We start from the raw sequence: 55348 nt of genomic DNA, 5'->3' as shown, positions 1-55348 counted from the left end.
CGACCTCGCCATCGCGTCGGTCAACACGCACCGCAACTTCTTCGGCGAGCGCTGCCGGATCACCCTGCCCGGGGGCGAGGACGCCGCCTTCACCAGTTGCGCGGCCTTCGGCCTCGAACGCTGGATCGCGGTGCTCGAGGAGCACCACGGCGGCGATCTGGGCAAGGCTCTCGACGCCGTACGCGACGCGGCACGGCAGATTGACTGACGGCGGCCCTGGCGGTTTCCCGCCCGTGCGCATCGGCGTCGACCTCGTGCCGCTCGGCCGGGTCGCCGCGATGTCGACGAACGCGGATCACTCGCCGATCACCCGCATCCTGACTCCGCGCGAATACGCCGAGTGCCGCCGGGGAAACGCCGTGGATGTGCCTGGGGCCGCCGGGAGGCTGGCCGCCAAAGAAGCCGTGTTCAAACTCTTCCAAGCTGCCGGAGAAGTCCTTCCGTGGCAGGGGATCGAAATCCGCCACGGCGTCGGCGGCTGGCCGACCGTCGAGCTGACGGGGCGTGCTGCCGAACTGGCGGCAAAGGCGCATCTCGGTCCCATAGAAATCAGCATCACGCACGACGAACCGTTCGCCATTGCGGTCGCGTGTGCCGTTAATTCGTCGCCCTTCAAGGCCGACAGGACGAAGGAATAGGGAGAAAACTCATGGCATCGCGGGGCATCGAGGAGATACGCGACTGGGTTCTGGCGCGCAACAAGCACCGGGATTCGCTGGGGCCGGACGAGGATCTGATCGGTAGCCGGCTCGTGGACTCAATATCGTTCGTGGAACTGGTCTACGCCATCGAAGCGGCCGCCGACGTCGAGATCGATTTCGACACCATCGACATCCGGGACTTCCAGACCATCTCGGCGATGGAGAAGGCCTTCTTCGCGTAGACGTTTGTCCGGTTTTCGGGACCACCCCCGCCAGGCCCGCGTCCCGGCGCACCCCAGGACCGCATACCCAGCAAGGAGTTGACGAGTGGAAGCTGTGTCGTACACGGCGCAATGGACCGCAGCGGCGCGAGCGGTCGAGTCCGAGCAGAGGGAGGGAGCACTGTTCACGGACGACCTCGCCCGCGCGCTCGCCGCGCCGCGCGGCTTCGAACTGCTGGACAAGTACGGCGGCGGCGGCCTGCTGCAGTACATCGCCATCCGGACCAAGTACCTCGACGACAGCATCGAAACCCTCCTCACCGAGGGCGGCATCAGCCAGGTCGTGTTCGTCGCGGCCGGCATGGACACCCGTGCCCACCGGCTGACCTGGCCCGAGGGCACGATCGTCTACGAGGTGGACCACGCCGGGCTGATCGAGGAGAAGGCCGAGCGCCTGCGCACGCTGGGTGCGCGGCCGCGCGTGGAGCGCAGGCCTGTCTCCGCCGACCTCGCCGGTGACTGGCTGCCCGCGCTGGAAGGGGCGGGGCACGACCGCGAGGCGCCCACCCTGTGGGTCGTGGAGGGACTGTTCTTCTTCCTCACCGAGGAGCAGGCGAAGCACGTCCTGCACACCCTGGGACAGGTCTCCGCGCCCGGCAGCTGGCTGGCCACCGACATGGTGAACATGCAGATGCTGCGCAGCCCGTTCAACCAGACCTTCCTCACGGCCCTGCGCGAGGACGGCACCCCGTGGGTGTTCGGCACCGACGAACCCGAGGAGTTCCTTGCCGCGTGCGGCTGGAAGGCGCTGGAGGTCAAGGAGCCCGGCGAGCCGGGTGCCGGTGAGAACCGCTGGCCGTACGCGGTCCAGCCCAGGGACCGGCGCGGAGTCCCCCGCAGCTGGCTCATCCGGGCCGAGCATGTCACCGGCTGACCTCCTGGAGCCGGATCAGCTCAGGGGTGGGCCCACGCACCGGCCCACGCGTCGTCCCTACGAGGGGAGTGAAGTGCGGTGAACGCGACGACGACGGACACGGCGACGACATTGGAGCGGATCGAGGCATTCCACCCCGAGCGGACGGTCAAGGTGGGCGACCTCGCTGAGCATCTCGGGCTGGGCAGAGCCGAAGTGGGTGCCTTCCGCAAGCTCTACGGTCTGGAGGAGATGCGCTACGACCCGGAGCTGACCCTGTTCGACCTAGCGCTGCCTCCCGCCCGGCGGGCCCTGGAGGCGCTGCCCGTCGGCAAGCGGGTGGACTACGTGGTCTACGCCCACACGATTCCCACCCTCACTCCGCCGGACATGGAGCCCGCCCAGATCATCCGGGACGAGCTCGGACTCACCGGGGCCGAGGCGTTCGCCGTCAGTCAGCAGGCGTGCGTGAGTAACCTGGGCGCCATCGACATGGTCGCGCAGCTCCTGCGCGCCGAGTCCGACGCCGATGGTTACGCCTTGGTGGTGACGGGCGAGCGGGCGTTCTCGCCCGCCGTGCAGCTGATGCGCAACAGCGCCGTCATGGCCGACGCGGGAGCCGCGTGCCTGGTGACGCTCGGCGGTGAGGGCGACGTGGTGCGCTCATACGTCTCGCGCACGCTCGGGGAGTTCTCGCCCGGGCTGTTGATGAGCGACGAGGAGAACCGCGACTTCGGGCTGGTGGCCACCGACACCCGCATCGAGATCATGCGCGCGGCGGTGGCGGAGGCGGGTCTCGCGTTCGACGACATCGAGCTGGTCCTGCCGCACAACGTCAACGCCCTGTCCTGGAAGCGCGTGATCGACGAGATGGGGATCGCCGCGGACAAGATCTTCCTGGAGAACGTGCCGCGGTACAGCCACTGCTACACGTCCGATGTGTTCGTCAACTACGCGACCGTGCGGGACAGCGGGCGACTCATCGACGGCAAGCACTACCTGTTCGTCTCCGTCGGCATCGGCGCCACCTTCGGCGCCATGGTGGTCACCCATCGACGGGCCAAGTGAAGGAAGAGGTATCCGCTCATGCCCATTCTCACAGCGGCGGCCTCCGTCGTATCGCCTTCCCGCAAGCCCTACACCTCTGACCCCGAGCGTCTCGCCTTCTACCGCGACCTGGTCGAGCCGTTCGGCGAGCCCGTGGACGAGGAGGTGCTCCGGGCCGGTCCGCAGATCAGCCACCACGACCTGCTCGACCGGCTCGTGGCGAACGCCGGGCCGTCGGAGCGGCTCAGGCCGGACCTGATCGTGCTGGCCCACTCGCTCCCCGACCTGCACCCCTTCTCGGTGCCGGGCCCCCGGCTCAACCATCTCCTCGGCGGCGGGGCCACGAGCGTGGGGATCTCCCAGCAGGGCCTCGCGGCGCCCTTCACGGCTGTGCGTGTCGTCGCCGGTTATCAGAAGGCCGGACGGTGCGGCGACGCCGTGGTGGGCGTTCTGGAGCAGACCACCCTGCCGACGCGTTTCGCGCTCGCCCACGAGACGCCGCTGGTCGACTCGGGTGTTCTGCTCGTCCTCGGCCGCGACCCGGAACCGGGCCACGTATCAAAGGCGGGAGCGGACGCGGCGGCAGGCCCCCGGATCGGAGAGGTCGAGGCGCTGGGCACCCACGTCTCTCCCGCGGTGCGGCTGACCGAACTGGCGGAGGCGGACGTCGAGGGGACCCTGATCGTGCTCGGGCCCTGGTTCAAGGACGACGCCCTGCCCGACAAGCTGCGCACGTACCGGGCGAACCGGGGCACCTACTGCACCAGCGTCTGGCTGACTCTGGCCCGCCACTGGCAGACATGGCGGCAGAAGTACAAGACGGTCGTCCTGTGCGACACCGAGCCCCGCACTGGCGTGAGCCACCTGGCCGTACTGCGCTGAGCACCCCGCGACCGGCCGCGCCCGCCCCTGCACGGCAACGTCACGCGTCGGCGGGCGCGGCCTCCAGAACCGCCTTGAGCAGGCCCGGGAAGCGCCGTTCCAGGTCGTCGCGGCGCAGTCGGCTGTAGCGGGCGTTTCCGTCCACCCGCGTTTCGACGACTCCGCTCTCCCTCAGGATCCGCAGGTGGTGGGAGACGGTGGAGCGCTTGACCGGCAGGTCGAGCGTGGTGCACGAACCCTCGCCGCCGACATCCAGCAGACGGACGATCTGCAGCCGGACCGGGTCGGCCAATGCCTGCAGCACCACACCGATCTCGACCCCGGCGAGGTCCGGCTTCGGCATCCAGGTGAATTCTTCGTCGGTCACGGCACCTCCGATGGTGATCGAACGTGAGCATACCCGTCACACCTCCCTTCAGCTCCGATAGTCATCGACTCTTCCGACGAACATCGTATCTCTGCTACGGTCGCCGGAGTCGACGATCCCGAAACGGAGAACGGACACCCCCATGTCTGCACCGACAACCCCGTCCCCCACACCCCAGGGCCGCTGGCGCTCCCACGCGGTGACCCTGGCCTTCGGCACGTTCGTGGTGGGGACCGACGCCTATGTCATCGCCGGCGTCCTGCCCGACATCGCCGACGCGCTGAACGTCAGCGTCGCCGCGGCCGGCCAGTTGGTCACCGTCTTCGCCATCGCCTACGCGGTTCTCGCCCCGGTCCTGGCGGGGCTGACCTCTCACTGGCCCCGGCGCGGGTTGCTCGTCACCGCGCTCGTCACGTTCGCCGTGGGCAACGCCGTGACCGCCCTGGCGCCCGGTTACGCCTCCGCCATGTGCGGGCGCGTCGTCGCTGCGGCGGGCGCCGCGATGTTCACCCCGAACGCCGGGGCGACCGCGGCCCACCTGTCCGGCCCGGAACGCCGCGGCCAGGCCTTCTCCATCGTGACCATGGGCCTGTCCTCCTCCCTGGTCCTGGGCGCGCCCCTGGGCACGCTGCTCGGGCAAGCGCTGGGCTGGCAGGCGACCATGTGGTTCGTCGCGGCCCTCGGTATCGCGGTCGTCCCGCTGTTGGCGCTGCGACTGCCGGAGATCCGGCTGGCGTCCGGGTCCGGCTTCGGTCAGCGCATGTCCCCGCTCACCGACCGCAAGGTGCTGGGCGTCCTGCTGGTGACGGTGGTGGCCTTCATCGGGATCTTCATCCCGTACACCTACATCAGCGAGGTGTACGCGCCGGTGACCGCGGGCCACGACAATCTGCTGACCATCCTGCTGCTGGTGTTCGGCGTCGCGGGAACCGCGGGCAACCTGGTGGCCGGTTCCCTCGCCGACCGGCAGGGCCCCCGCAGGGTCGTCTCCCTCGTGACGCTCGCCTTGGCGGCCGTCTTCGTCGTGACCGTGGCGGCGCGCAACGAACTGATCACCGCACTGCCGGTGATCGTGGTTTCCGGCTGGCTGTCGTGGTCGGTACTGGCACCGCAGCAGCGGCGCATCGTCGACCTCGCCCCGCGCGAGCCGGCGCTCAGCGTCGCGCTGAACGCCTCCGGCGCGTACGTCGGGATCTCCCTTTCCGCGGTGGTCGGCGCGATCGGGCTGGACGCGTTCGGCGCCGCCCGGCTCCCGCTCCTCGCCGCCGGCGTGCTCGTCCTGGCGAGCGCGCTGACCTGGGTGACCGGTGGACGCACGCGACAGGTGGCGGCCGAGGACGAGGCGGCGGGCTCCGGGGCGACCCGCGGCACGGCGGCCGAGAGCAAGGCCGCACGCTGACGTCCCCTCGGGCGGCGTGCCGGGCGCCTCACGCCGACGCGTGGGACAAGGGATCCAACAGCCACGAGGCCCGCACTAGGCCGACGTGGGCGGCGGAGACACCCGCCTGGAAGCGGCTCTGCACGCCGAGCCGGTCCATGATCGCCGCGATGTGCCTGCGGAACGTCCGCTCGGACATACCGAGGCGGCGGGCAATAACCTCGTCCTTCAGGCCCGTGGCCAGAAGTCCGAGGATGGCGTTCTGCACGGCTCCGAACGCCTCGCCGTACCCTGCGGAGCTGCTGTCGAAGTCAATGCCGGAGTCCCAGGCGTGAGCGTGCAGTCGGCTCAGGATCTCCACGGCCGCGGCGTCGTAGACGACGGTGACGTCCGGGGCCGAGGGGGGCTCCGCGGCCTCGGGAGCCTGCGGTGCCTTCGGGTCTTCAGGCGCGAAGGCGAACGCCGTGCTCCCGTCGAAGATGAGCAGGTTCTCCGGCGGTTCGTCGGACGTGCGGACGCGGGCCCCGGCTGCCGCGATGCCACTGAGCAGCGTGCGCACCTGCGTATGGGCGCGCGCGGTGTGCGGCGCAATGAGGCGTACGTCGATCCCGCGTCGGAGCAGGGAGACGAGGAAAGGCTCGGCCACGCGGAGCGGGTACGCGTCACCGATGTCGCCCGACTGCATGAGGAAGACCTTGGAGGAGCAGTGGGCAGCGGCGTCGGCCAGCCGCCACTGGATCTGCTCACGGTCCCGGGTGGTGATGGACGTCTCGCTGTGTAATCCGGACCGCTGCACCGCGTCGTACACGTCACCGAAACGCTGCAGCCTGCTGTGGATTTCAGACAGGGTGAGACGTTTGTCGGATATCTCCTGTTCTATAGGGGCGACCAGCTCCACATGCGCCTTGCTCGGACTGATGCCGATCAACCTGGTCCGGTCGTCCGCCAGGAAGGTGATGAGCTTCAGGTCGGCCAGATGCCGCAGGGAGTTTTCGACGTAGTCGGGGGGGACGTTGAAAGTTTCCTGGATTTCACCTGCGGAGGCCGAGGACTGCCGCAAGACCCAGGCGTAGACATCGGCGGAGAACTCCTCATCAGGGATCATGAAGTAACACTCGCTTCGGGTGCACTGGATGACGGTCTCAGGTGTGGGCCGACGACCGGCGACCGTGCGGGTGGTCGGCTGGGGGTGTCAAGCGATTGCGGCGGGCGCGAGAAGCACCGGGCTCAGGCCGCCCATGCTTCAGGACGGCCTCCGGACCGGAAGTGGGGGTGAGATCGAGCCGAACACGGACAGGCCTCTCCGAGGGCCCAGTTGCAGAGGTATTTCAAGCCGCGGTGTTCCACCGGAAGCAAGTCCTTGAGAGGACGGCGGAAGACCGCACCGCGGCTCTCGCGTCGCGTCGGGGCCGGACAAGGGCATCCAGGCGTTGCCGCTCTGCCCCACGGCCCATCACAGCCGCAGCAATGGTCCTACTAGGGGTGGTCACGTACGCTCCGTTGCGGTGAGTTGGCGAGACCATGACATCTTGGCCGTGCGGGCTCCCTGCTGCACGTCGTGCGGGAAGCCTTGGAGCCGGCCGGGTTACGCCCCTCCCGGCTCGCGGGCAGCCGGGGCGGCGTGTTCGTCGGGCAGGCGACGTCGGAGCACGCGGAGACCGATCCTCGGGCCCACGAGCCCGATGTCCGCAGCATGGTGGGCAGCCGGCTGCGTGTCGTCACGGCCGGCCGCATCGCCTACGCCCCCGACCTGCGCGGGCCGAGCGTCGTGCTGGACACCGCGTGCTCCTCGTCGCTGGTCGCCGGTGCACGCCGCACGGCAGAGTCTGCTCACCGGCGAGAGTGACCTGTGCATCGCCGCGGGTGTCAACGTCATCATGTCCCCGCACGACTCCATCGCCTACTCCCAGGGAGACATTGATCGGTCAAGGCAGCGGTCACGCCGAGGCCGCAGCCGGCATCGCTGGGCTGATCAAGGCGGCGCTGATCCTCCGGCACGGTGTCATTCCCGCGTCGCTGCACCTCGAAGAGCCGCACACCCTGCTTGCGCAGGATGGCTTCCCGGTGCGTGTGGTGACCCGCAACCACTTTCCGGTCCGCGCACCAGCTTCGGAACAGCTGACTCCGGCCTGTCAAGTTGGCGGGGATCTGTTCCTGTGTGAAGCCTACGTCGGGCAGAAAATTGACCATACAATCCTGTGATTTCTTCGCGGATCCGAGTAGCTTGCGGAGCTCGTAGATATTGGTCTGCATGGCAGTTGAGACGGTGGCCGGCGGCTGATCCGGCCATAGTTCTTCGATGAACTTCCTCATGGAGACGGCCTGCCTTGCGAGATCAGCAGGAGAGCCAAGAGTGTGCGCAGTTTTGGAGCCAGCACCACGGCATCGCGACTGCCGGACAATACTTCGAGATTTCCCAGTAACCGGGAAACGCATTCCATTGCCTCAGCTTCCTTGGTTGAAAGTTGCAACCCCGACTTGCATGGCATAAATGAAGTCACAGAATTTCGCATCACTTCGGACGAATGGACGCACATCGGGAATTCATTTGCGCGGCAGCGACCCGGTCCGGGAGCCCTCCACCAGCCGGTGGTTCAGCTGAAGTTCGCCATACACCGCTCTGCGGCGGGCGCTTGACTGGCAACTGGAGTCCATGTGAGATCTTGGTACACAATTCCCCCACTCGGTTTCGGCATCAGTGTCTCGTGATGCATATGGGTCAGGTGCAGGTGCCAATCGACTGGCGGCCGACATTCGGGAGCGTCCAGAACATCAGCCGGTCCCATCCAACGACTAATGGGACGGGGCTCAGTGTCGGGGCACTGTCGCATGGACTCCGGCGCTATCCAGCGAGCCACCAGCGACGCCGAGGCTATAGACGGTGCAGTCAGAACGTCAACTGATGTGAACGCGATCGAGCCAACTGTTCACAACAGCTGTCGAGAGCTGGCCGCGCGCGCGAACAGAGCTGAGTCTCGTAATCCGATTCCGCCGTGGGAAACCGCAGCCGAGGCTGACCCATGGCAGGTCAACTGCCAGGCCTGACCTCTCCGTTTCGCTTCGGATGGCTGAGCTGGCTGGCTGCGGTGGACTGGTGATTCGGTGGTTGGTCGCTGGGCGGGCATGGCTGGGGCCCGACGCTTGGGCCGGGTGCTCAAGGGTCCCTCGGGTCGTGGGTGGGCAGGGACAGTGCCGCAGGTCAGGTGGCCGGTCGCGACAGGGCCATGAGGCGGACGAACGCGCTGCCGAGTTCGTGCCTCCAGGGCCAGGTCGCGGCGATCCGCAGACGGAGGCGGCGGCCGGCCGCGAGCGATGCCGGCGGCGTGCAGTAGCCGGTAGCGGAGCTTTTCGGTTCCACGGTGGCCAACTCGCCTTTCAGCAGCAGGGTCTGAGTCGTATCGGCGATCAGGTCGGCGGCGCTCAGCGCGAGTTCGAGCCATGCTTGGTTGAGGGCGAAGTGACGGGAGGGTAAGCGGCCCAAGCCGGTGGTCTTGCCGCAGCGGATGCGGTCCCGACGCGGGCGTGGGCGCGATGGCGGACCTCCAGGTGCTGCAGGAAGCCTTCGCCGTACGGGTGTCGGTCAGGAGGACCTAGTGGCGGATGTCCTCGTCGAAGTCGACGCGCGGCAGCACAGGCCGTGCGCAGTGCTGCCAGCGCCGTGTGGTCGATGCCGTTCAGCAGGCGCCAGGCGGTCGGGGTGGAGGTCACCGGGCCGAAGACCCCGGCCTGGTCGCGCAGCAGGGCCAAGTCGGTGATGGCTTCGCCGCCGTCGGCGAGCATCACGCGATCCTGCCGGGGTTGTGTGCGGTGCCGCGCGGCTGCAGCCGCCTGAGCGCGTCGGTGAACGCGCCGGTCAGGCCGGTGCCTTCGGCGATATCTGCCAGCAGGCGGGATCCGGCATGGTTGATGACGGCCCTGTGACCGTCAGCCGAGGCGACGAGTTTGGGACGCGCCCCCGGGGGCCCTGCTGCGTCTGTGGCCGCTCCAACCAGCGGTAAGGCTGATCACCTACTTCAAGATCGTCGCCCGCACCAAGAGATGACGATCTAGCGCTCCGGTTGCCACCAGAGGGGTCTAACGTGCCCTGAAGCAAGGTGATCTGAGGCGATTGTTGTTTCAGGCCGCATGCTGACCTCCAGTGCCTGTTCGGCTGGAAACGCTCGGCGCCAACTGCAATAAATAGTAAAGGGGCGCCGAGGCGGTTCCCGTCTACCACCGTTTCGGGCAAGCTACAGAGTGTCACGCTAGTGGCATCACCAGGTACACCTGTTGGTGCCCTACCGAGGGGTGCATAGCTGATGGACGCCAGCAAAGACCAGCCGGGCGACAGCCGGCTGACGATGGCGGCGAGGCTCGATCATCTGCTCAAGTGGCGCACTGGGCTGAGTGAGGGTGGCACACCGTCGTACAAGACACTGGCGGCGCAGATCGCGGCGCAGTCCGGGGAGACGTTCTCCGGCGCATACCTGTGGCAACTGCACCGCGGGGAGCGCGCCAACCCGACTCTGCGGCATCTTTGTGCCTTGGCTAAGTACTTCGACGTGCCGGTGTCGTACTTCACGGACGACGATGTGGCTCAGAGGATGATCGACGATGAGCTCCTCGCCACTCGAGAATTGAATCAGTCCATGGCCGAGGCCGGAGTAAGTGCCGTATACCTCCGGGGCGACCTCGCGGCTCTCTCCCCAGAGGGAAAGCGTATGGCTGCAGACATGATCCGGCAGATTCGCGAACTGGAACAGAACGCGAAAAGGCCCCCGTCACCTCCGCACTCATGAGCCGACCCAGTCACACGACGTGGCGCGGCTACCGAATCATGTGCCCTCCCGCTCCGACGAACCCTGGAGATTCGACAGAAATGCGCTGGAGACGCCTGCGCCGCCGGTGTCAGAAGGTGATCAGTGAGATCCTCTTACCTGAGCCTTTCTCCGCACAGGAGCTCTGTGACCAACTCGCGCGGGAGCGGGCCCGTCCGCTGCATCTGCTCCCGTTTCCGACGCCATCGGTTCCCAATACTCCATCAGGCATGTGGCTCGTCGCCGAGTACGGGGACTACATCTTCTACGACTCGCAAACCAGCCCCCTGCATCAGGAGCACATCATCGTGCACGAGATCGGGCACGTGGTGTGCAACCACCGGTCGGCTGGCGACGACCAGCGATTGTATCGGCACATCGATATCGCAGACCCGGAGTCCATCCGTCAGGCGCTGCCCCGAATCCGATACTCTGACCAGCAGGAACAGGAAGCGGAGATGATCGCTAGCCTCATCTTAGAGGCTGCTGGCCGTGTGCCCGCCGCGACACTGCTCTCCGGAATGCTTGGCGGGCTGGAGTCCGCCATGGGACTGCGGACGGCTCGCCACTCGGGAGCATCGTGCCCACGTACATAGAGAGCGTCGGCATCACCGCCCTGTGGGTGGTGGCGGCTGTGCGCGCTCGGCAGGGCATAGCCGATCGGGAGCAGCGGCCCTTGTGGTTCGCGATCGTCATGATCGCCCTTGCAATGTCGACACATCTCGAACCCGTCACGGCTGCTCTAGCGCATGTGGCCCCGAATGCGCACTCGATCGACATGGCGACGCACCTGTTCGGTGCCATTGACGCCGCCGCGGTGCTGTGGTTCATCTTCGGAGCTGCAGGACGGCAGCGGCATACCACTCTGGTATTCGGTGCCGCCGCCACTGTGATGATCACTCTGCTCCTCCTCGACGCCCATGCTCCTCCGCACGTCCGCAACGCAATCGCCCCCTCAACCGCAACGCCGAGCGTTCCGGATGCATACTGGTGGGTCTTTTTCTCCTTCCATCTGGCTGCGGACACGACCTGCGGGCTCGTGTGCTGGGGCTACGGCCGGCACGACACCCCGCGGCTATTACGCTATGGACTGCGTCTGTTTGGCACCGGCATGCTCCTGGCGGACTTGCTGTGGGTTCTCAAACTTGCCTACCTGCAGACCCGTTCGCCAGCTATCGGCTCGCTGTTCTCGCCAGTCACCGGCGTCGAAGCCTTGTTCATGGCCGTGGGGGTTGCGATACCTGTCCTGGCCCAGGTGCACGACCGCTGGCGGGATGGGAGGTCGTACCGGGCGCTCGCCCACTTGTGGCTGGACCTCATCACTGCCAGCCCGGATGTCATCCTCGGACCCGGTCATCGCTTTCGTGGCATGGCGGTCCCACTCCAGCTCCGCCTATACCGTCGAGTGATCGAGATCAGGGACACAATGATCGTGTTGCGGAACTATGTCACGCCGACCGCCCTCGATCTGGCACGGCAGCACGCCACCGACCAAGCGGTCCCTGAGCACTTGAGCGATGTTCACGTGACCGCCTGCTGGCTCACCGCCGCTCTGCAGGCCAAGCATGACGGCATGGCCCCCCAGCCCCAGATAGCCAACCTCGCTGGCGCCGGCGCGAGCGATCTCGCCGACGAGATCAGCTATCTGTTGCGGGTCGCAGAGGCTTATGCATCACCCGCCGTTCGTTCGTATAAGAAGTCGCTCGCCAGGGCGAGCTAACGAGAGGAAGAACACCGTGCTCGTCGCCTTCGCTTTGACCCCCATGGGCGTGGAAGCAACCGTCGCCGACTACATTGCTGACGCTGTGAAGATAGTCCGTGAATCCAGCCTCCCGAACCGGTCGGACTCCATGTACACAATGATCGAAGGTGAATGGGACGAGGTCATGGACGTGATCAAACGAGCTACCGAAGCTGTCGCCGCCAAAGCGCCTCGCGTCCAGCTCAGCGTCAAGGTAGACATCTGGCCCCACATGCCCCACCCCTTGGACGGAAAGATCGCGCTCCTCGAAAAGCGTGTCGCGGGCACCACCACACACTCGCCCGCAGCGACTCCGTAGTGTTGGGCAATCAACCGGCCCGGGTTCTGTGGAGAGACGGGCCTGCTCGTCCGTTAATTCCTGGAGGAGGCGGACGTGCGGGTTGAACACGGACCTGAACTTAGCCTGTCGTGACACGAAAATTCTTCAGTGGCACATATCGCAGTGGCTGGTCAGGCCGCTTCGACGGGCTGGAGGGCGACCAGGTAGCCGAGTTGGTTGAGCTGGCTGACCAGCCGTCGGGTGGCGCGGGTCTTGCCGGTGCGCTCGAGGAAGTAGCCGCCGCCGAAGTCGTCGTGCGGGACGACGGAGGTGAGCATGTGCCAGATCGCGAGCCTGATTGAGTGTTCCAGCGCGACCAGGGCCCGGCGTTTGCCGCTTGGCGGGCGACCAGGCGCCGGCAGCGGGCGGCGAGGTAGGTGTTCTTGGTGCGGGCGGCGGTGCAGGCGGCCTGCCCGAGCGCAACTTGAGCCACGGATCGCCGTGCCGGGTGCGGCTGGTGGGCTGCTTGCCGGCCGATTCGCGGTTGCCCGGGCACACCCGGCCCAGGAGGCCAGCGGGCAGGTCAGCGCACTGAGCAGCGCGCACACATCCGGCGGCGGCCGCCTCGCACTCCGATCGCGCCCCCCGAGCGTCCGAGCTGGGTGGGCAGCGTCCGCCGCGAGTGCACCGACCGGATGCTCATTATGGGGGAGCGGCATCTGCGTGCCGTCTTGGACACCTATACCAACCACCACATCGGGCATCGGCCGCACCAATTCCCTGCAGCAGCGGGCGCCTGGGGCCCTAGAGACCAGGAAGTCGGCCTCGGTGTTCCCGCTGGAGGGCCAGATTAGGCGTGTCCGGCTTCTCGGCGGTCTAATCAACGAGTACCACCGTGCCGCATGAGGTCACCTGCTGGCACCGGAGTTCTTGACCAACTGCCGAAACCGGATTTTCGAACAGGACACGCCCGCGCAACCGCGCGAATCCCGCCATGCCGCAGAATCCGGGCCTCCCCCAATCAGCAGCCGACGCTGTCGCTCGTCCAGATGAGTGAACACCCGGAATTTCACAGCGAGTTGACCACTGGGATCTCATCAGGAACGCGCACACACATCAACGAGCCCCAGCGCGGGAAGCAACACGTTGATTATCTGCGAGCCCTTAGTTCACGTTGACATCCGCCACACGCCAGGTCTCCCCGATGCGGTTGACACGCACCCACGTGTACCCGTCTGGGCAGTTGATATCGACACGCACAGAGTCGGGGGTGTCCTGTGGGTCGCTGCCAGTCTCATAATTGGCGAGGTCAACAACGCAGGCAGCCTGAGGGAAGACGTACCGATCATCGTGGGTGAGTTCGGCAAGGGCCTCACTGCACGGCGCACCAAACCTTCCCGCCCGCAGACGGGGGTCGGCCAATCCACAGGCGAGATCCGCGTTTCCGTCCGCCACAGCTTGGCTGAACTGTCGTGCGGCTTCGCGGGCGGTCTTCGCAGGTGACAACGACGAATTGCTGCTTTGGTCGGGGCCACTGCTCCGGGAGTACGACGCCCTCGGTGAGGATGACGCCTTGTCGGTAGCCGAATCCTCCGACGAGGAGCCGCCACACCCGGCCAAAGCAAAGGCAAGGGTTGCTCCGACTAAGGCACCGACTGCACGGGTTTCCCACATGCGATCAGCCTAAGGGTATCCCGTAACTGATCTTTGGCATGCGGGTAGTTGGGCAGGGCTGAATCCTGGGGCCACCGGTGGGCTCCGCCACCAGGGTCGCGTCGTCCTCGTGGGCTGTCCGGTTTGATCACTTGATGTCCAAGATGGCCCAGGGCCTGACGGGGTTGCGGGTGGACCCCCCTGGGGAAGTGAGCGGCAGGGTCCCAAGTCCCCTTGGTACGGTGCACCGATGTCAGCGATCAAGAAGTTCCAAGTCACCTTTGACTGCGCAGAACCTGAGCGTCTTGCTCGTTTCTGGTGCGAGGTGTTGGGGTACGTCGTACCGCCGCCACCAGAGGGGTTTGCCACTTGGGATGATTTCAAGCGTTCGCAGCCAACTGAGCAGCGGGATTCATGGTTCGCCTGCATAGATCCCTCAGGTGTGGGCCCGCGGCTGTACTTTCAGCGCGTCCCCGAAGGGAAGACCGTCAAGAACCGGGTGCATCTTGATGTGCGGGTCGGCACCGGACTCGTGGGTAAAGAACGCCTCGCCGTACTTGAGGCCGAATGCGCACGACTGGTCCCGCTCGGCGCAGTACACGTGCGAACGCTTTATGACGGCAATGATTCGTGCATCCCGATGCTGGACATCGAGGGCAACGAGTTCTGTATCGACTGAGCGCATGGAGCGGAAGTCATCCCGTGAGGGCGAGGTTGTGCAGCCGGGCGATGCCGAGCATGGCGGTGTGAACGCCGTCGCCTTTCAGGCGGCAGTGGCGAAGGATCTTCCAGGACTTCATGCGGGCGATGACGTGCTCGACGCGGGCCCGGACCTTGCGGTGGGAGTCTCAATGATGAAGTCAAGCCGCTTGAGTGACGGGAGGGGCGGAGGTGAAGGTCCGTCCGTCACGCAGCAGCGCCCACAGCACACTCGCTCGGCGGCGGGCCAGCGCGATGACGGCCTGGACATGCTTGCAGCCCTCGGCGCGCTTCTTGAGGTAGAAGTCCCGGTTCGGTCCCTCACGGATGATGCTGGTCGCGCGGACATGTAGAACACCCTGCGTAGGCGGCGGCTATAGCGTTTGGGCCGGTGAAGGTTGCCGGTCCGACGGCCGGAGTCGCGCGGAACTGGCACCAGCCCGGCCGCCGAGGCCAGATGGCCGGCGTCCGCGTATGAGGCCAGGTCGCCGGCGGCCACGACGAACTCCGCCCCGAGTATCGGCCCCATCCCGGGCAGGGACTCGATGATCTCCGCCTGCGGGTGGATGCGGAAGGTGTCGCGGATCTGCTTGTCGATGCGCTTGAGCCGGTCGTCCAGGGTCAGGATCTGCGCGGCCAGGTCGGCGACGATCCGCGCGGCGACGTCCTCGCCGTGCAGCGCGGTCTGCTGGGCCTGCGCGGCCTCCAGTGCGGTGGCCGCGACACCGTCGGCGCCTCGGACGCCGCGGTTGGCCAGCCATGCCGTGAGCCGGGTCCGGCCGCGGCGGCGGATGGCCGCGGGGGTCTGATACCCGGTCAGCAGGACCAGCGCGCCCTTGTGAGCCGAGTAGTCGAAGGCCCGCTCCAGGGCAGGGAAGACACCAGTGAGCACGTCGCGGAGCCGGTTGATCATCCGCACGCGATCGGCCACGAGGTCGGCGCGGTGGGCGGTCAGGAGCGCGAGGTCGGCGGCCAGCTGAGCGGCCACGTCGATGGCAGCGAAATCCTGGCGGTGGCGGGCGGTTTCGGCGATGACGTAGGCGTCGCGGGCGTCGGTCTTGGCCTCGCCCCGATAGGCGGCCGACATGCGGTTGACCGTGCGGCCGGGCACGTAGACGGCCCGCTGGCCGCGCGCCGCGAGCAGGGCCAACAGCAACGTGGACGAGGTTCCGGAGATGTCGACCGCCCAGTGGACCTCGTCCGCCAGATCCAGGATTTCGCCGAGCGCGGTCAGGATCGCCGACTCGTCGTTGTCGATCTTCTTCGACCACAGCGTCGCACCTGTCTCATCGACCACGGCCGCCCAGTGGTGGCCCTTCCCGGCGTCGATGCCGGCCCAGACCTGGGTCTTCGCTTGCTCACTCGCCCCTCCTCGTTCCGCACAGCAGCGCCGTCGGCCCGAGGAACACCCCGCTGTCATCTCCGTAATCAGCGACCGAAGCGCACATCTCAATCAGCAGCCAGGGCGCCCCGGAGAGCTGGGCGGCCACTCCCACCGAGCCACGTCCGACAAGGCGTTGTCAGCCACACCCGGCCCTCCCGGGCCGCCCAACAACTTACGGAGGTGTTGTGCTCCTCCTTCCAAGCTGGCAGTTTGGTCTGGCCGCGTTTACGGCGGTGCGGGATGAGCAGGCCGGTACCCCGGTAGCCGCCGTCCGCAATGACCGTGGTCCGACCGACGGCGGCCTTCGCACCGGAAAGTTCCCAAGCCTTGCAATCATTGCGGTTGCCTGTGACCGGCCGACCGACGGCGACGACGAGTCGGGTTTCGGCGTCGATGACGACCTGGTGGTTGGTCGAGTACCGGTAGTTCTTCGACTGCTCGGCAACCGTATGATCCCGCGTGGGGACCAAGGTGCCATCGACGATCAGCACAGCGTCCTTACGGAACCGCTGACGGGGGCTGAAGCGCGAGCGACGGTCCGAGGTGGCTGATGATGCGGTTAGCGGCCGACTTCGACACCCCGAACAGCGGGGCGAGCTGCCGCAGCGTCAAGTTCGTACGCCAGTAGGCCGCTACCAGCAGGATCCGGTCCTCCAAGGTCAGGCTCCACGGTCGGCCCTTGCGTACTGGGCTCGTACCTTCGCTCCGTATCGCAGTGACAAGCTTGCCGAACTGCCGCGGGCTCAGCCCGGTGAACGGGGTTATCCATGATGGCTGCGACGCCATGATCAGACCAGGCACGGCAAGATCATGCCACCAAGATCAGCCGTTACGGGACAACCCTTAAAGCGTGTTGCAGAAGGCCGTGATCAGGGCATTTCTCTTGTATGGGTGGGGTGTTGAGGGCCGAGCGGGTGTGGGTGGAGACGTTCACTGGGCTGCGGGTTGATCAGTTCGGGCGATTGCTGAAGGTGGTGCGGGAGCGGGGCGGTGAGGGCTGCGGCTGGGGACGCCCGTGGCGACTGCCGCTGGCCGAGCGGGTGCTGTTGGTGGCCGTCTACTACCGCACGAACCTCACCATGCGGCAGCTCGCGCCGCTGTTCGGCATCTCACCTGCCACCGTGTGCCGGGTGATCCAACGGCTCGGCCCGCTGCTTGCGCTCGAGCCAGTGCGGGTGCCGGCCGATTCGGTGGGACGGCTCTGGATCGTCGACGGCACGCTCGTCCCGGTTCGCGACCGCAGCGTCGGCGCCTCCTCGCGCAACTACCGGTTCTCGGCGAATGTGCAGGTCATCGTGGACGCGGACACCCGCCTGTGATCGGGAACTTCTACGGAGTCGATTACACGCCTGATGGCGACCAGGCCGACCCCTGGAAGATCGACTGGACGAAAGCCGACTGCGGTTACGGCATCACCCAGGTCACTGACGGCATGCGGCTGGACGAGCAGGGCCACAAGCTGACGAAGACGCAACAGGAGGCCATCGCCCTGGACTACACCGCGAACATCGCGGCCGGGGTGAACATCCTCATCGAGAAGTGGAACGAGACTCGGAAGGCCGGACTCAAGGTCAACGACGGGCACCCGAAGTTCATCGAGAACTGGTTCTTCGCCCTGTGGGCCTACAACTCCGGGTTCTACAAGCGGGGAGATGATCCCGACGGTGGCACCGACCACTGGGGCGTGGGGTTCACCAACAACCCGGCCAACCCGATCTGGAAGGCCAACCGCACGCCGTTCCTGGAGAACGCCGACGGCAAGGACGACTACAGTCATGCCTCGCACCCGCAGGACTGGCCGTATGAGGAGAAGGTGATCGGCTGGGCAGCCCGCCCGATCGCCGCGATGTTCAAGCCAGGCATCATTCAGCCCGGGTACCGGGCCGCGTGGTGGAACGACGAGGAGGACCGTACGGCGGCGAAGCCTCCGATTGACCTGTTCTGCGACGCCTCCAACTATTGTGACCCGGGCCGGATCGGTGAGAACGACTCGAACGACCCCGGGCAGGGCGCGTGCACCCTCGACGAGAGCGAGGTCGTTTCGCACTGGTTGCATTGCTGGTGGAACAAGCCAGTGCAGTGGAAGCTGTGCGTGGAATGGGCGCAGTGCGGTAACCCAGTCCACCGGTTCGATGACACCTACCCCGAACAGCCGGACGAGAACTCGTATCCGCCGCGCTGCGGCAAGACCGGCCTTCCCGACGGGGCCCTCATCATCGACAACCTGCCGGACGGCATCACCCCGGCCGGGAGCGCGGCTCGTTCCTGCGGGGTATCCAGATCGGATGGCGCCTTCAAGTTCCAGTTCACGAACTCGAACGGCACCTACCCCGGGAAGATGGACTTCCACCAGATTGGGGCCGGGCAGGGCAACCATTTCTGGTTCTCCCACACCCGGAACAAGAATGCGGGGCACCCGACAGACTCGACTGGGGCGCGACTGTTCACCACCGGTACCTGGACGCTGAACCAGTCCAATATCGGACGGGCCAGGGCCATGGTGCACATCCCCGACCACGGGGCCCACACCCGCCAGGCCACCTACAACATCGGCGGATCCGACTCCACCAGTGACGTGCGCGTGGTGCCTCAGCGAACACGCGCGAACCGGTGGGTCAGCCTCGGGGCATTCCGCTTCACCGGCACCCCGAGCGTGTCCCTGTCCACCCACACCACGGACGGCACCGGGGACGAGGACGTGGCCTGGGACGCGGTCGCCTTCCCAAAACTGCCCGGCAAGCCCAAGCACCAGATCGTCGCGATGGGTGACTCCTACTCCTCCGGCGAGGGCGTCTCCGAGGGCAATGACAACTACTACCCGGAGACCAACTACCGCGACGCGCAGAACGACTCCACGCGCAATGCCTGTCACCGCTCCACCAAGGCATGGTCGCGCCAGGCCACCCTGCCGGGCTACACCACGTCCATCGGCGAAATGGAAGACAGCCACAGCCCGAGCATGGACTACCACCTGATCGCCTGCTCCGGTGCCCGTACCTACAACATCCTGAAGTACCCGGAGAACGGCGAGCTTCCACAGATCCAGAAGGGCTACCTGGACCAGCACACCAGCCTGGTCACGCTCTCGATCGGCGGCAACGACTCACGCTTCTCCTACATCATCCAAAAGTGTCTGCTGGCGTTCACCCGAGCGAGCTGTCAGGGGGAAACGTTCGACGACCATGACCCCAAGATCGACAGAGACGTTGATGGGGACGGCCAGGTAGAGACGGGCCGGGACCAGAAGGGATTCGAGAACCTCACGCTGGACAAGGCGGCGCCAAAGCTGATCAGCGAGGTGGTGAAGCCGGACATCGTCAATGTTCTCAAGCAGGTCCACCGCAAGGCGCCGAACGCCAAGATCGTCCTCATGGGTTACCCGAAGCTGGTATCCGACAATGCATCATGTCTGAACCTGGGGCCGATCGGCCTGTCCGCCGACTCCAACGCATGGCTCGACAGCATCGCCGAGTATTTGGCAGCAGAGATGCAGGCAGCGGTGAACACCGCCAAGAGCAGCGGCATCGACGCCCGGTTCTCCAACCCGATCCAGAACTTCACAGGCAAAGGGATCTGCGGAGACCCGGAGACCGTCCATGGCCTCGTCAAGACGCTCGTGGACAGTGATCATCCGGCTTCTGACTGGCCCATGCTGCGGGAGTACGGACTGTCCGCCCAGTCCTTCCACCCGAAGATCGCCGGAGCCCGGCTCTATGCTGATGCGCTCGAAGGCACGATGAGCGGCTGGGTCCAGTAGGAAGCAACACCCGAACAAGAGGGGCCGGGCAGTCGAACTTCCTGCCCGGCTCCTCTTCTCATGGCCTACGTGCGCGGAATCTCGTGATAGCTGATGGTGTCTTGCCAAACGAACAGTGTGCCGTGCTGCTTTCTGAGCTCGGGCAGCGTGACGCCGTCCGGCTCCGCCTCGCATCGGTGATAGATATCTCCAGCCTTGCTGCATGGTTCCGGAAGCTGCAACTCTTCGTTGGGAACATCCCAACTCAGCGAACCATCATGTGCGCTCGAGAGGCTCGGGGGATACGCATGCGGCTTCGCGTAGCGCTTCTCCTCCTGGTACCTCAGCGCGGTCTCGACAGAGCCCTTGGTCCATTTCACTGGCGTGTCCGTGGACGCCAGCTTCCGAATCACCTCAGGTACCGGGCGGCCCGGCGCGAAGTAGAGGTGCACCCTCATCCTGCACGACATCGCCGACTGAACTGGGGCACCATTGTCAGGGATGATCTGGCTGTGGCCGCGACTGCACCGGTCCTCCACCGTGAGCCGGGCCGGTTTGATCCATGAGATGTCCCGCTGGAAGCGGGCTGCCTCCGCCCGCAACTCCCGCTCAGTCTCGGCTCGCTTCGCCTGAACCTCATCCGAAGCAGCGGCCTTCTCCAGCCTCGCGGTCTCCGCACCACCGGCGCACGCGCTGGCCCCGAGCAGGGCGAAAACGACCAGTAATCCCGCCGTTCCGCGCTGCATCAGTGGCCGCCGGTGGGCCGGTCGCAGCTTCCGCCCGGGCCGGGTTCCGCGTACCGGCCGTGGACCTCGGTCGTCACTTCCTTGGCATCGACGCTGCCGGATATGCAGGCGTCGCCGATGTACAGGCCGTAGGAGGTTCGGTCCCCATCGTCGCGGACGAAGAGACTGTGTTCTCGGGTGCAGCCCAGGAGGGCCAGTGCCGCGGTCACGCCGCGGACACTGTGATCCCCTGGATCCTGATCCTGTCCAGCGCTGCGTTGACCTGCGCTGCAGACGCCTCGCTTCTCGCTGTCTGTTCCGGGCCGAGCGGGGCTCGCATGCGGTACGCGTGGTTGTCCTCATAGTTGGGGTTCTCCGGCTCCGGGACGCCGTTGCTTTCCCGCGATCTGTCTGAGGACGAAGTAGATCCCAGCGATGAGGGGGTGTCAGGAAGCTGCGCGCAGCGCGGCGCTGGACTTTGCCGCGGCTGGCGGGTCGGGCTGGGTCGCCTATTTTCGCCGTCCGCCCTGGACTCTGTATGAGCGCTGCATGCGGTCGCTGTCAAGAGTATGAGGACGGCTGCCGTTGTCGCACGGCGCATGGTGGTCATAGGCATAGTGTCGGGATAATTGCTCACTGTGTCTTGAGTATGCATACTCAGGCCTGTGGCCCCCTGATGTATGGCGGTTTCCAGGGGCCGCAGGCACATTCGCCAGCCAATGCCGCCACCGGCGGTTCCCGGTGGGAAATCAGCTCTGTTTGGCCGGGGCGCTGGCTTGTCGGCGGCGGCTGACGTTTCTCGCCAGGAGCGAGTCAGACAACGAGGCGTCGGTCCCCGATCCGAATCCCCTGGGCATCATGGCGGCACCCGGGATTGCGATGAATACCTCCTTCACCAGGGCGCCGAGGGGCGCCGGCCCATCGGCCGCCACCCCGTCTCGGTCGTGCTCAGGGCGGCTTGGGCCAGAACTGCACCAGATACTCCTCAACTCCCCTGGCCGTACTGGACTGCTCGGACAACGCCTCGGCCTCACGGCGCCCGGCACAGCACACGCGCACCCGCCACGAGCCACCCGTGCCGGCCAGCGTGATCACCTCATCCTGGCGCCCCAGGCTCATCGACCACGGACCACTTGAGCGGCGACGAAGCGTACTCCTCGCGCCGCACCCGCCGTTACCTGCGCCGTCGGCCACCCCACCTGTGCAGCGGCACTTCCGCTTCTCCATGGAGCCGAAGATGGAATGGGCCTTCAAGCGGGACGCGGCCGAGCTGGCCCGTAACCGAGTGACGGCCGGACCACGTCGCCACGGCTGAGTGCGCTTGATTTCTACCGCCTCTGCCGCGCACAGCAGTGCCCTTGGATGGTGTGGGTCAAGGCAAGAGGCGCAGAGCCATCAGGCCCACGGTCGCCTGGGAGCCGTTGTGCGCGCCTCCCAGGGGAGGTGCAAGCGCCCGATACCGGCACGGGTAGAGGCATTGTCCAGTGATCGCAGCACGGTGACGGCCACCACGACCCCGGCGGCGAGCAGCCACGCCATGCCTTTCCCGCTCATGCGTTCCTTCCTCGTGCGACCGGCGTCTCGGCAAGGTTGCACAATTCCGCGTTCGGGCCTGCGGCACACCGGGCCGAGGTCGGTTCGGCGGCTCGCGCCGACTCGCCTGTCGATTTGAATGCCAGGCCAACATTGGGTGACTGTGTGCCCAATCATCGTCAGCAGCCCAATTGCGACGTCTTCGTAATCGAGACCTTTTCGGAGCTGTCGAGCTGTCAGCGCACCACCGGAACTGAGACAGTCAACCCAGCTTCGCTCAATCTGACACTTCGCCAGATACCTCATTACCATTGAACCTTCACTTAATTCCCATCTGTCCAATAAAGCACTGTCGTGCGTGCTCGCAATAGCCTTATCATCTCTATTCCGCGCCGTAATCACGAGGAGGCAGGATGCGCTTATCCACAACAATCGTCTCGTGCGCAACCCTGATCAGCTCCATGATGCTCTTCGCTCCATCCTCGTCCGCCGAGGAGCCGTGGCGTCCGCTACGTGGCGGCGGCGAAGGCATACGAGCATGTGTGGACCGCGCGCAGCAGATGAGACCGCAGGCGTGGACATGCACCGGTGGCACCCTGACCGTGACCGCCGATAAGAACGGCAAGGCGATCGACGAGACCTATGCCGTAGCCGACGACTACCGAACTACAGCCCCTGTGCCAGCGGGATCTGTGGGGCCGTTGGAGGACGACTACGACACCTGGTGCGAGAACGGCACCATCTGCGGCAGGATGGTCGACGAAGAGGGCTTCATCGCCGAGGCCAAGGGCAACGTCGCCTACGGTAACCAGGACGGCGTCATCGGGACCTTCGACCTCATCCTTCGCCAGGCATTCGATGGCCCGTGGCCCCGGTGGCGCACGGCGCTGGACTGGGACAGCGGTCCGCAAGTCCAACCCGGTGAGTGGACCATCGACTGCCGTATCAACATCAGCTGGGGCTCGGACGACTACTGCGGCAACAACCCTGCTTACTTCTCCTCCATCGACCTTGGCTATCAGCGCACTTGGTGGCCTTCGAGCAGGGGCTACGCCTACAACGAGGGCCCACTGCGCGACGGCCGTAGGTACCATGACGATGAGAAGGGCGAGTTCTACGCCTATGGGTGGGACGGAGTCTGGAGCATCGGGGTCCTGCACACCGGCCGGTGGCACGAGTGCGACCAACTGTGCCGGTACTACCAGGTGCCCTGGGAGGCATGAACTGGATCTTTAGCATGGAGGACCAGGTCCACTAACTAACCGGCCAGTCTGTGCAGTTCTTCGGCGACCAGAAGAACGAACTCGGCGCTGAGCCTCTCGACGCCCCGGGACTCAGTTATGCGGTCCAGGTGACGAACCATCTCTTCGACCGCGGCAAAGCCGGCGAAGGGCCGCAGGAACCAGATACGGCCGATCGGACGGGGAACGGGTACCCCGATATCCTCGAGCTCAGCGTTGGCTTCTTCCTCCCACGCCCCGAGCAGTGCCGGGGTCCACCTGATGCGCTGCCGGGGCAGGGGGGTCCCTTGCGGGTCGATGGAGTAATCGATGCATTTCTGCCAGGCGTAATGGGTTGAGCGGTTCGGCACCCAGGTGCGGTGCTGCGGGGGCCATATACACGGCAAAAATTGCCACCTGGGGCCCAGCCTGGAGTACCAGCCTTGCTCGTGCAGGGCTATGATTTCCGGGAGCTGGTTAACCTCAAGATCGGCATTGTCCGGATGGCCTTTGGCGAGCGGATGTGGTTCTTCGTTCCATCCCCAGTCCATGATGACATCGTGACAGAGTCGGCTGGTATGAGCCGTACGAACCGGCCATGGGTGGTATCGACGCGGGCCCGAGTATGCGCACCGCGGGGGTCGCGCCACAGGGACCAAGGCCTCGTTTCCGCCCTTGGACTGCTGCGCCGTTCCCTGCAGCCCCTCACCTGCCTCTCACAGATCTCTCACGGACTGGGTGCCACAAGGCGGCAGACGGTGTCATGCTGGTGGTAGTGAAACAGGACCTGACCTGCACCACCTGGACGCAGCAGGAGTGGCGATAACAGGGCGTCAGGCCGTGTCGACCGCTGGGGGTCAAGGGGTCGCAGGTTCAAATCCTGTCGTCCCGACTTGCGAATCCGCAGGTCAGAGGCCGTTTTCCGATCATTCGGGAGCGGCCCTTGTCGTACGTGCGTTTGCTCCCACGTGGGAGCCCTCTGGGAGCGCTCGTGCTCCCACGCTCCCAAGGTGTCAATCACGCCCGATTCGTCCGTCGCCCGATCCGGTCGATGTGTCCGGCCCGTCGCGGCGGTAGTGCGCGGTCGTCAACCCTGGGGCGCCGTTGGTCGCCCGTTCGCGGTCCGTGGACGTGTGTGCGGCATGGTGGGCGCGAGCCAAAGAACCCTTGTCGCTGGGTCGGACCCCTTGGCCGCTTCCAAGAGGGGCGTTGCTGCCATGCGACGCCCTTGTCTGCAAGTCCGGGGGCGAGAAGGCACGGTGTTGGCTTTGTAATCGAGCAGCTCACGGCATGTGGAGGGCGTCGATGTCGGCCGTCGTCGTGGTTCAAGAAGAGGTAATGCCCCTTGCCGACGGCCTTCATATGTTGACTCCCCAAGGCGCGAGCGCCGTAGACGGCTGTGACGGGCCGTTGGCCGCCGCTACTCACCTCATGCGACGAGGGAAACGACAACCCAGTGCGGGTCTTTCCCAGCGTCAGATTGGGGCGTGGTGAAGGACAACGACGGTCTTCTTCGCTGTTGGTGCTGCAGCGCAGTTTCCGCTGTGCCGCCGGCCGCCGCTTGAGCTGGATGCCAGGGGAAGGCGCCGGACGGGGTGGTCGGTGTCCCGATACGCCTTGTTGGCCAAGCACTTGAGGCTGGACTCGGCGATCGCGTCGATGATGCCGTGCTCCCGCCTTGAGGGCAGGTCGTGGGTCGAGCTGGGCAGTGCGGGCAGGCCTGCAGCAGCCGTCCGAAGGGATCGGCCACCACTTGGACGTTCACGCCGTGGCGTTCGTCTCGGAGTAGTAGGGGGTGCCGGCGGCGATCGGTTAATCGACAGTAGTGTCCCGTCCAGGGTCGCGAAGGTTCGATGGCCGACGTCCCGGACGGCTTCAGCGGGGGTCAGGGCGAGCGCGGCCAGGTTTTCAACGGCTTCGCGTACGTGGAGGTAGGCAGTCGCGACTCCGATGCTGACCCCGGCGTACAGCTCGACTCGTCTGCTATCGGGCCCCTGACCTGGGGCAAACACGCCCGGGTCGGGGGCCGCTACCCGATTTCGCAGTACCCGGCTGACCTGGGGTTTTCCCGGGAGTTCCCGCGTGTTTGTGCATTGAAGATCAACCATCCTGAAGTCGCTGGTCGCGGGGCGGGTGTGGGTCGTTGATCGTGTGCCCGTGCTGGTCGGGGGCGGCTGTCGGAGCTCAAGATCGTCTGTCAGGTGGTGACTTCGGTGCGGGTCAGGACGAGCAGAGCCCGCAGCAGCGTGGTCGCGTAGTGGGGCGACATGCGGAGCTTGGTCAAGATCCTCCAGTTCTTCAGGTGGGCGAAGGCGTGCTCGCAGACCGCGCGGACGGACGCGATCAGCTTGTTGACCTGCTTCTTCGCTTTCGTGAGGGGTTTGGTGCGGGCGGCCTTGTAGCCGGTGATGACCACCGGGTTGTCCGCGTCGTCGTCCAGGCCGACGAAGCCGAGGTCGCCGATCGGGCTGAGTTCGTGAGCGCGTAGGCGCTCGACGAGGTGGTTGTAGCGGGCGGTGGTGATCTCCGAGGAGCGTCCCGGGGGCCGCGGAGACCCACAGCAACCTGCCACGCTCGTCGGTGAGGGCGAGGAAGAGCAGGCCGTGGACCTTGTGTTTCCCGCTGTAGTTGCGCCGGTTGTCGCTTCCGGTGCGGCGCCGGGTGCGGATCAGGGTGCCGTCGATCAGGACGACGTGGCCACCCTTTCGGATGACCTTCTTCAACGCGCGGTCCAGCCGCTCGGCCCGCGCGGCGAGCAGGCCCATCACCTCGATCACCCAGCGGCGCACCGTCGTGGCGGAGACGCGGTTGCCGCCGGCCGTATCGGCGAGGCGCTGGTCATGACGCAGGACCGCGAGGACGATCGCGGCAATCTGTCCGGGCGGCAGCTTGCGCCACCGCGAACGGATCTTCTTCAGATGGCCGCGCAGCACATCACCGATCAAGGTCAGGGTGGCCGTGGACAGCGTGAGGCTGGACTGGTAGACAACCGTCTCAGTGCTCCAGCGGGGCTGGTTTTCTTTGACATGAACTATCAACTGCCGCCAGGGGCACGCACGTTACGGCCCCGGCCACACGCTGTGGGAACTCCCGGGTCATCCAGCGACTCGAGGGTGGCGGACTTCTGCAGAAGGACCAGAGCGCAACCGACCGCCGCGCCAGCATGGCCAGACTCACCGACGCCGGCCGCGAGGCCCTCGAGGGCGCTGCCCCCTCCATGTCGAGACGGTTCGTCGCCACGTGATCGACGTGCTGACGCCCGCCCAGGTCAACCAGCTCCGTGAGATCGCTGGCGCGATCCTCACCCGCGTGGCGCCGCCGAGACGTGTGAGCAGGTCTTCCGGCGCTACGGCTGAGGCGGCCATGAGCGGTCACCTCCCGGTGCGGTCGGCTCAGAACGGGTAGCGAGCGGGCTCGCCGCGCATCGTGATCCACCGGGTCTCGGTGAAGGCCTCGATGTTGGCCTCGGCGCCCCCGAAGCGGGAGCCGGTGCCGGACGCCCGGACGCCACCGAAGGGCGCGTTGGCCTCGTCGTTGATCGTCTGGTCGTTGATGTGGACGATGCCGGTCGGGATCTGCTCGGCGACCGCAAGCCCCCTCATGACGTCCTTGGTGACGATGCCCAGGGACAGGCCGTACTCGCTGGCGCCGGCGAGCTTGACCGCGTCCTCGACCGAGCTGACCTTGGTGATGGGCGCGACCGGGCCGAAGACCTCCTCGGCGTACGCCGGCGCGGTGAGCGGGACGTCGGCGAGCACGGTGGGCTTGTAGAACAGGTCCTCGTACGTGCCGCCGGCGGCAATGGTGGCGCCGGCATCGGCCGACCCCGTGACCAGGCTGTGGATCTTGTCGCGCTGGCCGGCGTCGATGATCGGGCCGAACGCAACCTCCTCGGTGGCGGGGTTGCCGACCGGCAGGTGGCTCGCCTTCGCGGCGAGAGCCTCCACGCAGTCGTCGTGGATGCTGGCGGCGACCAGGTGACGACCGGTCGTCATGCAGATCTGGCCCTGGTGGAAGAACGAGCCCCACGCGGCCAGGTTGACGGCGGCTTCGACGTCGGCGTCGTCGAGCACGAGCAGGCCGGAGTTGCCGCCGAGCTCGAGGTGGGCACGCTTGAGGTGCTTGCCGGCCAGCTCGCCGATGCGGCGGCCGACGCCGGTGGATCCGGTGAAGGAGATGACGCGGATGTTGGGGTCGGTGACCAGCGCCTCTCCCACGTCGGCGCGACCGGGCAGCATCTGGAGGACGCCCGGGGGAAGCCCGGCCTCCTCGAAGATGCGGGCCATCAGGGTGCCACCAGTGACGGCCGTGCGCGGGTCCGGCTTCAGGATGACCGCGTTGCCGAGTGCGAGTGCGGGGGCAACCGAGCGGATGCCGAGGATGATCGGCACGTTGAACGGCGCGATGACGGTCACCACGCCGGCCGGCATCCGGCGGGACATGGACAGGCGCGGCTGCTCGGACGGGATGACCTCCCCGAAGGGGCGGCTCGGCAGGCTGGCAGCCTCGTAGCACTCCTCGGCCGCGACATGGAGCGCGAAGCCGGCCATGCCGGGGACGGCGCCGACCTCGCGGACGTTCCAGCCGGTGATCTCGTCGGCGTGCTGCTGCCAGAGGTCGCCGGCCCGCCGCAGGACGGCGGCGCGCGCCGTGTGCGGCAGAGCCGCCCACGCTCGCTGGGCCTCCGCGGCGACGGCCGCGGCCTCGGTGACGTCAGCGGCCGAGGCCAGGCCATCCGGCCCAGCTCGGCGTGGCGGGCTCGACGACGGCGTAGTCGCCGCCCTGGCCCGGCTGCCACTGGCCGGCCTTGAGGATGTTGCCGGACCAGTCGACGGAGTCGAGAAGGGACATGATGATGGGCTCTTGGTGGTTGGCGCCGTTGGTGGCGGAGTGGGTCATCGGACAGGGGGTTGCCGGGTGGGCAGGTGGCTCACACGCCGGTCGCCTCGTCGGGATGTGCCGGCACGGTCAGCAGGGCCAGCAGGGCGACCACGGCTGCTCCGGCGAAGGCGTAGAACCCCCACGGGTAGGCGAGACCCGCGGTGAGCAGGGTGCCGCCGAGGAACGGCCCGACGATGGCGCCGACCCGGCCGACGCCGGCGGACATGCCGAGCGCCGTGCCGCGGATCCGGGCGGGGTAGAGGTGGCTGACGAACGCGTAGACCAGCACCTGCGCGCTGAACACGAAGATTCCGGCGGCGAGCACCGCGCCGTACACCAGCAGGCTGCTCTCCATCTTGATCGAGAGCAGCGCCAGCATTGCCGCGGCGATGCCGAACCACATCACCACGGTCTGCTTGTTGCCCCGGGTGTCGGAGATGCGGCCGGCGAGGAGGAGTCCGATCACCGCGCCGACATTGAGGGTGAGGAGCAGCCCGAGCCCGGCGTCGAGCGAGTAGCCGGCCGCGCCCATGATCGTCGGCAGCCAGGTGTTCAGGCCGTAGACCAGAAGGAGTCCGCAGAACGACGCCGCCCACAGCCCCAGGCTCACCCAGAGCAGGCGGCCGCGGACGACCTCGGAGGAGCGGACCTTCTCCGTCTCGACGGTCCGCAGGTAGGCCTGCGACTCCGGCAGCTTCGCCCACATCGCCGGCACGGTCAGCAGACCCGCGACGCCACCGATCACGAACATCGCCTCCCAGCCCAGCTGCGGGATCAGCCAGAGGGCCAGCAGTGCGGTGAGCACGGCCCCGACGTGGTAGCCGGTCATCATCCGCGTCATCGCCGTGCCCGAGCGCCCCTGGCGGGCGTGCTCACTCATGAACGCCAGCGCTGTGGGCAGGCAGGCGCCCAGGCCCAGTCCCGCCAGGAAGCGCAGCACGATGAACGTCGTGGCGTTCGGCGCGAACGCCACGGCCAGGGTCAGCAGCGAGAACAGGGTGATGCTCCCGATCAGCGTCTTACGCCGGCCGAACCGGTCGGCCAGCGGGCCGATGGTCACGGCTCCGATGCCGACACCGACCAGGCCGAGGGTGGCGGCCGTAGTGACCGACGCCTTCGTGAACCCGAGCGCGCCGGTCTCGACCAGGGTCGGGATCACCGCGCCGAGGACGACGAGGTCATAGCCGTCCAGGGCAACGGCGAGCCAGCAGAGCAGGACTGGCCAGAGGCTTCGGACGCCGGCCGCGGGCGCGGCGGACGAGATGGTCGGTGCGGGCACAGAAATCTCCTTCGGGTTGGTTCCCCCGAGTTGATGTCATACGTCGAGGCGGCTGCGTCAGCCGCGCGTCACACGGCGGCGGTGATGCCGGCGATGTGTCGCGCGAGGGCCGCGGGGTCCACGAGGAAGGGGGAGTGGCCCGTCGCCATGCGCACGGTGGTGTCGGCTGCCTCGGACATCGCCTCCTGGGCGAAGGGCGGAATCGCCGCGTCGTTCTCGCAGAGGATGTAGGCGCTCGGAATCGTGGTCCACCCCGCGGCCGCGAGCGGCTGGGTGAACGAGTCGAGCGACTGCAGACCCAGCCGGGCGCTGGCCACTGCGGCCACGTCGGCCGGGCAGTCCTGGTAGAAGATCGCGACCGGGTCGGCGACGTCGACCGTGCCGGCCTCCTCGTCGATCACCCACCACGGGGGCGGGGTGCCGCCGACGGCCTGCAGGATCGACACGCCCTCGGGGAGCATGAAGGCGGCGAGGTAGATCAGCTGCTCCACGTTCTCCAGGGCCGGCCGATGCCTCCGTGATCACCATACCGCCGTACGAGTGGCCGACCAGCGTGACCGGACCGTCGATCGCGCCGACGGCTGCCTGCACCGCCGCCGCGTCAGCGTGGAGGTCGGCCAGGTCGTCGACGCGACCACTGCTGGGGAGATCGATCGCGTGAACGGTGAAGCCCTGCTCGGTGAGCAGCGGGATGAGCGCGTCCCAGTACTGGGCCGAGTGCCAGGCGCCGTGGACCAGCATGAGGTGTCGAGTCATGAGAGGAACCTACGGAGACCAACGCCCTGTGACGTCGACACACTTCCGCCCAATGGAAGGCTCGGGCAAGTTTTTCAGAGCCTGCGCCCGATCGACTGTGCGGCGACCCGGAGGGCGCCGTACAACCGCTGCTCGCTTCCCTTGAGCGAGGCGACCACCAGTCCGAGGGAGGCGACCACCTGATCGTCGTGGTGGATCGGCACGGCGATCGAGCAGGCCCCGAGGCTCATCTCCTCGTTGGTGGTGGCGTAGCCCTTCTCGAGCACCTGCCGCAGCTGCCGGCGCAGCACCCCCGGCTGGATGATCGTGTAGCGGGTGACCCGGGTGAGGTTGCCCAGCGCCTCGTCCTGGATCTCGGCGGGGGCGTAGGCGAGGAGGACCTTGCCGACCCCGGTGGCGTGGAGCGGCAGGCGCGCGCCGACCTTGCTCACCACCGGGACGGACCGGTTCCCGCGCAGCCGGTCGAGATAGACCACCTCGGTGCCTTCACGCACCGCGAGGTGCACGGTGGCCAGGGTTGCGCCGTACAGGTCGTGGAGGAAGGGCTCGGCGACCTGGCGCAGGCCCGTCTCCGCGGGCGCCAGGTGGCCGATGTCCCACATGCGCCGGCCGAGGACGTAGTCGCCGGACGTCAGGCGCTCCAGCGCGCCCCACTGGACGAGCTCGGCCAGGAGCCGGTGCGTCGTGGCGAGCGGAAGCTCCGCGCGTGCAGCGATGGTGCTGAGCGACATGGTCCGGTGGCTCTCGTCGAACGCGCCCAGGATGGCCAGCGCCCGGCTTGTCACGCTCGCGCCGAGCTGTCGGCTGTTGCCCGCCATCGCTGCCTCCATCCGTCGGGAACGAGTTCCCCTGATCATCGCCCCGATTTCACTGGGTGAAAAGGGGGCGTCGCGGCCGGGCTGCCGCCCCACCTAGCGTGGCAGTGTGACGACCACCACCATCACCGCTGCTCCGGAGCTGGAGCCGCAGGCGCGGATCAGTGCCGAGATCTCCGAGGTCCACGCTGCAACCGCGCCCGGCTCCCCGCAGCCGCGTATCGACTTCACGCCGTACCGCAGCTCGCTGCTGCGCCACCCCACGAAGGATCCGCGGCACGTCGACCCCGAGGGGATCGAGCTCGTCGCGCCGGTCTTCGGTCACTCCGACGTCAGCCCGGTGGAGGCCGACCTCACGATCCAGCACGGCGGCGAGCCGGTCGGTGAGCGGATGCTGGTCACCGGTCGCGTCCTGGACGGCGACGGGCGCCCGGTGCGGCACCAGCTGGTCGAGATCTGGCAGGCCAATGCCGGCGGTCGCTACATCCACAAGCGCGACCAGCACCCCGCCGCCATCGACCCGAACTTCACGGGCGTGGGGCGCTGCCTGACCGACGACGAGGGCAACTACCGTTTCACCACGATCAAGCCCGGCCCGTACCCGTGGCGCAACCACCACAACGCCTGGCGGCCCGCGCACATCCACTTCTCGCTGTTCGGCACCGAGTTCACCCAGCGCCTGGTCACCCAGATGTACTTCCCGGGCGACCCGCTGCTCGCGCTCGACCCGATCTACCAGTCGATCACCGACCTCGCCGCGCGCGACCGGCTCGTCGCGACGTACGACCACGACCTGACCACCCACGAGTGGGCCACCGGCTACCGCTGGGACATCGTGCTGTCCGGCACCCACGCGACCCCGCTGGAGCGTGAGGACCATGAGTGAGGCAATCGCGCCGACCCCCGGGCAGACCGTCGGGCCGTTCTTCCACGACGCCCTCCCGTACGACGGCGACAGCGCCCTCGTCCCGCCGGGATCGGCCGGGGCGGTGCGGCTGCACGGCACCGTGTACGACGGCGACGGCACGCCCGTCCCCGACGCGCTGATCGAGATCCGGCAGGCCGACGCCGCGGGCAGGATGCCCCGCGTCGAGGGCTCCCTGCACCGCGACGGGCGTTTCACAGGCTGGGGCCGGTCGGCGACCGACGCGTCCGGGCGCTACGCGTTCACGACCGTCGTCCCGGGCGGAGTCGACGGGGGCGCGGCGTTCTTCGCGGTCACCGTCTTCGCGCGCGGGCTGCTCGACCGGCTCTTCACCCGCGCCTACCTGCCGGGGGAGTCCGACGCCTTCCTCGCCGGCCTACCGGCTGCTGACGCCGCGACGCTGCAGGTCGCGCCGGATGACGACGGTGCCCTGCGCTTCGACATCTACCTGCAGGGCGAGCACGAGACCGTCTTCCTGCGCTACCCGCGGCAGGGCGGATGAGCGGCCTGCTCCGTCCCGGGGCGCACCGTGCGGTCGGAGTCGCCGACGACGGCGCCGTACTCGCCGCGCTGCTGCGCGTCGAGGTGGCCTGGGCCCGGGCGCTCGTCGCGGCCGGGATCGCCACGGACGCCGAGGCCGCGAAGGTCGCGGAGGCCGCGGCCGGTCTCGACGTCGACGTCGCGGGTCTGACGGTCGCGGCGGAGGCGGCGGGCAACCCTGTCGTCCCCGTCGTCACGCTGCTCCGCGAGGCGGCGGGAGATGCGGCGGCTGCGGTGCACAAGGGACTCACCAGCCAGGACGTCCTCGACACCGCGCTGGTGCTGCTGGCCCGCGACGCGGTCACCCGGCTCCGCGCCGACCTCGTCGTCACCGGCGACCGGCTGGCCGACCTCGCCCGAACCCACCGCGACGACGTCGCCGTCGCGCGGACCCTCACGCAGTGGGCCGTGCCCACCACCTTCGGGCTGCGGGCGGCCGAGTGGCTGGCCGGCGTGACCGACGCTGTCCGGCTGCTGGACGGGCTCACGTTCCCCGTGGAGTACGGCGGCGCCGCGGGCACCCGTGCGCTGCTGGCCGACCTCGCCGGCCCCGGGGCCGGAGCCGCGGCCGCCGTCCTCGCCGGCGAGCTCGGACTCGCGCACGTGGACCTGCCGTGGCACACGCGGCGCACGGCAGTGACGACGATCGGCGACGCGCTGGTCACCGCCACCGACGCGCTCGGCGTCGTCGCCTCAGATGTGCTGCTCCTCGGCCGGCCCGAGGTCGCCGAGGTCCGCGAGGGCGCCGCCCCCGGACGCGGCGGCTCGTCGACCATGCCGCACAAGCAGAACCCGGTGCTCTCGGTGCTGGTCCGCTCCGCCGCCCTCCAGGCGCCAGGGCTCGCTGCGGCGCTGCACCTGGCCGCAGCCGGCGCCGTCGACGAACGCCCGGACGGTGCCTGGCACGCCGAATGGCCCGCCCTGGCGCGGCTCCTCGAGCTGACTGTCGCCGGCGGCAGCCAGGCCGCCGAGCTGGTCGTCGGCCTGCAGGTCGACACCGCAGCGATGGCCCGCCGGGCCGAGGCTGCCTCAGACGCGTTGCTCGCCGAGCGCGGCCCCGGCGAGCCCGACGTCCGCGGCTATCTCGGCGACGCCCCCGCGCTCGCGGATGCTGCCGTCGCCGCGTGGGAGGCGCAGCGTGCCTGACCTGACCCTCACCTACCCGCAGCTCGCCGGCGACGACGCCGCCGAGCGCCTGCTCGTCGTCGGGCCCTCCCTCGGCACCGGCGTCGCACACCTCTGGGGCCGCTGCGCCGCACTGCTGCCACCGACCTGGCAGGTCGGCGGCTGGGACCTGCCAGGCCACGGCTCGGGGGCCCCGGTGACCGAGGCCTTCGAGATCACCGACCTCGCCGCGGCCGTGCGCGACCGGGCTGCAACGATCGCCGCCGGTCGTTCGGCCGCCTACGCCGGCGTCTCGCTCGGGGGTGCGGTCGGCTTCACGCTCGCCCTCGACCCCGGCCCCTTCGACGCGGTCGTCACCCTCGCCTCCGCCCCGAAGATCGGCACCCCCGACACCTGGCACGAGCGAGCGGCGTACGTCCGCAAGGCGGGGACCGCCGCGATGGTCGAGGGCTCGGCCGCCCGATGGTTCGCGCCCGGGTTCCTCGAGCGCGACCCGGCGACCGGGAGCGGCCTGCTGATCGCCCTGCAACACGTCGACGACGAGTCCTACGCCCTCGCCTGCGAGGCCCTGGCCGCGTACGACGTCCGCGACCGGGTCGCCTCCGCGAAGGTCCCGACGCTGGTGGCCGGGGGAGCCCACGACGTCGTCGTCACGCCGGACCAGGTCGACCTCGTGATCGACGGTGTCGCGCACCTGCCGCCCGCCGAGGACCCCGCCGCGACGGCCGAGCTGATCATCACCCACCTGACCCAGGAGCAGCGATGAACGACCCCTACGACGTGGGCATGAAGGTCCGCCGCGATGTGCTCGGCGACGCCCACGTCGACCGCGCCGAGGCGGCGAAGACCCCCTTCACCGAGGACTTCCAGGCGCTGATCACCCGCTACGCGTGGGGCAGCGTCTGGAGCCGCCCCGGGCTGGACCGGCGCAGCCGCTCGGTCGCCGTGCTCACCGCGATGCTCGCCCTGGGCCACTGGGAGGAGTTCGCGATGCACGTGCGTGCCGCGCGCACCAACGGACCGACCGACGAGGAGATCGCGGAAGTGATCCTGCAGTCGGCGATCTACTGCGGCGTTCCCGCCGCCAACCACGGCTTCGCGGTCGCGAAGCAGGTCCTCAGCGATCTCGACGAGCAGGAGCAGGCATGAACCGCACCACCACCGACGTCGCCATCGTCGGAGCCGGCCCGGCCGGCCTGATGCTCGCGCACCTGCTCCAGCGGGCCAGCATCGACTCGGTTGCGATCGACATTCGCAGCCGCAAGGAGATCGAGGAGACCCACCGCGCCGGCATCCTCGAGCAGGACAGCGTCCGGATGCTCCTCGAGTCGGGTGTGTCCGACCGGGTCCTCCGGGACGGCTTCCAGCATGCGGGCATCGACCTCGGCTTCGGTGGCAGCGGGCACCGCATCGACTTCGAGGCGCTGGTGGGCGCCACCGTGCAGCTTTACCCGCAGACCGACGTCTTCATCGACCTGGCCGACGCCCGGGCGCGTGACGGCGGCGACGTGCGGTTCGGCGTGAGTGACGTCTCCGTCGCGGACCTGACCACCGACCGCCCGGTCATGCGGTTCACCGACGCCGACGGTGTCGCCCACGAGGTCGCCGCGCGCGTCCTCGTCGGGTCCGACGGCTCGCGCAGCATCTGCCGCCACGAGTTCCCCGAGGCGCAGCGCCGGCAGTTCTTCCGCGAGTATCCCTTCGCGTGGTTCGGCATCCTCTGCGAGGCGCCGCCGTCGAGCGAGGAGCTGATCTACAACCACTCGGACCGTGGCTTCGCGCTGATCAGCCAGCGCACCGAGTCGCTGCAGCGGATGTACTTCCAGTGCGACCCGTCCGAGGACGTCGCCGACTGGTCCGACGACCGGATCTGGGAGGAGCTCCAGGCCCGCGTCGGCGCCAACGGCTACACCCTCAAGGAGGGGCCGATCACCTCGAAGGTGGTGCTGCCGTTCCGCAGCTTCGTCCAGGAGCCCCTGCGCCACGGCAACCTCGTGCTCGCCGGCGATGCCGCCCACACCGTGCCGCCCACCGGAGCGAAGGGCCTCAACCTCGCCCTCGCCGACGTCCGCGTCCTCGCCGAGCAGCTCGAGCGGCACCTGCGCCACGGCGCTGAGGACGCCCTCGACCAGTACGCCGAGCGAGCGCTCCAGCGGGTCTGGAAGGCGCAGCACTTCTCGTACTGGATGACCACCATGCTGCACCGGCTGCCGGAAGCCAGCGACTTCGACGTACGGCGCCAGGTGGGTGAGCTGACCTCCGTGACCAGCTCGACCGCGGGGTCGACCTACCTGGCCGAGGGCTACACCGGCTGGCCGACTCGAGAGCAGGGGATCCTGTGATGCACTCCTTCGTGTACTCCGCCGTTCCGTACTCCCTTCGGCCGGTTCAACGGCGGCCTGGCCGGCGTCCGTCCCGACGACCTCGGCGGTGCCGTCATCAGGTCGGCCCTCACCCGCACGCCGGACCTCGACCCGGCGGCGATCCGCGACATCGTCTGGGGCAACGCGAACGGCGCCGGTGAGGACAACCGGAACGTCGGGCGCATGGCAGCCTTGCTCGCCGGGCTGCCGGTGAGCGTGCCGGCGACCTCGGTCAACCGGCTCTGCGGCTCCAGCCTCGACGCCGTGATGGCCGGCTCGCGCACCATCGAGACCGGCGACGCTGACATCGTCCTCACCGGTGGCGTGGAGTCCATGACCCGCGCCCCGTGGGTGCTGCCCAAGCCCGACCGGGCGTTCCCGGCCGCCGACATGGCGGCCGTCTCGACCACGCTCGGCTGGCGCTTGGTGAACCCGAAGATGCCGAAGCAGTGGACCGTCAGCCTCGGCGAGGCCAACGAGCAGCTCCAGGAGCGGTTCGCCATCTCCCGCGAGCGCCAGGACGAGTTCGCAGCCGGTCGCACGGGCTGGCGCACCGAGCCTGGGAGGACGGTTTCTACGACGACCTCGTCGCCGCGGCTCGTCGAGATCGAGTGTGCGGGGCAGGTCGGCGAGGCCGGGGCTGGTGGTGGCGCGCAGCATCGCGGCACCCTGCCACTGGTAGCTGACAACTGCTCGCGGCGGCTGCGGTCACGCCGGCCGGCACCGGTATGCGGAACCCTGTCTCGATCCCTGGATCTATGACCATCTGGTGATGTTTGTGCTACCAGGCGACTCGGTCGCCGGTTTCCGTAAATGGTGGCACAGTAAAACCCGTTGCTGTCGTTTTCCCAATTCGCCAAGTTGATCAGTGGGCTGCGTTCGCGGCCTGAAAAACGGGTCGTGGTGTTTTGATGTACTACACAACAAAGGCGTGGGGTGAAATCTGCCCCACGCTTTAGTACCTCCAGAGAAGACAACCATGTTCAAATTCCTCACAACTCGCACCTTCAGGTATTCGGCCTGGGAGACGACACCGAGCGCTGGGACGGGCCGCCATCGAGGGGTGCTCGCCGTGGACGACAGGCCCGAGCAGCGCGGGCACGGCCGCCATCGTCGTACCACTCCAAGCGATGCCAATCCCGAGGGCGATGACTTCGCTGAGGCAGTGTGGGGTTAGCATGCCTGGGAGTGTTCTGTGCCGCTGGGAACTCCGCCAGTTACTTGGGCGGCTGCGCACCGTTTCGGTGGACCGACCCGAGGCGACCGCCCCCACAGGTGCCGAATCCGCGGCTCCTGACCCGTCTGCGTGAACGCGTCACGGCGTGCCACCCCTTCTCCCCCCGGCAGGGGCAGCGCGTAGGTGTGAGTCGACGCGTGGAGCGCGTCGTGGAACCATCAGTTGGTCGGTGCTGTCCCGGACATCAGGCTGGCGGACCGGTGAGAATTGCCGCGATGAGGAAGTTTCACGCGGCCTTGGCGGCAGTCGTGACGCGCAACGTCGCGTAGGTTCGGCAGCCGGTGTCGGCCTTGTGGATCTCCATGTGATGGGCAAGGAATTCGACGATGCCGGTCCCGCGGCCGTGCTCGTCCTCAGCGAGGTGCTCTGACTCTCGGTGCGGTACGGGCGCTCCACTGGAGGTGACGACGATGAGAAGCTCGCTCTCGTCCAGGGACAGGAACAAGGACGTGTCGGCCCGGCCGTACAGGGCCGTGTTGGCGGTGAGCTCGCCGACAACGAGCACGGCGGAATCCAGATCATCCGGTGTGACGCCCCAGCTGCGGAGAAGGACTGCAGCGAAGTGACGGGCGGTCCCCGCGCTCGCCGGATGGGAAGTCAGACCGAGCAGACCTTGACGGACGGTACGCTGGGGCCGGTCTGTCGGCGTCTGCCCAGGATGGCCATGGGCGTCACCCGAGGTCTCTCGGGGGTTGGGGAGCAGCTCGACATGGGCGCCCAGTCGTGGCGTGCCGCGCTTGCCGCGCCGTGTGAAGGTGGGCGCGAAGGCCTCCTGGACCGCCTCGAATCCGTTGGCGGTGGTGCCTTTGATGGTCTGTTTCAGAGGCTGCATGGCATGGTCCCGTTGAAGCGATGGTGATCGGGATCGATCATGTGGTGTGGCGCCTGGTGTTTGTTTCTCAAGAATGCGCGTACCGCCGCAAGGGGGTCCTGCACGAATGCGCCGCCGTGTCTGCACCAAAAGCGCTTATTTCGGTCTGCGGCAGCCTTGGTGATGCGGCTGGAGCCGGGCTCCGCTCGGCACGTGACAGGTGAATGAGCCGGTTGCCTGGGCACCGGCCGGGTGCCCCGTCCTGCGCTGCCTGGCCGCTCGGCCCGCAGCCGTAGGGTTGCTCCCCGTCTGATCGCCTTGGCCGGCCCGGTGATCGAGCCGCCGAACCACGGCAGCAGATCGGCGCCGAGCCAGTCCGCGTGGAGCGTTGCCTCCACTGCCGCCTGGATGGGCATGTGCTGGACGACTCCGTCGTTCCGCTCGACGGCGGTTCCCCAGCGGGCACCCTGAACCAGCGCACTACGTCCGTGCACCCGGCGCAGAGTTCCGGGTGCACGGATCATCAGCCGGTGACCACCTCGTGTACGAACGAGGGAACCGAGCGTAATTCAGCTGTTGCCATAGAGCCGCGGCAACTCGGCGTCGACGTTGATCCAGACAGCTTTGGCCTCGGTGTACTCGTGCATGGCCTCGAACCCCATCTCGCGGCCGTACCCGGACCGGCCGACGCCGCCGAACGGCGAGCCGGGGTTCACCCGCTTGTAGGAGTTGACCCACACCATGCCGGAACGCAGCTCGCGGGCGGCCCTGTGGGCGCGGGAGAGATCACGGGTCCACAGCCCGCCGCCGAGACCGTACTCGACGGCGTTGGCGAGCTGCAGTGACTCCTCGTCGGTACGGAACCTGTGCACCGCCACGACCGGGCCGAAGACCTCCTCGCGGGACACGCGGTGCGCCGGGTCGGCCGCGATCACGGTGGGCTCCAGGTAACAGCCGGCGGCGAAATCCGGGCCTTCAGGGGCCCTGCCGCCGGTGAGGATCTCGCCGCCCTCGTCGCGCGCCGCATCCAGGTACATGAGGACGCGGTCGCGGTGCAGGGTGGAGGTGAGCGGGCCCATCTGCGTCGCCGGGTCCTTGGGGTCACCGAGGCGCACCGACCGGGCCAGCGCGGTGAACCGGTCGAGGAACTCGTCGGCGATCGACTCGTGAAGCATCAGCCTGCTTCCGGCGATGCACGCCTGGCCCTGGTTGTGGAAGATGGCGAACGCCGAGCCCTGCACCGCGGCGTCGAGGTCCGCGTCGCCGTACACGATGTTGGCGCCCTTGCCCCCGAGTTCGAGTTGGACCCTCTTGAGCGTGTCGGCCGCGCCGCGGGCGATGCCCTGGCCGACAGCGGTCGACCCGGTGAAGGAGACCTTGCCGATGCCGGGGTGTTCGACGATGCGCGCGCCGGCGGTCGACCCGTACCCGGTCACGATGTTCACCACGCCCGCGGGGAATCCGGCCTCGGCCATCAGCTCCGCGATCCGCAGCGTCGACAGGGGGGTGAGCTCGGACGGCTTGAGGACGACCGTGTTGCCGGCGGCCAGCGCGGGACCCATCTTCCAGCTGGTGAACATCAGCGGGAAGTTCCACGGCACGATCTGCCCGACCACGCCGATGGGTTCGCGGGTCACGTAGTCGAGGAAGCCGCGCTCGACCGGGATCACCGAGCCCTGGAGTTTGTCGGCCATGCCGCCGAAGTAGCGGAACGTCGCCGCGGTGCGCGGCACGTCCAAATTCCGGGTGTCGCGGATCGGGTGCCCGGTGTCGCGGGTCTCCAGCAGCGCGAGTTCCTCCGCGTTTTCCTCGATCATGTCGGCGAGCTTGAGCAGCAGTCGGCCGCGCTGCTCGGCCGAGAAGTGCCGCCAGGTCTCGAACGCCTTGGTAGCCGCCTCGACCGCTCGGTCGACGTCGGCGCCACGGGCTTCGGCCACCTCGGCCAGCAGGCTGCCGTCGTGCGGGTCGTACACCTCGATGGTGGCGCCGTCTACGCCGTCGACGAACTCGCCGCCGATGAACAGCTTGGTCTGCACAGTTTCTCGCCGCTTCTCTCCGCGTTTCTCCGCATGGTGGCGCTGGGGTTCGGGCGCTCCCCGCGACGGGACGGCCCGGGTCGCGTGGCGCGGGGCCCTCCGCCGCACCGCGCGACCCGGACCCGGGACGGTCAGAACTCGATGGGGTAGGTCGGCGTCTTGCCACTGGCGATCATGTCCGGCAGGTCAGGGTTCGCGTTCTCCCAGACCAGCAGCATGGACCGCTTCGGCGAGTAGCCCTGGTGCCGGATGTCGGCCGGCATCGCGGACACGTCACCGGGCTTCATCACCACGCGGGCGCGCACCGCGCCGCTGTCCCGGTCCTCGATCTCCCAGGTCAGCTCGTCGGTGACCTGGATGAACCACTCGACCCGGTCGTTGCCGTGGATGATCGGCAGGATGTATTCCTCAGTCGTCGGGCAGAACAGCGAGTCCTTGCAGGCGCTGGCCACCGACGGGTTCCATGTCACGTCGGAGCGGGACAGGTAGGCGAACAGGTTGAACGAGGACACCTCGCCCTCGAAGCCCTCTTCGGCCTCCACCAGCGGCTCGTCCTGTGGCACGTCGGCGAACATCCGGTTGACCGGGTAGCCGTTGTCGTCGCTGCGCAGCGGCGCGTCACCGGGTAGGCCCACCATCCGCTGCGCGGCGACGCGCTCGCGCCGGACCGCCTTGGTGTTGTCGCCGTTCTTGATCCCGAACGCCGAGCCGGTCTCGTGCGGCGAAGCGAACGGGTCGAACGTCTCGTTGGTCCAGTCGTCCAGGATATCCGAGAACGTCTCCCGGATCAGGGGCGTCTCAACCGTCTCGCTGTAGTCCAACTCGGCCTTGCGGTAGGCGTCGTTGTAGCGGCCGGCGAAGACGTCCACCTTGCCGTAGTGGTTGACGGTGCCGAAGACTCCGTCGAAGTTGACGGTGCCGTAGAAGAAGTCCCACGCGATATCGCGCTGCATCGCGCGCAGGAAGGAGTCCACGCTCATCATGTGGCTGCCGGTGGGCCAGGTGATGTAGGCGAAGTACTCGTCCCGGCGGAAGTGGAACTGACCGAGGGAGTACTCGCGGTAGCCCACCTCGTTGGGCTGGGAGGCGATGACGGCGGGTTCAGCGGTCGTGGTCATTCGGTCTCTCCTCTGAGGGCGAAGGGCGGTTGGGTCAGAGCGACTGGGCGATCTCGGACCAGCGGAACTGGGTGTCCGGTCCCGCGACGGTCTGCTGGAGGAGCACGCCGGGCCGCTCGGCCGAGAAGCGGTACGCCGCACCGGCCGGCAGGAGGGTCATATGTCCGCGGCGCGCGATCACTCGCCCCATGCGGCGGCCGGCCGGCTCCCCCTCGAGAGCGACCGAACCCTCGGCGTCTGCGGCCAGTGGGCTCTCGTCCAGCTTGACGAGGGTGATTTCCACCTCGCCGTCCATCACCAGCGCGAACTCGTCGTGGGCCGCGGTGCGCCACTCGCTGGTGCCCTCGGCGCGGATCGCCTCCAGGACGTACTCCAGGTTCTTGCCGACGGCGATCTTCTCGTACGGCTTCGCGAGGCTCGCCACCTCGAACACGTTCGAGAAGGCGTAGTGCCGCGGGTCGTCGTTGATGATCTCGACGCGGCCCTTCTCGTAATTCTCCAGCGAACCGAAGCGCGTTTCGTACGACGACTTTTCTTTGCCTTTTAGGGTCGGCGCGTTCATTCGTGACTCCAGTATGCTTGTGGCGAACCTATCGCCATCAGTATGACGGCTTGTGCGAATTCAATAATTTGCCAGCGCAACTACATTGTCCGGCTCTGCCGTCATGTGCCGCGTGCATCTGCAGCCGCTCGCCGGGGAGTGCTGGCAGGGGTCGGCGCACCACCTGTGGGGGTGGGGCCGCGACGATCCAGGGAGCGGGTCGACGTCGTCGTGACGACCGTTCGGGCGCGGGTCGCGCCGGGCTCATCGGATCGACTTGCTCAATCGTTGCGGGAACCGGTGTCCGGATGCGGCTTGGGGGCTCGGCCTCGTGGGACGGCTCCACGGTCCTGTACCGGACAACGCTCTCGTTCGTGGGCGGAGGAGACGGATTCCTGCATACGGCTCCCCATGCTCCGCGGCTCAGGGGTGCCTGTTGTGCACCGCTGCGACGAGTATGCGCAACGCGGCGTTCGGGATCCTGCACCATCCTGCCGCCGTGTTTGCATGAAACGCGCATGAAACATGCGTCGTGGTGCCGGCGGGGCGGACGCGAGTGACAGTCGAGCGACGCCGGTCGGTCTAGGGCAAATCCGGGTGACGCCGCTCTCCGATCGCCGGTCGTTCTCACCCCTGACCGCTCAGCGTGAGCGGGCGTGGAGCAGCGGTGTCGGCCCGACCGCGACCGAGCGCAACTGGGCGAGCAGATCCGCGACGTCCTGCTCGTCGGCGAGGGTCGCCCGCAGGGTGTCTGCGCCGGCCCGGGCCAGTTCCAGCGCCTGCTCCTGGGCGTGTTCGAGGGTGCCGAAGAGACCGGCGATCTTCGGGTGCTGGGCGCCGGAGAGTGCGGAGTCGCGCAGCGCCCGCGCCTCGGCCTCGCTCATGGTGCGGCCGATGGATACCGTCAGGGCGACCGAAATCACCGGGGCATGCCCTTGCCCGCCGCGCCGCTCGGACGCGTCGGCAAGTCCCTTCACGGTCGTGGCCCGGTCCGTAGCCCGCTCGGCGAGCACCACGTGACCGGCGGCCTCCTCGTCGTACCAGGGAACGAAGGCCCGTTCCCGCCACTGGCCGGGCCCTCCGACAGCGGCGACGAGCCGGTCCCGGAGCTCGACCGGCGCGTGGATCTCCAGCAGCGCGTCGGGCGGGAGCCCACCGTCGCGCAGTGCCGTGACGCGCTGCACCACGGACTCGGGATCGCCGCCCACGACGAGGCCCACCCGGCTCGGCCGCGCGCTGTCCACCAGGGCGGCAGGATCCGGCACGGGAGCGTCGTCGGGGACCGGCAGCCAGAGGTATCGGAACCCGAGGCGGGCCGCAAGCCGTGCGACGTGCTGCAACCGCTCGATGTCGCGCTCTGGTCGGAGCGTCAATCCCAGATCCAGAAGGGTGCTCGGCGCTGTCATGAATAATTCCCATCAATTACAATACTTGGCATGCCGCTTAACGATCGTAAATCGTACAGCTCGGTCGTCTCACCGTCCATGGTCTCAGGAATTGTGATCGCGTTCTCCGGCGGCCTGCGTGCCGCGGGCGTTCCCGTGTCAACGGGAGAAACAATCGACGCCGTCGCCGCGCTGGCCGCGGTGGACACATCCCGGCGCGATGTCGTGCGGGCGGCGCTCCGGGCGGCGTTGCTCAAGAGCGACACGCACGACGCCGTCTTCGACCGGCTCTTCGATCTACAGTTCCCCGCACCGCGTGCCGAGCGGCGGGCGCCGGAGCCGGGCCGGACCGACGGCAGCAGGCCGTCAGGGGCGGAGAACCTGCGGGACGAGCTGGCCGAGGCCCTGCGCCAAGGCGACGACGACTCGGTCGCCGGCGCGCTGGAGGAGGCCGTGGACCGCTGGGCAGGCATCAATGACGAGACGGCAGGCAGCGAGCGCCATCACCTGCAGCGCGTACTGCGCCGCCTGGATCTCGGCCAGGTGCTGCACCAGCTCATGCGCGGTTCCCTGGACCGCTCGGAGCTGGAGCGGCAGCTCGACAATGCGGAGGCACACGCCCAACTCGAAGAAGTGCTGCGCCTGCTGGAGCAGCTCGTCCGCGCCCGTCTGCACGACGCAGGAGCGGGAGTTCAGCAGGAGGCACACCGGCCCCGGGCCGGCGAATTGCAAGACCTGCCCATCATGTACGCGGCACCGGACGAGCTGGCCGCGCTGCGCGCCGCCGTACGGCCGCTGGCCCGGCGCATCGCCACGCAGCTCGGACGGCGGCGCCGCCGCGGCCGCGGGCACCTCGACATGCGGCGCACCATCCGCGACAGCATGAGTTCCGGTGGCGTACCACTGACCCCGCGGATGCGTCGCCGTCATCCCTCCAAGCCCGACCTCGTGGTGCTGTGCGACGTATCCGGATCGGTCGCCCAGTTCGCACCCTTCACGCTGTCGCTGCTGCATGTGCTGCACGAGGAGTTCCGGCGTGTACGGTCGTGGGTCTTCATCGACGGAATCGTCGAGGTCACCGACCTCCTTCAGGCCGCGCCGGGCGTCGTCGACGCCCATCACCTGCTGGGGCGGCGCGGCTTGGTCGTCGCCGACGGCCGCAGCGACTACGAGCGCGCGTTCGCGGAGTTCCTGCGCCGCTGGCCGGACGCCGTCACGGGGAAGACCACCGTGCTGGTGATCGGCGACGCCCGCAACCACGACCGCATGCCCGCGCTCGCCGAGACCAAGGAGCTGAATCGGCTCGGCCGGCGACTGTACTGGTTCAACCCCGAACCGCGCTTCGAATGGGACACCGGCGACTCCCTGCTGTCCCTGTATGCCGCGCATGCCACCCGCGCCTTCGAAGTATCGACGCTCCACCAACTCGGCGATGCCGTAACCGAGATCGCGCGCTGATGCGCGGCTCCGGACCGCCGCCCAGACCAGCACACCAGATGAGATAGGAATCAACATGACAGCGTTCTCAGCCGTAGCTGACGTACGCGAACGGCTCGCGGTGACGGGCTATCTCGCGGACGGGTCCATCGCGACCACCGCCTTCCTCGCCGACCGGTTGGGAAAGCCGCTGCTGGTCGAGGGGCCGGCGGGCGTGGGGAAGACCGAGTTGGCCAAGGCGGTGGCCACGGCAACAGGTGCGGATCTGGTGCGGTTGCAGTGCTACGAAGGCCTGGACGAGGCCCGGGCGCTGTACGAGTGGAATTACAAGAAGCAGTTGCTGCGCATCCAGGCTTCACGGGACGACTCCGCCTGGGAACAGGTCCACGACGACGTGTTCGGCGAGGAGTTTCTGCTCGACCGGCCGCTGTTGACGGCCATCCGCCGCTCTCAGCCCACCGTGCTCCTCATCGACGAGGTGGACAAGGCGGACATCGAGATGGAAGGCCTGCTTCTCGAGGTGCTGTCCGACTTCCAGGTGACGATCCCCGAGTTGGGGACGATCACTGCGGTGCGGCGCCCGTTCGTGGTGCTCACCTCCAATGCCAGTCGCGAGCTCTCCGAGGCGCTCAGGCGCCGGTGCCTGTACCTGCACATGGACTACCCGGAGCCGCAGCGGGAGAGGGAGATCGTGCTCGCCCGCGTGCCGGAAGCCGCCGAGCAACTGGTGGAACAGGTCGTCCGCACGGTGGCAGCCCTGCGCGGTCTCGACCTGCGCAAGGCGCCGTCGATCGCGGAGACCATCGACTGGATTCGGACCCTGGTCGCCCTCGACCGTGACGAACTGGACGGCGAAGCGGTCCGGGGGACACTGGGCGTCGTGCTCAAGCACGCCGCCGACCAGGAGCGGGCGTTCGAGGCGCTGTCCCTCGGCTGACACCCCGGCGCCCGACATCACCGGGGCCGGGCTGCCTCCACGCCCTTGAGACGGTGGGGCATCCCGGCCGCGGTGCCGACGTGTACCATGCCGCCGCTGCCGCGACATGCCGAAAGCCCGGCAGCGGCGAGGTTCTCGTTGCCGCTGCCGGGCTTTCCTGGAGGGGGCCCACCGGGCTTCCCGTGAGGGGTCCTACTGGGTGGAGGCGAGGCGGAAGGTGTAGTCCAGCCGGTGCCAGGGGCCGGCGAGGACGCGGCCGTCGGGGGTGGGGCCCTTGGTCTCGTGGAAGTCGGCGACCAGGGCGCCCTTGACGCCGAAGACCGTGTCGCCGTCGACGTACTCACCGCCCGCGACGAAGAGCTGGGTGATCAGGGTCTTCCGGCCGGGAGCGCTGATCATGAAGTGGATGTGCGGGGCGCGGTACGGGTGGCGGCCGCTGCTGCTGAGCATCTGCCCCACCGGGCCGTCGTCGGGGATGGGGTACGTCACGGGCACGATCGACCAGAAGGTGAGCCGCCCGTCGTCGTCGGTGCGGAAGCGGGCGCGCAGCACCGGTCCGTCCAGGTCGGGCAGTTGGACGTCGTAGAAGCCGTCTTCGTTGGTCTGCCAGACGTCGACGACCGCGCCGGCCAGGGGCACACCCTCGGTGTCGGTGACCCGCACGTCCACGTACAAGGACGCTCCTGGCAGGCCGTCGGCGATGTCGGCGCCGTGCTCGCGCGGCGGGGGGCCCTCCACGTAGAACGGACCGAGGACCGCGGAGGGAGTGGCCTGCGCGGCGCGGGAGTTGGTGAGCGCATCCACCGCGCTGGAGACGCCGAGGGTGTCCGAGAGCAGGATGAACTCCTGCCGGGTGTCGCTGCAGATCTGCCCGGTGCGGGTGAGGAAGTCGATGGCATGGCGCCACTCGGACGCGGTCAGGTCGTTGTCGGCCGCGAAGCCGTGCAGGCGGCGTACCAGGTCGGTGAGCAGCCGCCGGGTCCGGGGATCGGGAGCGCGGTCGAAGCTCCCCGTGACCTGGCCGAGCAGAGCGTGCAGCTGCGCGGCGAGCGGGTCGGCCGGCGGCGGGCGGTGGCCGGACCAGGCGTCGTTCAGCAGGGCGGTGATTCCCTCAGGGGTCACCGGGCGTGGGTTGGGGTAGGGCTTGGCGGTGGCGAGTTCCACGGCGCGGGGAATGCCGTCCGCGGCCAGGCCCAGCTCACGCAGGGACAGCGGACCGCCCAGCTCGGCGATCAGGTCGTACACGGCGGTGGGCGCGTCCGGGAGGACCCCGGCATCCGACCCGGCCAGCGCACCCGCGATCCGGCGCATCGGCTCCGCGGCGGCGGACGCGTTGTACGCCATGGCGTGGGGCAGTACGACCGTGTGTGTCTGCGCGTGCGGCAGGTCGAAGGAGCCGCCGAGAGTGTGGCACAGCTTGTGGTGCAGCCCCATGCCGACAGTGCCGAGGCAGATGCCGGCCAGCCAGGCGGCCTGCAGGGCGTCGGCGCGCGCGTCCCGGTCGACGGGGTCGGCGACGATTCGCGGCAGGGCGCCGGCCAGCAGCGAGATCGCCCGGAGCGCCAGCCCATCGGTGACGGGGTTGGCCTGCGGGGCGTACAGCGCCTCCACCGCGTGAGCCATGGCGTTGACGCCGCTGGTCACCGACACGGGAACCGGCAGCCCCAGGGTGAGCTCTACGTCGTAGACGACCGTCTCCGGCAGGATGTCCGGAGAGGAGCGGGTGGTCTTCACGCCGTTTTCGGTTTCGCCCAGCACCGGGGTGACCTCGGAGCCCGCGTAGGTGGTGGGGACGACGATCTGCGGCAGCCCGGTGCGCACGGCCAGGGCCTTCGACAGTCCCGTGGTCGAGCCCCCGCCGACCGCGACCAGACAGTCTGCGTCCAGGTCGTCGGCGATCTGGAGCGCGCGTTCGGTGACCTCGACCGGGGTGTGCATCGCGGCTCCGGTGAACTCGCCGACAGCGAGCGAGCCCAGCACGTCGCGCGCGTGTTCGACCAGAGGAGCTTGCTCAGGGGTGGTCAGCACCAGCGCGCGAACGCAGCCCAGGTCCTCGACCTCCTGGCGAAGTCTGCCCAGGGTCCCCGCACCGAACACGACTCGTGCGGACTGGCTGGAGTAGAGAAAATCCCGCATGCGGCTCTCCGTACTGCGCGGCATGGTGGTGCCTGGCTTATTCGGCTCGTTGCCCAGGAAGTATGGGACGCGCCGCCTCGGGATCTCCTGCACGATTCTGTTGCGGCGGCTGCACAGAACGCACCGCGGGCTCACCCACGGCAGCGTGAAAAGCGCGGTGCTGTCACCCGCGGCGGCGCAGCTCGCCCGGGGTGGCGCCCAGCTGGGCGCGCAGCACGCGGGTGAGGTGCTCCTGGTGGGAGAAGCCGCAGAAAGCGGCGACCTCGGCGATGGGCAGCGTGCCGGTGCGCAGCAGCCGCGCGGCCTGCTCCACCCGAAGCCGCATCAGATAGCGGTGCGGAGGCTGCCCGGTGCGGGACTTGAACGCCCGGGCGAACTGGCTGACGCTCAGCCCCGTCGCGGTGGCCAGCTCCTCCAGCGGGAGCGGTTCCCGCAGCCGGGCGTCCATCAGCTCCCGCGTCGCCGTGAACTGGCAGTCGGTAAGGCCTGCGGGCCGGGAAGGCGGGGCGGCCGGAGCGCGCCAGCGGTCGCTGTGCCGCTGGGCCAGCTGGACGGCGATGGTGAGGCCGAGCTGGTCGGCGTACGTGCGGCTGGCCGGCTCCGCCTCTCGCACCACAGTGTCCAGGGCCAGGATCAGATGCTCCAGCAGGGGATCGGTGATACCGAACTCCTCGATCAGCCGTACTGTCCGGCCTTCCTCGCCGGCGACCTGCTGCAGCGTCTCGTCCGACAGGTAGACGTGCACGGTCCGCAGCTGGTCACCCAGCTCCACGTCCAGCTCGGTCTCGGCCGGGTGCAGGAACAGCCCACCCGGCGGTATCCGTCGGCTCTCGGTGAGTCCCCGCCGTCCACGGCGTACCGTGACTGGGCCGTCCAGATGCAGGATCAGCAGGTGGCTGGGCGCCCCGTCGAATGATTTCCGATAGGGTTGCTCGCCCTGAGTGGACAGGTATAGGCCTTTCCAGCCGAGGCCGACACTTGTCCGTGAAGGGTGCACCCACGGCTGTCTGAGAATGCCGAGGGTGTCCTGGACGCCCAATTCGCGCATCGGCCCCAGCTCCCTGCCCGAGTGTCGGCGAGCGGGCCGACCCTCTCTGTTCCGGAGCATAGGCGGTTTTGCCCACGAGAAGGAACCGTCCGAGTGCGGCAAGCGGAATGGCGGCTGCGATCAGTGGGCTACCATACACTCGATTGTACAATATTCAATCATCTGGAGGTCGGTGCTCCCACAGATCGTCCCCCGGCACCGTTCAAGGACACCGCCATGGCTTCCACCCTTGATGTCCGCCGCGCGGGCGAGCGCTTCCACACTCGCGCCGGATGGCTGGACTCGCACCACTCGTTCTCCTTCTCCTATCACCGGGACCCGTTCAACACGCACTTCGGACTGCTGCTCGTCTCCAACGACGACGTCGTTGCGCCGGGCACCGGCTTCGAGACCCACCCGCACGGGGACATGGAGATCGTCACCTGGGTGCTGGACGGCGCCCTGGTCCACCAGGACTCAGAGGGCCACAACGGCATCATCTACCCCGGCCTTGCCCAGCGGATGAGCGCCGGTACCGGCATCCTGCACAGCGAGAAGAATGACTCCTGGACGCTCAGCGGCGAGCCGGAGCACCAGAACCCGGTGCACTTCATCCAGATGTGGGTGATCCCCGACGAGGCAGGAATCATGCCGGGTTATGAGCAGCTGGACGTCAACGATCAGCTTGACCGGGGCGGATGGACCACCATCGCCTCCGGTATGCCCGGGCACGACAACCAGCGGGCGATCGGCATCCGCCAGAAGCATGCCGCCCTGCACGTCGCGCGCATCCGCCCGGGGGAGACCCTCAGCATCGCCACCGCCCCCTTCACCCATGTGTTCATCGCACGCGGCAGCGTTGAACTGGAAGGCGCCGGCCCGCTGGCGGAGGGGGACACGGTGCGCGTCATCGGCTCGGAGGGACAGCGCATCACCGGCGGGGCGCAGGGTGCCGAGGTCCTGATGTGGGAGATGACCGCTGCTGTCTCCCGGGCCTGACATCGGCACGCGGTGCCGTGAGCGTTGCGGCACCGCGGTGAGGTCCGCCCGGGCCTCCGGCAACTTCGCGGGCATACGAGTGGTGTGGTGGTCGGATCCCGTGTCAGCCGACGGCCCGGTCGGCGTGGTGGTGCGGGTTCGTGCAGGGCGCACGCCGTCGGGCGTGGCGTCGTACGAGTCCCCGCCCGGCCCGAGGGCGGGCCGACGCCGCTCCGGGGCCCCGTGCTGTCCTTCGGTTTCGGAGCCCCGGAGTGGCGGTTCGTGGGTCAGCGCTCTAGGACGAGGGCAAGACCTGGCCTACGCCGATGCACAGCGTGGCGACCCCGGTGCCGGAGCCCGCTGCGGCGAGCTGGTGGGAGACGGCGCCGACGAGGCGGGCACCAGAGGCGCCCAGCGGGTGGCCGATCGCGATGGCACCACCGCGCGGGTTGAGGATCTCCTGGTCGAACTCGGGCCACTCCGCGACACATCCCAGCACCTGCGCCGCGAACGCTTCGTTCAGCTCCAGGATGGTCACGTCGGCCCAGGCGCGGCCGGCCTTGGCCAGCGCCCGGTTCACCGCCTCGACGGGGCCGAGGCCGAAGTAGTGCGGCTCGATGGCGGTGACGGCGGAGGCACTGATCCGGGCCAGTGGCTCACGGCCGCACGCCTTCAGGCCGTCCTCGTCGACCAGGAGCAGGGCGGCGGCGCCGTCGCTGAGGGGGGAGGCGTTGCCCGCGGTGACGGTGCCGTTCTCGGTGCGGAAGGAAGGCTTCAGCTTGGCCATGGCGTCGGGGGAGGGGTTGCTCCGTACGCACTCGTCGCGGGAGAAGAGCACCGGTTCGCCCTTGCGCTGCGGGACCGGAACCGGCACGACCTCCGCGTCGTAGAGTCTGTCCTTCCACGCCTGGGCCGCCTTCTCGTGGCTGGCGAGCGCGAAGGTGTCCTGCTGTTCCCGGGTGATGCCGTGCTTCTCGGCGATCAGCTCCGCGCCCTCGCCCAGCGGGATCACTGCGGCTCCATCTTCGGGTTGACCATGCGCCAGCCGAGGGTGGTGGAGTACAGCTCGGTGTGTCCGGCCGGGAAGGCGCGGTCGCTCTTGGGCAGGACGTAGGGTGCGCGGGTCATCGACTCGACTCCGCCAGCCAGGGCAACGGAGGCGTCGCCGAGTGCGATGGCCCGCGCGGCTTGGATGACCGCCTCCAGCCCAGAGGCACAGAGACGGTTGACAGTGGCCCCGGGCACGGTCACCGGTAGGTCGGCCAGCAGCCCGGCCATACGAGCCACATTGCGGTTGTCCTCCCCAGCGCCGTTGGCGTTGCCGAAGATGACGTCGTCGATCCGGGCCGGGTCCAGGCTGGGTGTACGGGCGAGGAGTTCACGGATGACGTGGGCGGCCAGGTCGTCCGGGCGGACAGAGGCGAGTCTGCCGTTGTACTTGCCGACTGGCGTGCGGACGGCGTCGACGACATAGACGTCGCGAAGACGGGCGGTACTCATGCGGCGGCGCTCCTTCCGGCGGCCTTCAGGGCCCGCAGGGCGGTGAGTTCCTCAGAGGAAGGGGCTTCAGTGGTGACGATCTCGTCGGCGACCTTCAGCTCCCAGCCGGTGGCGGCGCGGACCTGCTCGACAGTCACGCCCGGGTGTACGTCAGTGAGAACGAGCTCGGCGGTGGACGCGTCGGGGCGCAGGATGCCGAGGTCGGTGATGACCGCGACGGGGCCGGAGCCGGGCATGCCGATCTTGGCGCGGTCACCCGGGCCGCTGCCGTGGCCGAGGGTGATGATGAAGTCGATCTTCTTGACGAAACTGCGGGCGCTGTGGCGCAGCACCATGAGCACCTCGCCGCAGTTGGCGCCGATCTCCGGAGCCCCCCGGCCCCGGGCAGGCGCGCCTCCGGCTTGTCCGGGCCGCGGTCGACGACCGTGGTGTTGATGTTGGCGTAGCGGTCGACCTGAGCCGCGCCGAGGAAGCCGACGTCGATCCGACCGCCCTGCAGCCAGTAGTTGAACATCTCCGGCACGGAGACCACCGCGTCCGCGGTCTCGGCGAGCTCCCCGTCTCCGATGGACAGCGGCAGCCGGGTGGGATTGGAGCCGATCGTGCCCGACTCGTAGATCAGCACCAGGTCGGGGTTGTGGATGCTGCGGGCGAGGTTGGCGGCGGTGCTGGGCAACCCGATGCCGACAAAGCAGCTCCGCGCCCCGGCCAGCGCACGGGCGGCGTTGACCTCCATCAACTCGTCCGGGCTGAATGCCACGCTCTCGGTCATCGGGAGACCGCCCTTTCGCTGCGCACGTTCTCGTCGATCCACCGCGTGAAGGCCTCACGGTCCCGGGCGATGGGGTCCCAGGCCCGGTAGAAGTCGTTGTCGCGCACCGAATATCCGGCCGCGTACGACGGGTGGGCGCCGCCGGGTACGACGGCGACCGCGTCGATCACCCAGGTCGGCAGGACCACTCCGCCCGGGCGGAGTTCGAGGTCGTCCACGATCTCCTCCACGAGGAATTCCCGCGTGTGGCTCTCCGTACTGCGCGGCACGGTGGTGCCTCGCTTTGCCGGGATCGTTTCCCCGGAAGTATGGGCGCGTCGTCGCAGGGATCTCCTGCACAATCCTGCGGCCGCGGCTGCAGGAATCGCGCGGCGGTGTTCTCCGCGGCGGCGCAGCGCGGCTAACCCGCAGCACGCGGGTGAGCTGCTCCTGCTGGGAGAAGCAACAGAGGGTGGCGACCTCGGCGATGGGCAGGGGCGCCCGTGCGGGGCGAGGCTCTGTCCGACGCCGAATGGGGACGTGCGGCCTGGATGCGGCAGGCCCCGATGTGGCGGCGCAAAAGGAAGTCGTCGGAGCCGGCACCGGATTCCGCACCCACGGCCATCGCGCTCGTCCGCGCGACTCGGGCCTGATCGACGCGCCCCGTCGGCCGCGTGCTCTTGGAGGCCCAGGTTGGACCAAGTCGCTCCGGTTGAGGACCTGGCCGAGCCGACAGGCCTGAGCGTCAGCCGGTTCGCCCGCCGCTCCAAGGCCCGCATGGCAGGCACCGCCATGTGATGCGGCCGCCCGTCGCTGGCCATGCGCACTGCCCATCGGTGAGCCCGCGGCCTGCTGCGGCTCCCCCCACCACCAGAGCACCTCGCTCGGGTACTGCGCACCGGCCTCCCCCGGGCGTTGCTGCTTCTCCTGCTCCTGCCTCCCCGTCTCGCACCGTGCGCGATTCGTGCAGCTTCGCCAGCGCGATGGTGCAGGAGATTCCCCTCTCGTGTGCTGATACTCCCTGAAACCAAGGCGCACTGCGCAGTCCTCTTCACCGGACAGGCTGATGGAGCCCGGCGCGGGTGCGTCCACCCGATATTGCGAACGACGGTTGCGGACCTCCGGCATGCCTGCTGTCGGCCTTCGGCTTCCCGCCGCCGATACGGCACCCACCGTCCATCGAAGTTCACCGAGGGAGACGTTCATGAAAAACACAACCAGCCGTCCAGGGGAGCGCTCGGTGCCGGAATCCGACCTTGGAGCGCCGGTGCCTTCGGCCGCTGGAACCGCGCGTCGCTACGAGGTACGCATCGTCGCGCTTCTTGCCGTCGGCTTCGGTCTGGTCGGGCTAGACCGCAACATCATCGCCCCCTTGTTTCCCGCGATGGTCAAAGACCTCGGCCTGACCTACCAGGACCTCGGCATCATCAGCGGCGTTCTCGCCATCTTCTGGGGCCTGGCATCGATCGTTGCAGGAAACCTCTCCGACCGCATCGGGCGGCGCAAAGTCCTCATCCCGGCCGTCGTCGGATTCTCCCTCGTCTGCGGCCTCACGGGAGCCGCGTCCGGCATGGGAATGCTGCTGGTGTTTCGCGCCGCCATGGGACTTTTCGAAGGCGCCTACACGCCAGCGAGCATCGCGCACACCTCGGAGTCCTCGACACCGTCACGCCGCGGATTCAACATGGGTTTGCAGCAAAGCCTGTTCGCGCTGCTCGGACTCGGTGTCGGCCCGATCATCGCCACCCAGCTTCTCGACGTGCTGTCCAGCTGGCGATGGGTCTTCTCGCTGGTGGCACTGCCCGGGTTTGTCGTCGCCTTTCTGCTGTACCGAACCCTGCGGGAGCCAGGTCACGCCGCTGCGGCGAGCCAAGTCCGGGCAGGCGCCCGGGCCGCGGAGGTTCGCGTTGGTGCCCGCCCAGCCTGGCGCGAGATCTTCGCCGAACGCAATGTTCTCCTGGCCACGGCCATGCTGTTCGGCAACTTCTCCTGCGTCTTCGTCATGGTCGCCCTCATGCCGAGCTACCTCACCGACTACCTCGGCTTGTCCGCCACTCACATGGGATTCGTCCTGTCAGCCTTTGGGTTCGGAGGGTTCGTCGGATATATCGCCCTGCCGGCACTGTCTGATCGGCTGGGCCGGAAACCCGTCCTTGTCGGTGCCTTCGTCATCGGCATTGGCGCGCTCATCGTCTTCCGTACCCTCGGCGCGAACCTCGCAGCTCTGTTCCTGGTGCTGTTCGTCGTCGCCGTCTGTGAATTCGGCGCCCTGTGCCTGCTGACCGGCCCTGTGGTCACCGAGGCCGTGCCCGCGGCTCTGGTCGCCTCCGCGGCCGGATTGCCGATCGGTATCGGCGAGATCGCCGGAGGCGGGCTCACTCCGGTCATCGGCGGGTTCATCGCCCAGCATTTCGGCATCAACTCCATCATCTTCGTCGCGATCGTCGGCCTCGCAATCAGCCTGACGATGTCACTTTTCCTGCGTGAAACGGCGCCAATCAGAACAAAGGGCCACCTGGGCGAGGAGTCGGCCGACGTAGGCGTCGACGTTGTCACGGCACGGTGACCACCGCCGCGACGACGTGACACCACGGCCGGTTCGACTCAGTCGAACCGGCCTTCGTCTGCCGGGTGCACGGACGCGCCCCTTGAATGCCACGGGCAGCTTGTCCAGCACGTCGAAGTCGGTTGGCTTGCAGCTTCCCGTGCGGGCCGATGCGCGGCGAGCTGATCGGGAACCATTGACGTGCCCACACGCTTCGATGATAGTTGAATGCCGTACGATCGATTATCGATCATTGCTTCCCCACTGGAGGATGCCGTGCATATTGGGGAACCGGCCGTCCATGGCACGGCGCAGGCCGAGGACTAGGTCACCGGCCCGGCAGCCGTCGCGGCGCAACGCCCCCTGTGGGAGCCAGGCACCGCGCACGGTTACCACGCCCAGACCTTCAGCTGGCTGCTCGGCGAGCTGGCCCGCCGGGCAGACGGGCGCTCGCTGGGCACCGTACTCGCCGAAGACCTCACCGACCTGCTCGACCTTCTCCTATGGATCGGCCTGCCCGCAGGCCACCAGGACAGGGTCGGCCGGATCGCCGCGATCGAGACCCCGCAGGCGCAAAGCGGGGCGCCGCGCACGCGCACCCGCGCGAGCATCGCCGCGGCTTTGCCGACCCCGCATCTCTCACCCGCCGCGCTTTCGGCACCGTCTCGCCCTCACCGGACGAGAACAGCCCGGCTTGGCAGGCCGCCGAGCTACCCGCTTCCAACGGCATCGCCACCGCGCGTGGACTCGCCGGGTTCTACGCCGCACTGATCGAGGGGCGTATCCTGTCGCGGCACATGCTGGCCCAGGCCCGCACCGAGCAGACGGCCGGACCCGACCGGGTGCTGCTTGCCCGGACGCGCTTCGGCCTGGGATTCATGCTCCACGACCCGCCTCCCCCATGACCTCACCCGCGGCCTTCGGGCACCCCGGGCGCGGCGGCTCGCTGGCCTTCGCCGACCCGGACCTGCGCATCGCCTTCGCCTACGTCACCAACGGCATGCGACCC

At 68.2% G+C, this 55348-nt stretch carries 50 protein-coding genes and 12 pseudogenes (2 of these 62 only partly in view); 35 read left to right on the top strand and 27 right to left on the bottom strand.

What is annotated here, in order from left to right; genetic code table 11:
* The 6 genes from ACTWP8_RS23495 to ACTWP8_RS23470 all read left to right on the top strand — a co-directional run.
* Positions 1–208 carry the 3' portion of a hypothetical protein gene (locus ACTWP8_RS23495; RefSeq protein ID WP_443324109.1) on the top strand. 653 nt of this gene lie to the left of the window's left edge, so 208 of the gene's 861 nt are visible here — the last part of the coding sequence; its start codon lies beyond the left edge, outside the window; it ends in the stop codon at positions 206–208.
* Positions 209–233: 25 nt separating this feature from the next.
* Positions 234–638 (top strand): holo-ACP synthase, encoded by a 405-nt coding sequence (locus tag ACTWP8_RS23490; protein ID WP_443324108.1) that lies wholly within the window; start codon positions 234–236, stop codon positions 636–638.
* A gap of 11 nt (positions 639–649) precedes the next feature.
* Complete coding sequence (locus tag ACTWP8_RS23485; RefSeq protein ID WP_443316902.1) at positions 650–883, top strand: acyl carrier protein; 234 nt, start codon at positions 650–652, stop codon at positions 881–883.
* Positions 884–968: 85 nt separating this feature from the next.
* Positions 969–1796: a class I SAM-dependent methyltransferase gene (locus ACTWP8_RS23480; protein WP_443324107.1), complete on the top strand. Its 828-nt coding sequence runs from the start codon at positions 969–971 to the stop codon at positions 1794–1796.
* Positions 1797–1874: 78 nt separating this feature from the next.
* Positions 1875–2843 (top strand): 3-oxoacyl-ACP synthase III family protein, encoded by a 969-nt coding sequence (locus ACTWP8_RS23475; protein WP_443316904.1) that lies wholly within the window; start codon positions 1875–1877, stop codon positions 2841–2843.
* A gap of 18 nt (positions 2844–2861) precedes the next feature.
* Positions 2862–3704 carry a hypothetical protein gene (locus ACTWP8_RS23470; protein ID WP_443324106.1) on the top strand — a complete coding sequence of 281 codons (843 nt, stop codon included), beginning with the start codon at positions 2862–2864 and terminating at the stop codon, positions 3702–3704.
* A gap of 40 nt (positions 3705–3744) precedes the next feature.
* Here ACTWP8_RS23470 and ACTWP8_RS23465 read toward each other — a convergent pair whose 3' ends face one another.
* Entirely contained in the window at positions 3745–4047 is a 303-nt protein-coding gene (locus ACTWP8_RS23465; protein WP_443316976.1) for an ArsR/SmtB family transcription factor, read from the bottom strand.
* Positions 4048–4213: 166 nt separating this feature from the next.
* Here ACTWP8_RS23465 and ACTWP8_RS23460 point away from each other — a divergent pair, with 166 nt between their 5' ends.
* Positions 4214–5470 carry an MFS transporter gene (locus ACTWP8_RS23460; RefSeq protein ID WP_443324105.1) on the top strand — a complete coding sequence of 419 codons (1257 nt, stop codon included), beginning with the start codon at positions 4214–4216 and terminating at the stop codon, positions 5468–5470.
* A 28-nt stretch (positions 5471–5498) separates the two neighbouring features.
* Here the strand turns inward: ACTWP8_RS23460 and ACTWP8_RS23455 are convergent, their stop codons facing one another.
* A complete protein-coding gene (locus tag ACTWP8_RS23455; protein ID WP_443316908.1) occupies positions 5499–6554 on the bottom strand; it encodes a LuxR C-terminal-related transcriptional regulator in 1056 nt (351 codons plus the stop codon).
* A gap of 453 nt (positions 6555–7007) precedes the next feature.
* Here ACTWP8_RS23455 and ACTWP8_RS23450 point away from each other — a divergent pair, with 453 nt between their 5' ends.
* From ACTWP8_RS23450 to ACTWP8_RS23440, 3 genes and pseudogenes are all read left to right on the top strand, one after another.
* Positions 7008–7295, top strand: coding sequence for a beta-ketoacyl synthase N-terminal-like domain-containing protein (locus ACTWP8_RS23450; RefSeq protein WP_443324104.1), 288 nt, complete (start codon positions 7008–7010; stop codon positions 7293–7295).
* Positions 7276–7326 (top strand): annotated as a pseudogene (locus tag ACTWP8_RS23445) (hypothetical protein); the annotation flags it as partial. The gene ACTWP8_RS23450 and the pseudogene ACTWP8_RS23445, both read left to right, overlap by 20 nt.
* Positions 7327–7366: 40 nt before the next feature.
* Positions 7367–7651 carry a hypothetical protein gene (locus tag ACTWP8_RS23440; RefSeq protein ID WP_443324103.1) on the top strand — a complete coding sequence of 95 codons (285 nt, stop codon included), beginning with the start codon at positions 7367–7369 and terminating at the stop codon, positions 7649–7651.
* 997 nt (positions 7652–8648) lie between these two features.
* On the opposite strand, the gene ACTWP8_RS23435 is transcribed toward ACTWP8_RS23440, so the two are convergent.
* Positions 8649–8930: a hypothetical protein gene (locus tag ACTWP8_RS23435; protein ID WP_443324102.1), complete on the bottom strand. Its 282-nt coding sequence runs from the start codon at positions 8928–8930 to the stop codon at positions 8649–8651.
* 119 nt (positions 8931–9049) lie between these two features.
* Between ACTWP8_RS23435 and ACTWP8_RS23430 the strand changes: the two genes are divergently transcribed.
* From ACTWP8_RS23430 to ACTWP8_RS23410, 5 genes are all read left to right on the top strand, one after another.
* Positions 9050–9370 carry a hypothetical protein gene (locus ACTWP8_RS23430; RefSeq protein ID WP_443324101.1) on the top strand — a complete coding sequence of 107 codons (321 nt, stop codon included), beginning with the start codon at positions 9050–9052 and terminating at the stop codon, positions 9368–9370.
* A 377-nt stretch (positions 9371–9747) separates the two neighbouring features.
* Positions 9748–10227, top strand: coding sequence for a hypothetical protein (locus tag ACTWP8_RS23425; RefSeq protein WP_443316910.1), 480 nt, complete (start codon positions 9748–9750; stop codon positions 10225–10227).
* A gap of 116 nt (positions 10228–10343) precedes the next feature.
* On the top strand, positions 10344–10841 hold the full coding sequence (locus ACTWP8_RS23420) for a hypothetical protein (RefSeq protein ID WP_443316911.1): 498 nt from the start codon (positions 10344–10346) through the stop codon (positions 10839–10841).
* Positions 10826–11965, top strand: a complete 1140-nt coding sequence (locus tag ACTWP8_RS23415; RefSeq protein WP_443316913.1) for an MAB_1171c family putative transporter — start codon at positions 10826–10828, stop codon at positions 11963–11965. Before ACTWP8_RS23420 ends, ACTWP8_RS23415 begins: the two co-directional genes overlap by 16 nt.
* Positions 11966–11981: 16 nt before the next feature.
* Positions 11982–12305 (top strand): MTH1187 family thiamine-binding protein, encoded by a 324-nt coding sequence (locus ACTWP8_RS23410; RefSeq protein ID WP_443316914.1) that lies wholly within the window; start codon positions 11982–11984, stop codon positions 12303–12305.
* A gap of 152 nt (positions 12306–12457) precedes the next feature.
* Here the strand turns inward: ACTWP8_RS23410 and ACTWP8_RS23405 are convergent, their stop codons facing one another.
* Entirely contained in the window at positions 12458–12604 is a 147-nt protein-coding gene (locus tag ACTWP8_RS23405) for a hypothetical protein (RefSeq protein WP_443324100.1), read from the bottom strand.
* A gap of 1565 nt (positions 12605–14169) precedes the next feature.
* Here ACTWP8_RS23405 and ACTWP8_RS23400 point away from each other — a divergent pair.
* Positions 14170–14598 (top strand): VOC family protein, encoded by a 429-nt coding sequence (locus ACTWP8_RS23400; protein WP_443324099.1) that lies wholly within the window; start codon positions 14170–14172, stop codon positions 14596–14598.
* A 16-nt stretch (positions 14599–14614) separates the two neighbouring features.
* On the opposite strand, the pseudogene ACTWP8_RS23395 reads toward ACTWP8_RS23400, so the two are convergent.
* The 3 pseudogenes from ACTWP8_RS23395 to ACTWP8_RS23385 all read right to left on the bottom strand — a co-directional run.
* Positions 14615–14764: pseudogene (locus tag ACTWP8_RS23395) on the bottom strand (transposase); the annotation flags it as partial.
* 15 nt (positions 14765–14779) lie between these two features.
* A pseudogene (locus ACTWP8_RS23390) lies at positions 14780–15948 on the bottom strand (IS110 family transposase).
* A gap of 170 nt (positions 15949–16118) precedes the next feature.
* Positions 16119–16803: pseudogene (locus ACTWP8_RS23385) on the bottom strand (transposase family protein); the annotation flags it as partial.
* A gap of 86 nt (positions 16804–16889) precedes the next feature.
* On the opposite strand from ACTWP8_RS23385, the pseudogene ACTWP8_RS23380 reads away from it, so the two are divergent.
* Both ACTWP8_RS23380 and ACTWP8_RS23375 read left to right on the top strand, forming a co-directional pair.
* Positions 16890–17318 (top strand): annotated as a pseudogene (locus ACTWP8_RS23380) (helix-turn-helix domain-containing protein); the annotation flags it as partial.
* Entirely contained in the window at positions 17318–19759 is a 2442-nt protein-coding gene (locus ACTWP8_RS23375) for a golvesin C-terminal-like domain-containing protein (RefSeq protein WP_443324098.1), read from the top strand. The pseudogene ACTWP8_RS23380 and the gene ACTWP8_RS23375, both read left to right, overlap by 1 nt.
* A 65-nt stretch (positions 19760–19824) precedes the next feature.
* Here the strand turns inward: ACTWP8_RS23375 and ACTWP8_RS23370 are convergent, their stop codons facing one another.
* The 3 genes from ACTWP8_RS23370 to ACTWP8_RS23360 all read right to left on the bottom strand — a co-directional run bounded on the left by ACTWP8_RS23370 (position 19825) and on the right by ACTWP8_RS23360 (position 21582).
* Positions 19825–20484 (bottom strand): hypothetical protein, encoded by a 660-nt coding sequence (locus ACTWP8_RS23370; protein ID WP_443324097.1) that lies wholly within the window; start codon positions 20482–20484, stop codon positions 19825–19827.
* Positions 20484–20693 (bottom strand): hypothetical protein, encoded by a 210-nt coding sequence (locus ACTWP8_RS23365; RefSeq protein ID WP_443324096.1) that lies wholly within the window; start codon positions 20691–20693, stop codon positions 20484–20486. The genes ACTWP8_RS23370 and ACTWP8_RS23365 overlap by 1 nt, the downstream gene beginning before the upstream one ends.
* A 718-nt stretch (positions 20694–21411) precedes the next feature.
* Positions 21412–21582: a hypothetical protein gene (locus tag ACTWP8_RS23360; RefSeq protein ID WP_443324163.1), complete on the bottom strand. Its 171-nt coding sequence runs from the start codon at positions 21580–21582 to the stop codon at positions 21412–21414.
* Between the two features lie 73 nt (positions 21583–21655).
* Here ACTWP8_RS23360 and ACTWP8_RS23355 point away from each other — a divergent pair.
* Positions 21656–21778 (top strand): annotated as a pseudogene (locus tag ACTWP8_RS23355) (acyltransferase family protein); the annotation flags it as partial.
* A gap of 80 nt (positions 21779–21858) precedes the next feature.
* On the opposite strand, the gene ACTWP8_RS23350 reads toward ACTWP8_RS23355, so the two are convergent.
* Positions 21859–22017: a hypothetical protein gene (locus ACTWP8_RS23350; RefSeq protein WP_443324095.1), complete on the bottom strand. Its 159-nt coding sequence runs from the start codon at positions 22015–22017 to the stop codon at positions 21859–21861.
* A 581-nt stretch (positions 22018–22598) separates the two neighbouring features.
* Here ACTWP8_RS23350 and ACTWP8_RS23345 point away from each other — a divergent pair.
* A complete protein-coding gene (locus ACTWP8_RS23345; RefSeq protein ID WP_443324094.1) occupies positions 22599–23219 on the top strand; it encodes a hypothetical protein in 621 nt (206 codons plus the stop codon).
* Positions 23220–23254: 35 nt separating this feature from the next.
* Here ACTWP8_RS23345 and ACTWP8_RS23340 read toward each other — a convergent pair whose 3' ends face one another.
* Both ACTWP8_RS23340 and ACTWP8_RS23335 read right to left on the bottom strand, forming a co-directional pair.
* The gene (locus ACTWP8_RS23340) at positions 23255–23767 is read right to left on the bottom strand and encodes a DUF5956 family protein (RefSeq protein ID WP_443324093.1); all 513 of its coding nucleotides are present in this window, start codon (positions 23765–23767) and stop codon (positions 23255–23257) included.
* 1646 nt (positions 23768–25413) lie between these two features.
* Positions 25414–25788, bottom strand: coding sequence for a transposase family protein (locus ACTWP8_RS23335; protein WP_443324092.1), 375 nt, complete (start codon positions 25786–25788; stop codon positions 25414–25416).
* 525 nt (positions 25789–26313) lie between these two features.
* On the opposite strand from ACTWP8_RS23335, the gene ACTWP8_RS23330 reads away from it, so the two are divergent.
* Positions 26314–26460: a hypothetical protein gene (locus ACTWP8_RS23330; protein ID WP_443324160.1), complete on the top strand. Its 147-nt coding sequence runs from the start codon at positions 26314–26316 to the stop codon at positions 26458–26460.
* Between the two features lie 148 nt (positions 26461–26608).
* Here the strand turns inward: ACTWP8_RS23330 and ACTWP8_RS23325 are convergent.
* The 4 genes and pseudogenes from ACTWP8_RS23325 to ACTWP8_RS23310 all read right to left on the bottom strand — a co-directional run bounded on the left by ACTWP8_RS23325 (position 26609) and on the right by ACTWP8_RS23310 (position 30950).
* Positions 26609–28067: pseudogene (locus ACTWP8_RS23325) on the bottom strand (aldehyde dehydrogenase family protein).
* Between the two features lie 79 nt (positions 28068–28146).
* Positions 28147–29376 carry an MFS transporter gene (locus tag ACTWP8_RS23320; RefSeq protein ID WP_443324091.1) on the bottom strand — a complete coding sequence of 410 codons (1230 nt, stop codon included), beginning with the start codon at positions 29374–29376 and terminating at the stop codon, positions 28147–28149.
* Between the two features lie 68 nt (positions 29377–29444).
* Positions 29445–30117, bottom strand: a pseudogene (locus tag ACTWP8_RS23315) (alpha/beta hydrolase).
* Between the two features lie 89 nt (positions 30118–30206).
* A complete protein-coding gene (locus tag ACTWP8_RS23310) occupies positions 30207–30950 on the bottom strand; it encodes an IclR family transcriptional regulator (protein WP_443324090.1) in 744 nt (247 codons plus the stop codon).
* A 106-nt stretch (positions 30951–31056) separates the two neighbouring features.
* Between ACTWP8_RS23310 and pcaH the strand changes: the two genes are divergently transcribed.
* From pcaH to ACTWP8_RS23275, 7 genes and pseudogenes are all read left to right on the top strand, one after another.
* The gene (pcaH, locus tag ACTWP8_RS23305; RefSeq protein ID WP_443324089.1) at positions 31057–31833 is read left to right on the top strand and encodes a protocatechuate 3,4-dioxygenase subunit beta; all 777 of its coding nucleotides are present in this window, start codon (positions 31057–31059) and stop codon (positions 31831–31833) included.
* Entirely contained in the window at positions 31826–32374 is a 549-nt protein-coding gene (gene pcaG, locus ACTWP8_RS23300; RefSeq protein ID WP_443324088.1) for a protocatechuate 3,4-dioxygenase subunit alpha, read from the top strand. The genes pcaH and pcaG overlap by 8 nt, the downstream gene beginning before the upstream one ends.
* Positions 32371–33558, top strand: coding sequence for a lyase family protein (locus ACTWP8_RS23295; protein ID WP_443324087.1), 1188 nt, complete (start codon positions 32371–32373; stop codon positions 33556–33558). Before pcaG ends, ACTWP8_RS23295 begins: the two co-directional genes overlap by 4 nt.
* Positions 33551–34303: an alpha/beta fold hydrolase gene (locus tag ACTWP8_RS23290; protein WP_443324086.1), complete on the top strand. Its 753-nt coding sequence runs from the start codon at positions 33551–33553 to the stop codon at positions 34301–34303. The genes ACTWP8_RS23295 and ACTWP8_RS23290 overlap by 8 nt, the downstream gene beginning before the upstream one ends.
* Entirely contained in the window at positions 34300–34686 is a 387-nt protein-coding gene (gene pcaC / locus ACTWP8_RS23285; RefSeq protein WP_443324085.1) for a 4-carboxymuconolactone decarboxylase, read from the top strand. The genes ACTWP8_RS23290 and pcaC overlap by 4 nt, the downstream gene beginning before the upstream one ends.
* Positions 34683–35879, top strand: coding sequence for a 4-hydroxybenzoate 3-monooxygenase (locus tag ACTWP8_RS23280; protein WP_443324084.1), 1197 nt, complete (start codon positions 34683–34685; stop codon positions 35877–35879). Before pcaC ends, ACTWP8_RS23280 begins: the two co-directional genes overlap by 4 nt.
* A pseudogene (locus ACTWP8_RS23275) lies at positions 35879–36490 on the top strand (beta-ketoacyl synthase N-terminal-like domain-containing protein); the annotation flags it as partial. The gene ACTWP8_RS23280 and the pseudogene ACTWP8_RS23275, both read left to right, overlap by 1 nt.
* A gap of 873 nt (positions 36491–37363) precedes the next feature.
* Here the strand turns inward: ACTWP8_RS23275 and ACTWP8_RS23270 are convergent.
* Positions 37364–37969, bottom strand: coding sequence for an ATP-binding protein (locus tag ACTWP8_RS23270; protein ID WP_443324083.1), 606 nt, complete (start codon positions 37967–37969; stop codon positions 37364–37366).
* A gap of 20 nt (positions 37970–37989) precedes the next feature.
* Between ACTWP8_RS23270 and ACTWP8_RS23265 the strand changes: the two genes are divergently transcribed.
* A complete protein-coding gene (locus ACTWP8_RS23265; RefSeq protein ID WP_443324082.1) occupies positions 37990–38172 on the top strand; it encodes a hypothetical protein in 183 nt (60 codons plus the stop codon).
* A gap of 345 nt (positions 38173–38517) precedes the next feature.
* Here the strand turns inward: ACTWP8_RS23265 and ACTWP8_RS23260 are convergent, their stop codons facing one another.
* From ACTWP8_RS23260 to ACTWP8_RS23245, 4 genes are all read right to left on the bottom strand, one after another.
* Positions 38518–39984: an aldehyde dehydrogenase family protein gene (locus ACTWP8_RS23260; protein ID WP_443324081.1), complete on the bottom strand. Its 1467-nt coding sequence runs from the start codon at positions 39982–39984 to the stop codon at positions 38518–38520.
* Between the two features lie 131 nt (positions 39985–40115).
* Complete coding sequence (locus tag ACTWP8_RS23255; RefSeq protein WP_443324080.1) at positions 40116–41102, bottom strand: hypothetical protein; 987 nt, start codon at positions 41100–41102, stop codon at positions 40116–40118.
* Between the two features lie 34 nt (positions 41103–41136).
* Positions 41137–41664 (bottom strand): hypothetical protein, encoded by a 528-nt coding sequence (locus tag ACTWP8_RS23250; protein ID WP_443324079.1) that lies wholly within the window; start codon positions 41662–41664, stop codon positions 41137–41139.
* A 620-nt stretch (positions 41665–42284) separates the two neighbouring features.
* Positions 42285–43049 (bottom strand): hypothetical protein, encoded by a 765-nt coding sequence (locus tag ACTWP8_RS23245; protein ID WP_443324078.1) that lies wholly within the window; start codon positions 43047–43049, stop codon positions 42285–42287.
* 30 nt (positions 43050–43079) lie between these two features.
* Here ACTWP8_RS23245 and ACTWP8_RS23240 point away from each other — a divergent pair, with 30 nt between their 5' ends.
* Both ACTWP8_RS23240 and ACTWP8_RS23235 read left to right on the top strand, forming a co-directional pair.
* On the top strand, positions 43080–44486 hold the full coding sequence (locus ACTWP8_RS23240) for a VWA domain-containing protein (protein ID WP_443324077.1): 1407 nt from the start codon (positions 43080–43082) through the stop codon (positions 44484–44486).
* Between the two features lie 55 nt (positions 44487–44541).
* Complete coding sequence (locus ACTWP8_RS23235; protein WP_443324076.1) at positions 44542–45402, top strand: AAA family ATPase; 861 nt, start codon at positions 44542–44544, stop codon at positions 45400–45402.
* A 192-nt stretch (positions 45403–45594) separates the two neighbouring features.
* Here ACTWP8_RS23235 and ACTWP8_RS23230 read toward each other — a convergent pair whose 3' ends face one another.
* Together ACTWP8_RS23230 and ACTWP8_RS23225 are read right to left on the bottom strand one after the other, a co-directional pair.
* Entirely contained in the window at positions 45595–47538 is a 1944-nt protein-coding gene (locus ACTWP8_RS23230) for a maleylacetate reductase and hydroxyquinol 1,2-dioxygenase domain-containing protein (protein ID WP_443324075.1), read from the bottom strand.
* Positions 47539–47701: 163 nt separating this feature from the next.
* Positions 47702–48586 carry a helix-turn-helix domain-containing protein gene (locus ACTWP8_RS23225; RefSeq protein WP_443324074.1) on the bottom strand — a complete coding sequence of 295 codons (885 nt, stop codon included), beginning with the start codon at positions 48584–48586 and terminating at the stop codon, positions 47702–47704.
* 216 nt (positions 48587–48802) lie between these two features.
* On the opposite strand from ACTWP8_RS23225, the gene ACTWP8_RS23220 reads away from it, so the two are divergent.
* Positions 48803–49564: a pirin family protein gene (locus ACTWP8_RS23220; protein WP_443324073.1), complete on the top strand. Its 762-nt coding sequence runs from the start codon at positions 48803–48805 to the stop codon at positions 49562–49564.
* 266 nt (positions 49565–49830) lie between these two features.
* On the opposite strand, the pseudogene ACTWP8_RS23215 reads toward ACTWP8_RS23220, so the two are convergent.
* From ACTWP8_RS23215 to ACTWP8_RS23205, 3 genes and pseudogenes are all read right to left on the bottom strand, one after another.
* Positions 49831–51043 (bottom strand): annotated as a pseudogene (locus tag ACTWP8_RS23215) (thiolase family protein).
* A pseudogene (locus ACTWP8_RS23210) lies at positions 51040–51815 on the bottom strand (CoA-transferase subunit beta). Before ACTWP8_RS23210 ends, ACTWP8_RS23215 begins: the two co-directional pseudogenes overlap by 4 nt.
* A complete protein-coding gene (locus ACTWP8_RS23205) occupies positions 51812–52084 on the bottom strand; it encodes a hypothetical protein (protein WP_443324072.1) in 273 nt (90 codons plus the stop codon). Before ACTWP8_RS23205 ends, ACTWP8_RS23210 begins: the two are co-directional and overlap by 4 nt.
* A gap of 914 nt (positions 52085–52998) precedes the next feature.
* On the opposite strand from ACTWP8_RS23205, the gene ACTWP8_RS23200 reads away from it, so the two are divergent.
* From ACTWP8_RS23200 to ACTWP8_RS23190, 3 genes and pseudogenes are all read left to right on the top strand, one after another.
* Positions 52999–54360: an MFS transporter gene (locus ACTWP8_RS23200; RefSeq protein ID WP_443324071.1), complete on the top strand. Its 1362-nt coding sequence runs from the start codon at positions 52999–53001 to the stop codon at positions 54358–54360.
* A gap of 342 nt (positions 54361–54702) precedes the next feature.
* Positions 54703–55244, top strand: a pseudogene (locus tag ACTWP8_RS23195) (serine hydrolase).
* Positions 55241–55348, top strand: partial view of a serine hydrolase gene (locus ACTWP8_RS23190; protein WP_443324070.1) — the 5' portion only. 93 nt of this gene lie beyond the right edge of the window; 108 of the gene's 201 nt are visible here — the first part of the coding sequence; the start codon lies at positions 55241–55243; its stop codon lies off the right edge, out of view. Before ACTWP8_RS23195 ends, ACTWP8_RS23190 begins: the two are co-directional and overlap by 4 nt.

Source organism: Streptomyces sp. 7N604 (genome assembly GCF_052245475.1).
In the GTDB taxonomy this organism is placed as follows: domain Bacteria; phylum Actinomycetota; class Actinomycetes; order Streptomycetales; family Streptomycetaceae; genus Streptomyces.
This window is presented reverse-complemented; position numbering and strand designations above follow the sequence as displayed.

What these genes read in the sequence shown, in the direction of transcription:
- ACTWP8_RS23485 (WP_443316902.1), top strand. Translation starts at nt 650, where the DNA reads ATGGCATCGCGGGGCATCGAGGAGATACGCGACTGGGTTCTGGCGCGC.
- ACTWP8_RS23470 (WP_443324106.1), top strand. Translation starts at nt 2,862, where the DNA reads ATGCCCATTCTCACAGCGGCGGCCTCCGTCGTATCGCCTTCCCGCAAG.
- ACTWP8_RS23465 (WP_443316976.1), bottom strand. Translation starts at nt 4,047, where the DNA reads ATGCCGAAGCCGGACCTCGCCGGGGTCGAGATCGGTGTGGTGCTGCAG.
- ACTWP8_RS23460 (WP_443324105.1), top strand. Translation starts at nt 4,214, where the DNA reads ATGTCTGCACCGACAACCCCGTCCCCCACACCCCAGGGCCGCTGGCGC.
- ACTWP8_RS23455 (WP_443316908.1), bottom strand. Translation starts at nt 6,554, where the DNA reads ATGATCCCTGATGAGGAGTTCTCCGCCGATGTCTACGCCTGGGTCTTG.
- ACTWP8_RS23430 (WP_443324101.1), top strand. Translation starts at nt 9,050, where the DNA reads ATGTCCTCGTCGAAGTCGACGCGCGGCAGCACAGGCCGTGCGCAGTGC.
- ACTWP8_RS23425 (WP_443316910.1), top strand. Translation starts at nt 9,748, where the DNA reads ATGGACGCCAGCAAAGACCAGCCGGGCGACAGCCGGCTGACGATGGCG.
- ACTWP8_RS23405 (WP_443324100.1), bottom strand. Translation starts at nt 12,604, where the DNA reads ATGCTCACCTCCGTCGTCCCGCACGACGACTTCGGCGGCGGCTACTTC.
- ACTWP8_RS23400 (WP_443324099.1), top strand. Translation starts at nt 14,170, where the DNA reads ATGTCAGCGATCAAGAAGTTCCAAGTCACCTTTGACTGCGCAGAACCT.
- ACTWP8_RS23370 (WP_443324097.1), bottom strand. Translation starts at nt 20,484, where the DNA reads ATGCAGCGCGGAACGGCGGGATTACTGGTCGTTTTCGCCCTGCTCGGG.
- ACTWP8_RS23360 (WP_443324163.1), bottom strand. Translation starts at nt 21,582, where the DNA reads ATGAGCCTGGGGCGCCAGGATGAGGTGATCACGCTGGCCGGCACGGGT.
- ACTWP8_RS23350 (WP_443324095.1), bottom strand. Translation starts at nt 22,017, where the DNA reads ATGAGCGGGAAAGGCATGGCGTGGCTGCTCGCCGCCGGGGTCGTGGTG.
- ACTWP8_RS23340 (WP_443324093.1), bottom strand. Translation starts at nt 23,767, where the DNA reads ATGGACTGGGGATGGAACGAAGAACCACATCCGCTCGCCAAAGGCCAT.
- ACTWP8_RS23310 (WP_443324090.1), bottom strand. Translation starts at nt 30,950, where the DNA reads ATGGCGGGCAACAGCCGACAGCTCGGCGCGAGCGTGACAAGCCGGGCG.
- pcaG (WP_443324088.1), top strand. Translation starts at nt 31,826, where the DNA reads ATGAGTGAGGCAATCGCGCCGACCCCCGGGCAGACCGTCGGGCCGTTC.
- ACTWP8_RS23295 (WP_443324087.1), top strand. Translation starts at nt 32,371, where the DNA reads ATGAGCGGCCTGCTCCGTCCCGGGGCGCACCGTGCGGTCGGAGTCGCC.
- pcaC (WP_443324085.1), top strand. Translation starts at nt 34,300, where the DNA reads ATGAACGACCCCTACGACGTGGGCATGAAGGTCCGCCGCGATGTGCTC.
- ACTWP8_RS23280 (WP_443324084.1), top strand. Translation starts at nt 34,683, where the DNA reads ATGAACCGCACCACCACCGACGTCGCCATCGTCGGAGCCGGCCCGGCC.
- ACTWP8_RS23270 (WP_443324083.1), bottom strand. Translation starts at nt 37,969, where the DNA reads ATGCAGCCTCTGAAACAGACCATCAAAGGCACCACCGCCAACGGATTC.
- ACTWP8_RS23265 (WP_443324082.1), top strand. Translation starts at nt 37,990, where the DNA reads ATGGTGATCGGGATCGATCATGTGGTGTGGCGCCTGGTGTTTGTTTCT.
- ACTWP8_RS23255 (WP_443324080.1), bottom strand. Translation starts at nt 41,102, where the DNA reads ATGACCACGACCGCTGAACCCGCCGTCATCGCCTCCCAGCCCAACGAG.
- ACTWP8_RS23250 (WP_443324079.1), bottom strand. Translation starts at nt 41,664, where the DNA reads ATGAACGCGCCGACCCTAAAAGGCAAAGAAAAGTCGTCGTACGAAACG.
- ACTWP8_RS23245 (WP_443324078.1), bottom strand. Translation starts at nt 43,049, where the DNA reads ATGACAGCGCCGAGCACCCTTCTGGATCTGGGATTGACGCTCCGACCA.
- ACTWP8_RS23240 (WP_443324077.1), top strand. Translation starts at nt 43,080, where the DNA reads ATGCCGCTTAACGATCGTAAATCGTACAGCTCGGTCGTCTCACCGTCC.
- ACTWP8_RS23235 (WP_443324076.1), top strand. Translation starts at nt 44,542, where the DNA reads ATGACAGCGTTCTCAGCCGTAGCTGACGTACGCGAACGGCTCGCGGTG.
- ACTWP8_RS23230 (WP_443324075.1), bottom strand. Translation starts at nt 47,538, where the DNA reads ATGCGGGATTTTCTCTACTCCAGCCAGTCCGCACGAGTCGTGTTCGGT.
- ACTWP8_RS23225 (WP_443324074.1), bottom strand. Translation starts at nt 48,586, where the DNA reads ATGCGCGAATTGGGCGTCCAGGACACCCTCGGCATTCTCAGACAGCCG.
- ACTWP8_RS23220 (WP_443324073.1), top strand. Translation starts at nt 48,803, where the DNA reads ATGGCTTCCACCCTTGATGTCCGCCGCGCGGGCGAGCGCTTCCACACT.
- ACTWP8_RS23200 (WP_443324071.1), top strand. Translation starts at nt 52,999, where the DNA reads ATGAAAAACACAACCAGCCGTCCAGGGGAGCGCTCGGTGCCGGAATCC.